This is a genomic window from Gilliamella sp. Nev3-1, from assembly GCF_001690435.1.
GTDB lineage: Bacteria > Pseudomonadota > Gammaproteobacteria > Enterobacterales > Orbaceae > Gilliamella > Gilliamella apicola_C.
On record NZ_LZHN01000039.1, the window covers coordinates 1 to 57,671 of the forward strand.

Here is a 57,671-nt window from a genome sequence, read left to right on the forward strand (position 1 = left end):
TACATATGGAGCACGACACATGGATAATCAAAAAGTCAATTCTTATGGAATTGTTGGATCTATTTATGCTAACTATATTATTCAAAGCATTGCATTAATTGTGATTATGCAATTTTCTCAATCGCTTTCACAGCAATTAAATACTGATATAGTTGGGCTTGGTTATGTTGCATCAGGTATAGGCATTGGCAAGATATGTTTAATGTTTGTTGGTGGTGTGCTATCCGATAAGTTTGGCAGAAAGTTATTTATTTATCTTGGTATGACTTGTTACGCTATCTTCTTTATTGGAATGATTTTTTGCACTAATATTAATATTGCATATTGTTTAGCAATTGCTATTGGGGTTGGCAACTCTTTTTTAGATACAGGTTCAATGCCTGCACTGACTGAATGTTTTCCTCGCTCAGCGGGTTCGGCAAGTGTACTAATAAAAGCATTTATTTCTATTGGCACCCTAATTCTTCCATTAATTGCTACTTTCTTTTATGCCAATCAAATATGGTATGGTTGGGCATTTCTTGGTTTTACTGCTTATTTAGTCATTAATGGCTTATTATTGCCAAAACAATTTCCTCATAAAGATACAGTAATTAAAGGATACCAAGGGGAAGTAAATTATTTTAAATCTAATCCTGCATTTGGCTGTGAAGGTATTTTATTGATTTTGATGGGATTTACAACAACAGCCACATTTGTCATTATTTTGCAATGGCTGCCGACTATAGCTATTAAAGGTGTTAATATGAGTGATATTGATGCTAAACAGCTTATAAGTTATTATAGCGTAGCATCGATTATTTCTGTATTTGTTACTGCTTTTGTTGTAAAACATTTATTAAAACCAATCTTTTGTATCATTATTTTGCCTGCTTTATCTGCGTTGGTATTAATTATTTTTTATTTTCATATCTCGCCAGTAATGTGTGTTATAGCTGCAATTGGCATGGGATTTACTGCTGCAGGGGGTGTGCTACAATTAACTTTGGTTGTGATGCAACAAATGTTTCCAACTCGTAAAGGTCTTGCTGTCGGTTGTATGTATACTTTCAGTGGATTAGCGTTTGTAGTTATACCACTTATCGTACCCAAATTAACCATGATCAATGTAAGTTATGCTATTTTAATTGACTTTTTTATCGCATTATTAAGTGTCATATTTGGCTCAATTATTTTTTATCGTTTTAAAAAGGTGATTGATTTTACGAAAATATAAATCACAAGCTTCATGAATAGAAAACAAAATAATTGATTATAATTAATCTTATTTGTAGTTAAAAAATAGCCAGTATTTTATATCAGGAGCATGGAAGCAATAGCATGCTCCTTATTTAGCTGGCGATTAAACCCCTATCTTCTGACCTTTCATATCTTTATTAAATATCACCATATGAGCACTTGGCTTATATCTTCATAAAAATTACTCTTACAAATATTTATAAAAATATCTTGCTATTAAATTAAAAATAAATAAAAATACATAAAATATGAATAAATATTCATTTTGGGCGGTGTGAAAATGAAAGAACGTACCACTGAATTAGTTGATGGATTAAGACATTCGGTACCGTATATTAATGCACATCATGGCAAAACGTTTGTAATTTTGCTTACAGGTGCAGTATTAAAAAGTAATAATTATTCAAGTATTATCAATGATATTGGCTTACTCTACAGCCTTGGTATTAAACTTGTTATTGTCAATGGCGCACGCAACCAAATTGACGAGTCCCTTAAAAATTATAATATTAAACCTAAATACTATAAAAATACTCGCATCACTGATGCAATCACGCTAGATATTATTAAGCAAGTTACTGGGTTATTGCAGCTTAATATTACAGCCAGTTTATCTATGAGCTTAAATAACACACCGTTACAAGGAGCTCACATTAGTGTTGTCAGTGGTAACTTTGTTATTGCGCAACCTTTGGGGATTGACGATGGCGTTGATTATTGTCATACAGGCAAAATTCGCCGTATTAACAAAGAGGCTATTGAACAGCAATTAGCGCGAGGATCTATTGTACTATTGGGGCCTGTTGGGGTATCGGTTACTGGTGAAAGTTTTAATTTAGCGTCAGAAGATGTTGCTGCTGAAGTTGCTATTCGCTTAAAAGCGGATAAATTAATCAGTTTTTGTGCTGAGCAAGGTGTTTTAGATGAGCATGGTCTGGTTATCACTGATCTTTATCCTATTGACGCTGACAATTATGTCAATCAAAAAGAGCAACAAGGAAAACATTTATCGAGCGAATCACGCTTTTTACGAGCCGCGGCGAAAGCATGCCGTAACGGAGTAAGACGAAGTCATTTAGTCAGTTATTTGCTAGATGGATCTATTTTACAAGAATTATTTTCGCGTGATGGGATTGGAACACAAGTTTCTATGGAGCATTCTGAGCAGATTCGCTTAGCAACGATTAATGATATAGGGGGAATTTTAGAGCTTATTCGCCCACTTGAAGAACAAGGTATTTTAGTCAAACGCTCACGTGAACAATTAGAGATTGAGATTGACAAATTTACTATTATTGAACGTGATAACATGACAATTGGATGTGCAGCGCTTTATCCTTATCCAGAAGAAAAAATGGGTGAAATGGCTTGCGTTGCTATTCACCCACAGTATCGCAATTCGTCTCGTGGTGATTTATTAATAGAAAAAATAGTCGAAACAGCTAATAATTTAGGATTAGAAAAAATATTTGTCTTAACGACACGTAGCATTCACTGGTTTAGAGAAAAAGGATTCTATCCAGCTGAAGTGGATGATTTGCCAATTAAAAAGAAACAGCTCTATAATTACCAAAGAAACTCAAAAATTTTAATGCTTGATATTTCTTAATTTATTTTCAAATAAAATTGGGAGTTATTGATGTTTCGAGCATTAATGGTTTGTATTAAAAAAACAATTCTTAATAAGCTATAAAAAGTAAAGTGAGCTAGCTAAGTTTTTATAAGAAATCATTGATATTTTACAACAGCATTTAGAATTTGCATAGTAAATGTTTTTTTTAAATAAAATCCACGTGGGCGAGTTAAAATAATTTCACCATTTTCACCAATTGCTTCGGTGAGCGCTTGCCCATTGGCTGCCTTTGGTCTAATTTGTAGATAAGTACCGTATCTTGCAGTAATTTTTTCAACTTGCCCTAGTGCTATCATATCCATTAATTCTTGCCAATCCTGTTTAAGCTGCTGTTCTTGTGCTTGAGTTGGTGTCCATAAAATAGGCTTCCCCACTTTTCGATCAATAAGCGGAATTGTTCTTTCCCCTTCAATTGGAACCCACAAGACTTTGGCGAGTTTATATTTTACATGGCTTGTTTCCCAAATAACGCCATGATTAGCCATTAATGGCGTAACACTGACAAAGGTAGTTTCTAAAGGTTTACCTTGTTTATCGACGGGAATTGTTTTTAGCTCGATACCTAGATTAGCAAAATCGCGCTCAGCTTTACTGCCCGCATTTGCACCTAAAATAGTTTCGATAAGATTACCAACCCAACCTTTTTGTTTATTTAAATTATCGGGTATTGGAATGTTTAAATACTGTGCTATATCTCCAAAAGAATATCCTGCAACTAATTGTGCACGATCTAATAGCTCTTGTTCGCTCTTGGGAATAGATAATGTCATTACAGAGGAATATAAATTGATTTACCGAATAAAACACACAGCCAAGTCATTTTGGCTGCGATGATGTAAATGTATATCAATTAGCTTAGTTTTTCAACCCAAGCAGCATAAGAATTAATAAATAATGACAAAAATTCTTTGCTTTTTTCGGTAACATTGCCTTGATCATCAAAAGCCGCACTTACACTGCCAAAATAAGCTTCAGGTTGTTGTAATGTTGGCATGTCAAGAAATACTAATGATTGACGTAGCTGATGGTTAGCACCAAACCCACCAATCACACCTTGTGAAACAGAAATAATTGCAGCAGGCTTTTTAGACCAGATACTTTTACCATAAGGTCGAGAACCCACATCAATTGCATTTTTGATAACGGCGGGTAAGCCACGATTATACTCAGGCGTTACAAAAATAGCGCCCTGACAATCAGCTATTTCTTGACGAAAACGAGTGTAAGAGGCAGGTGGGGCATCAGTATCAATATCTTCATTATATAAAGGTAAATCCCCAATTTGGATAATTTGTAATGAAAGTGATGGTGGTGCGATTTTTTGGAAAAATTTTGCTACTTTTAAGTTATAAGAGTCTTTACGTAAACTTCCTACTAATACAGCAATTTTTTTACTCATCTTAAATCTCCACATATTTTTAATAAGAGGCATAATCAATGCCTCTTATTATTATCATTAATAATTATTTATTAATGTCCTGATGAGTCGACTTTTCGGCCGGCTTCAAATAAGAACCATGCACGCTGTTCGGTTTGATCAATCCACTCTTCAATTAAACTTGCAGTAGCAGTATCGTTATATTTATCGCAGATATCATGCGCTACACGCATGCGTTCTGTCAATCTTACATTATCTTGGCAAAGTTCAGCAAGCATATCTGATGGCTCAACAAAATCAGCGTCGTTATCAGCAATGCTTTGCAATTTAGCAATATGACCGATTGAACGAAGTGTTGTACCGCCTAATTTACGTACACGTTCGGCAATTGGATCTGTCATTGCAAATAGCTCTTCACCTTGATCATCTAGCATTAAGTGATAGTCACGGAAGTGCGGGCCACTAACATGCCAATGAAAGTTTTTGGTTTTTAAATATAGAGCAAATACATCTGCTAAAACAGAATTCATTGCTCCAGAAATATCTTTTGATGCCTTTTGACCTAAATCAGTTGGAAACAAAATCGCTGCTTGTTGTAGCTTTTTAGCAGAAGTCGTACTTTTAGCCATGATATATTCTCCTTAAAGTGAATAATAAATACCCGTATTGACAAAATTACGCCAACTTAAGGCTAATGTCCAATAAAAAAACGTTAATTTTTTACTATCGTTGCTATTTTATTAACCTATTACTTTTCTTATTTCTTTTTATTTGAAATATTATTTTTCAAAATGAAATAAAATATTTTAAATTGTGATCATCTTAAAAGTTTTTTGTTTCTAGAATTGATAGTATTTTCCTGAAATTTAACTTAATAGGAGACAACATGATTGATGCTATTTCATTTGGTGCCGAGTGGTTTATTGGTTTATTCCAAGAAGGAGGCAAAGTATTTATGGGAATGGTAACTAACATTTTGCCATTATTAATTTCATTACTTGTAGTGATGAATGCAGTGATTAAATTTATAGGGCAGGAACGTATCGAACGTTTAGCGCAAGCATGTGCTGGTAACCCAATTTCTAGATATTTATTACTACCGCTCATTGGAACTTTTGTTTTTTGTAACCCAATGACATTAAGTTTGGGGCGCTTTATGCCAGAGTTTTACAAACCAAGTTACTACGCAGCTTCGTCTTACAGTTGCCATTCAATGAATGGACTCTTTCCACACGTTAACCCTGGTGAACTTTTTGTTTATTTGGGAATAGCGGCTGGTTTAACTACCCTAAATTTACCTTTAGGTCCTCTTGCTGTGAGTTATTTCCTTGTCGGTTTAGGTACTAATTTCTTTAGAGGTTGGATTACTGACTTTTGCACTACCATTTTTGAAAGAAAAATGGGCATCAAGTTAGAAAGAAAAGTTCATCTATAATAAAAATAAGGAATATAAAAAATGGAAAAATTTATCCACATAGAAAAAGGCGAAGCAGGTTGGGGTGGACCTTTGGAGCTTCCTGTTATTGCTGGTAAAAAAATTGTTTATATTGCAGCAGGTACTCGTCCAGCCATAGTTGATACTTTAGTTGAGCTAACAGGTTGGGAAGCTATTGATGGTTTTAAAGATGGCGAGCCGCCTAAAGAAGAAATTGGTGTTGCTGTAATTGATTGTGGAGGAACATTACGCTGCGGAATTTACCCAAAAAATCGTATACCAACTATCAATATTCATGCCACAGGTAAATCAGGCCCTCTGGCTCAATATATTGTTGAAGATATTTATGTTTCTGCAGTAAAACCTCACAATATCAAACTAATAGAAAAAGAAAGCGATGTAGTAAGCGAACCGGCGACAAACAATAAATCGCCTGAATTTAAAGATTATGACAGCCGCAAAAAAATTACTGAACAAAGCGATGGATTATTAGCAAAAATTGGTATTGGTATGGGATCGGGCGTTGCTGTCTTCTTCCAAGCTGGCCGAGATACAATTGACACTGTACTGAAAACAATACTTCCTTTTATGGCGTTTGTATCGGCACTAATTGGGATCATTATTGCATCTGGATTAGGCAACCTTATTGCACATGGGCTGGTTCCGTTAGCCAATAACCCTATAGGACTTATTATATTAGCCTTGATCTGTTCTTTCCCATTGCTTTCTCCATTCTTAGGACCCGGTGCGGTTATTGCCCAAGTTATTGGCACTTTGGTTGGTGTACAAATTGGGCTTGGCAATATTCCGCCTCATTTAGCATTGCCAGCGTTGTTTGCAATTAATGCACAAGCGGCATGTGACTTTATTCCTGTTGGTTTATCGCTTGCTGAAGCCAAGCAAAACACGGTGAGAGTGGGCGTGCCATCTGTATTGGTGAGCCGTTTTTTAACGGGTGCACCAACAGTATTAATAGCATGGGCGGTTTCGTTATTTATATACCAATAAATTGTTTTAAAGATGAGAGCATCAGCTCCTAATTTAAAGCAATGGTAAAAATAAAAAATCCCGTATTAAGTGTAAAAGATAAGAAGGTTAATCATGTCAAATGTTATCTATCATTCAAAAATTGATCAAATTGGTGAGTTTGCCCAAGAAGCATTAGCTGACGGTATGTTAATCCTGTTTAAAAACGGTGCACCTGCTGATTTAGCTGATTACTGTTTTGTTCATAGCCATGATGATTTAAAACTGGAATTACAAGTGGGGCAGATACTTCAATTAGGCAATCATATTTATAACATCACATCGGTTGGCGAAGTTGCTAATGTTAACTTACGTGAATTAGGTCACATCACATTAAGATTTGATGGTAATAGCCAAGCTGAATTACCTGGCACTGTTCACGTAAAAGGGGAAATTCCTGCGCAACTTTTTGTGGGTGATGAAATTAGAATTTTAAATGATTAAGGAATATAAAAATGAAAAAAGTAGCAGTTGTTATAGGTGGCGGTCAAACTTTAGGTGAGTTTTTGTGCAAAGGTATCGCTGATGCAGGATACAAAGTTATTGTTGCTGATTTGAATATTGACAATGCAAATAAGGTAGCAGAAGCAATTAAGCATAAACATGGTGCAGGTTCAGCTCAAGGGTTTGGGGTTGATGCTACCAACGAAGAAAGTGTACTGCAATTAGCGCAAGGTGTTGATAGTATGTTTAAGCGTGTTGATTTAATGGTGTATAGCGCAGGCGTTGCAAAAGCAGCACCTATTACCCATTTTGTATTGAATGATTTTCAGTTATCAGTCAATGTTAATCTCACTGGTTATTTTTTATGTGCACGTGAATTTGCCAAATTAATGATCAAATACAATACGCAAGGTCGCATTATTCAAATTAACTCAAAATCAGGTAAAGTGGGCAGTAAACATAATTCAGGATACAGTGCTGCCAAATTTGGAGGGGTCGGGTTAACACAATCTTTAGCCTTAGATCTTGCTGATCATGGTATCACTGTTAATTCGTTGATGCTGGGTAATTTATTAAAATCACCAATGTTTCAATCATTAATACCACAATACGCTAAAAAATTAGGTATTCCAGATGATCAAGTAGAGCAAGTTTATATTGATAAAGTGCCACTTAAACGAGGTTGTGATTATCAAGATGTTCTAGATGTGCTGTTATTTTATGCAAGTGATAAGGCTTCTTATTGTACAGGGCAATCTATTAACATTACTGGTGGGCAAGTAATGTTTTAGTTAAGATGATATGCGAAAATTAAATCAAGCAATTTTCGCGTATTTTACACCTAACATATAATGGAGAGCAACCATGAATATGAGTAATACTTTAATTGTAATTGCACTTATTGCTTGGTGTCTTCAAATTGTATTTAGCTGGCTACAAATTCGGCGTTTTAATCAAGCCTTTTTAGCGATGAAAAAGGGGGCTTATTTAGGTATTGGTCGTAGCAAAACAAAACGATTTAGACCAAGAGTATTAATAGCTATTTCATTAGATGAAAATCAAGTGGTTATTGACTCTGTATTAATGAAAGGTATTACTGTTTTTGCCTCACCAAAACCCATCATTCAGCTACATGGATTACCTGTTGCTGATATTATGCCCGAAAACACTTTCCCCAATGATATTGCTTGTCAAAGTGCATTGACTGTGGCATTAGCCACAGATAAGAAATAATTAACTTTTATTCTGAAAAACATTCCCTTTCATTCTGAAATGATATATTTTAAAGTAATACGGTTTATATATGCACGCTAATGATGATGGGATTTTATTATGAAAGTGAAGCAACGACAAACAGCGATTTTGGAATACCTGCAAAGTAACGGGCAAGCTAGTGTAGATGAATTGGTTGAGCATTTTAAAACAACAGGAACAACAATTCGTAAGGATCTCACACAACTTTATGCAAGTGGTTTAGTTTTACGTACTTACGGCGGTGCCATGTTAAACCGCGAAATTGGTGATAGAGCTATTGATCACAAAACTTATATTAATACCGCACAAAAAAAAGCCATAGCAGAAGAGGCCGCTAAGCTGATTCATGAGGGGGATTCAATCATTTTTGACGCTGGAAGCACCGTTGCTCAAATGATCCCAACGCTAGCTAAATTTAATAACCTCACGATTATGACCAATAGTTTGCATATGGTTAATGAATTGGTTGCGAACGATAATGATCAAACTATTATTTTAACGGGAGGCACGTTTCGTCGAAAATCAGCCTCTTTTCATAGCAACAATGCATTAGCTATTGCCGCATTTGAATCTTATACCTTTGATATGTTATTTATGGGGGCTGATGGTGTTGATTTAGTTGGTGGCGTTACAACGTTTAATGAAAGTTACCATGGTAGTGTGGCAATGAGTAAGGCTGCTGCAAAGTTAATTTTATTAGTTGATTCATCAAAATTTGGTCGTCGTAGCCCCAATGTTGTGTGTGATTTAAGTGCTGTTCATACAATTATCACCGACGATAATTTAGATAATAGGTACTTTGAAGCGCTAACACAAAAAGGACTTAACCTGATTAAAGTGAAGATAAACGGAAAATAAATTACATTGAAGGCGTTAGTTTTGTTTTTTATGTATATGCATTGTAGTATTTTTTAATCGCTGTAAACAATGCGAGTAAGTCTTATATATTTCTGATTAATCATTTTTCCTAATAATTATGTTAATTTTATATTTACAAAAAAAATAATAATTTACTTTAAAAAGTCATGTAGTTTAGTTTATAGTTAGCTTAATTTTTTTTAATAGCTAATGTCAGTATTTTATACTTTTAAAAGCGCAATATTTACTCGTATATTTGCAAAACGTAATTAGTTAATAAAAGAACTATAATAAATTTTTATATAAAAATCATTGGGTTAAGTGATGAAAGAATTGCAATATGGACTAGAAAATGATATAATCAAAACAATAAGGTACACAGGTACACAGGTACACAGGTACACAGGTACACAGGTACACAGGTACACAGGTACACAGGTACACAGGTACACAGGTACACAGGTACACAGGTACACAGGTACACAGGTACACAGGTACACAGGTACACAGGTACACAGGTACACAGGTACACAGGTCACCCTCTGAACAACTTAAAAAGTTATTTTTATACATACTGTTAATTTTCACATATTCAAGTCCTTGTAGTTATAAGTTGTATTTAATTACAACTTCATTTTTGCTACCGAAGATAAAACCGAAGTTTCTGACTAAAATAGCAAAGATTTGTAAATTAACTCTACGGTTAACGCAACCAAATATAAAAAATTATGCTTTGAGAATGATATTGGTATTGTTAGGTTTAACGATATCGAGTAATACAATTGCACTATCAGCAATAACGGTAAAGACAATTCAAGGTAGTGCACCTTATTTAACGTTTGATGGAAAGGCGACTAAAGCAAATTCAACAGAAGATCTGTTGAGTATTACATTGTCTGATGGTAGGCAATATAGCATCCGTAATAATCCATCATCGGAAAATAATCCAATTGAGCTGCCTGCTGTAGATCAAAAACTGAAAGATATTAAGAAATTCATTCCCGAAGGGAAATCAGTAGTCACTTTAATAGATTTAATATCAACTAACAAATTTTGGGAAGATGATGATGGTGATGGTTCGATCTCTGTAACGGGTAATTTTACAATGACCGTGCAAGATGTTGATGGAAAAATAGTTAATGAGAATACAGAATTAAATGCATGTTATTCGCCTTATAAAATAACTTTAACGAGTGATAGTGGTATTTTATCTACCCAATACGGAGATCCAAGATCAACTGAGTTTAAAGGTGGAAGCGTTAGTTATTATCTAACACCTAAAGTTGCAGTTCCTTATGCATGCTTTGCTCAACCAACGTTAAAGTATAATGGAAATGTATTTATTGGTTATCGTGGTCCAGTTGAACAGTGGGATGACGATAAAGGCTTTAAACCGCAGGATATAAATTCCCCTGAATCAAATTTCCCAACTATAGGGGCCAAGGGGATGTACTTTGATTTAACGGTGGCAGGTGCATCGGCAAAAGAGTTAACTTACAGCAAATGGCCAACAGACTCAAGTATAGATTTAAGTATAAAACAAGGAAGCCGTTATAATATTGCTAAAGTAGAATTAACAGGGCCTAGCGATTCTAATAAAAGTCAAGCCTCATCAGTTGTTCCAACTTACTTTAATATTTACTCAGATAGAGCAAAGACAAACGTTATATATCGTTTTATGATAAGTAAATGGTTTGTTGCAAAACCGACTTATAGCGGAGGTTTAGAAGCAGCTAAAGCTTACTGTAGTAGTTTAGGAAATGGTTATAGGATTCCCCATATTGTTGAAATGACGAATGCAAATAATGATATTGTTGCTTGGGCAGGAGGATTACCAGGACAACCCAATAATTTCCAACGTCGGATTGGGGGAGGATTCTTTGCAGAGTGGGGGTATACGGATAATACATACTACACGAATAGTGATTTTATAAAGGATGATATCAATTTTGATTACTGGACTGCTGACCCTTTTCATGGGGGAGTACAAAATTATACTGTTTTTTCAAAGCAAGGTAATGTTGGGCACTATTATTTTGTGCATAATGAAACTAGAGTGGTGTGCGTACGTTAACTAGCTGTCACTACTCGTTGTTAAACGGCGAGTAGTGAATTGTGCAAACTAATTGGGTGAAATAGGCAAACAGCAAAAAACGGGTATAACGGGTAATTTGATCATGCTAGGTAATTTTATCGCCTTTTAGTGCATTATGCTTTAAATCCCTTTTATAAAGTAACATGACTAACTAATAGAACTTAATAAGGATATTAGTGCTCTTTGGTTTTTATTGATATCTAATTTATTAGCCGCCTAAAGAAAGATAGGCGGCATTGAGTGCATTTAAATTAAAACAGCAACCTTGTGCGGATAGTGCCTGAGACATTTTTTAGTTTATCAAGCAATTCCTCGGCTTTATCGGGATTGACTCTATCAATATCAATCACAACATAACCAATTTTGGCATCGGTTTGTAAATATTGCGCTGAAATATTAAGCCCTTGCTCAGCAAATAAGGTATTAATCGCGGTTAATACGCCCGGTTGATTACGGTGAATATTAATAAAGCGACTTGAGCCTTTAGCGGGTATTGGTAACGATGCTTCGGGAAAGTTAACCGCAGAAAGTGTTGCACCTGTATTAGAGTATTTTGCGAGTTTAGTGGTTACTTCAATGCCAATATTTTCTTGCGCTTCACTGGTTGAACCGCCAATATGAGGGGTGATAATGACATTGTCAAATTGGCACAATGGCGATTCAAATGGATCGTTGTTGCTAGCCGGTTCTGTTGGAAAGACATCAATTGCTGCACCACTAATTTTATCGGTTTGTAGTGCATGAGTTAATGCATCAAGGTCAATGACTTTACCGCGCGAAGCATTAATTAAAATAGCACCTTGTTTCATGGCGTCTATTTCGCTATCGCTTATCATTTTTATCGTTGTTGAATTTTCGGGTACATGCATTGAAACGATATCGCTTATCGCTAACAGCTCTTTCATTGATGACACTTGTTTAGCGTTGCCTAACGGTAATTTGGTTTCAATATCGTAAAAATAAACATTCATTCCTAACGATTCAGCTAGAATACTTAATTGGCTACCAATGTGTCCATAACCAATAATACCTAAATTCTTACCACGAGCCTCGTGTGAACCAGTAGCCATTTTATTCCATTTACCTCGGTGAGCTTTTGCATTGGCTTCGGGCACTCGGCGCAGTAGCAATACCGCTTCAGCTAAGACCAGCTCGGCAACAGATCGTGTATTAGAAAATGGTGCATTAAATACAGGAATCCCTTTCACCGTTGCCGCATCAAGATCAACCTGATTAGTGCCAATACAAAAGCAACCAATGCCAGCAAGTTTGGGGGCGGCATCAATAATATCTTTGGTTAATTGAGTTCTTGAGCGGATCCCAATAAAACGAGCATCTTTTAATGCCTGCTTAAGTTCTTCGGGCGATAATGCACTTTTATGGTACTCAATATTGGTAAAACCTGCCGATTTTAATATTTCTATGGCACTAGGATGAATACCCTCAAGTAATAAAAATTTGTTTTCATCTTTGGTTGACGTTTGAATAGTCATTATTTCCTCTCATTGCTTTCAGAATATAAATTGAGTCTTATAGTGATATAAAAGCAATAAATTTGATTATGATAAACAAATTTATTTTAGCTCTTTTACTCCCGAAGGTGTTCCTATAAGCGCAATATTTGCCCCTTTGTTGGCAAATAACCCAACCGTTACCACGCCAGCAATACTATTTATTCGATTTTCTAATTCTATGGGGTTGGCAATGATAAGGTCATGAACGTCTAAAATAACATTACCATTATCCGTTATGACGCCTTGGCGATAAATTGGTTTACCACCTAGTTTGAATAATTCACGAGCAACATAAGAGCGAGCCATTGGGATCACTTCAATGGGTAACGGGAATTTACCTAATACATCAACAACTTTTGATTCATCGGCAATACAAATAAATTGTTTGGCAATGGCTGAAACCACTTTTTCACGTGTTAAAGCAGCGCCTCCACCTTTAATCATTTGTAACTGGTGATTGATTTCATCAGCACCATCAACATAGATATCTAAACTATCTACTTCATTACAATCAAGAACAGTAATGCCATAGCTCTTTAATTTTTGTGTCGATGCTTCAGAGCTTGATACAGTACCTTTGATTTGATCTTTTATTGTAGCTAATGCATCAATAAAGTGGGATGCTGTCGAACCGGTTCCCACACCAACATAAGAGTCAGGCTTAATAAATTTCAATGCTGACCAGCCTACGGCTTTTTTTAATTCGTCTTGTGTCATGGTATCACCTATTTTTGAGGATACTTTTTCTTAAAAAAATAAAATTTTAAAAGCAAAATTATTGAAGATATGGCATAGTACCCAATTAGAAAGTAAAAATCATTAGGATTTTAAGAAAATATATCAATGTTTGATATGTTTAAAACTTATTGCGATGTTAAAGTAGCTTGAAGATTCAAGCAGTGATCAAATCATTAGTAAAGAGATTATGAAGCGTCCAGATTATAGAGCATTACAAGCATTAGATGCAGTGATAAAAGAACGAGGATTTGAGCGAGCAGCTGATAAGCTGTGTATTACACAACCCGCGGTATCGCAACGCATTAAGCAGTTAGAAAGCTTTTTTGGTCAACAACTATTAGTGAGAACCATTCCGCCAAAAGCAACCAAACAAGGCGAGCACCTTTTGGGGTTACTACACCAAGTTGAATTATTAGAACAACAATGGCTAGGTGATAATGAACAAAATACTACACCATTGTCATTGTCGATTGCGATTAATGCTGACTCTTTAGCAACATGGCTTTTACCTGCGTTAAAGCCTGTTTTAGATAAAAATATTTTACGTTTCGATATTCAAGTAAAAGATGAAGAGCATACTTTAGAATTGCTACGCTTAGGCACAGTCGTTGGTGCAATTAGTATTCAAGCTAACCCTTTACCAGGATGTTTGTCTGATTTATTAGGTGCATTAGACTATATTTTTGTTGCCTCTCCTGATTTTGCTAAAAAGTACTTTCCAAATGGTGTCACGCGATCGTCTTTACTTAAAGCGCCAGCGGTTGCATTCGACCATTTAGATGATATGCATCAGGCTTTTTTACAAGAAAATTTTAACCTTACCCCAGGTAGTGTGGTGTGTCATATCACCAGTTCATCTGAGGCGTTTGTGCAATTAGCTAAACAAGGCTCTGCGTGCTGTATGCTACCAAAGTTACAGATTGAACAAGAGCTGAAGAATGGTGAATTGGTTAATTTAACAGAAGGGCTATATCAAAGGCGTATGCTATATTGGCATCGTTTTGCACCTGAAAGCAGTGTCATGCAAAATATTTCTGAAACGTTGATTTGTTATGCAAAAAATACATTATCACAACCTTAGCTTCAAATCACAAATAAATAATAGTTAAGTGAGATGATGTTATATTAAAACGCTGCTTACCTAAAACTTCTTTGACAAAATAAACACTTGATTTAAAGAGCTGAAGATATGAGCCAATTAAAAAACGATCGTTATTTGCGTGCATTGCAATGTTTACCTGTTGATTACACCCCTATTTGGATGATGCGTCAAGCTGGACGCTATCTGCCGGAGTATCGTCAGTTAAGAGCAAAAGTGGGCGATTTTATGACTATGTGCCAAACACCTGAATTAGCTTGTGAAGTGACGCTACAGCCATTAAAACGCTTTGATCTTGATGCTGCTATTATTTTTTCTGATATTTTGACCATTCCTGACGCTATGGGGCTGGGTTTGCACTTTGAAGCGGGTGAAGGTCCTAAATTTGCTAAAACAATATCCTGTTTATCTGATATTGAGCAATTACCGATCCCTGATCCTGAGCAATCGCTTAAGTATGTAATGGATGCGATTCGTTTAACCAAAAAAGAGCTTAATGGTAAGGTTCCATTAATTGGCTTTTCGGGTAGCCCATGGACATTAGCAACTTACATGGTAGAAGGCGGCAGTAGTAAAGCTTTTACTAAAATTAAACGCTTACTTTATAGCAAACCTAAAGTATTACATTTGCTGCTCGAAAAGCTCGCTGAAAGCGTCGCTTTGTATTTAAACGCCCAAATCGAAGCTGGGGCACAATCGATAATGATATTTGATACATGGGGTGGTGTATTGAGCCATCAGAGCTATCAAACGTTTTCGCTGCATTATATGCAACTTATCTTATCAAAATTAAAACGAGGCATTAAAACTGACGATATCAGCTCATATGTTCCTGTTACGCTTTTTACAAAGGGGGGGGGGCTGTGGTTAGATAGTATTGCCAACACAGGTTGTGATGCGATTGGTGTTGATTGGAGCGTTAATTTGCGCGATATTCACCAAAAAGGAAAAATTGCGATACAAGGTAATTTGGATCCGTCAGTCCTCTATGCTAGCAAATTAATAATCGAGTCTAATGTTGATGCCGTTCTGAAAGAATTTGGTGCTTATAATGGGCATATTTTTAATTTAGGTCACGGTATTCATCAAGATATTCCTGTAGAACATGTGCAGTATTTGATTGATGCTGTGCATCAACGGTCCCAAAAGGTTTTGTCATGATTAAAAATCCAGTCCAATTAAGATTAGCAAAGTTAGCCCCTTGGCAGCAACGTTTGTTTATGGTTTGTTTATGTGAACGTATGTACCCGAATTTGGTTTTTTATTGTCAACAACAACATACCGAAGAAGTCGCTAAAAGCTACAAAAAAATACTGGATTTAGTCTGGGAATCACTATTAGTTGAAGAGGCAAAAATCAATTTTGATTTACAACTTGAAAAATTAGAAGCTATCATTCCAACGGTAACAGATGACAGTCCTTATATGATTTACCCCGCTATCGATGCTTGTCAGGCGCTTGGTGAGGTTTTACACTCTTATTTGAGTGGTGAAATGGCTGATCATACCGCTAAAGTAAGTAGCATATCGGCAACCACCATTGCTGAATTTGAAATGACTAAAACTAATGTTAATCTTTCACCAGATGCGCAACAAACTTTACCCAGTGTGATTGATGAATTTGATTTACAGTGGGAGATATTACGATTATTACGTGATGAAAATAATGAGATGATTGAGCTGATAAAAGGCTTAAAAGATGAAATTCGAGCATCTGGAGTAAGTAATATTGGTGTTTTTTTGTGCGGTTAAGCGGTTTAAAGTGTAATTTTTTTATTTTTTATTAAATTTTTCTTTAATATTAGATGAATATAGACTACATTTAACCGCAATGTAATCTAAACACTGTTTACAGTAGCGAAGCTAAATTTTAGCTTTGTTTATAATGTTAACTTTAACAATAAAATAATATGTAAGGATATATCCATGAATAAAACAGAACTTGTCGACGCTATTGCTAGCAAAGCTGATATTACTAAAGTAGCTGCTAAAACAGCATTGGAAGCTACATTAGCTGCTATTACTGAATCATTAAAAGCAGGTGAGCCAGTTCAATTAGTTGGTTTCGGTACATTCAAAGTCAACGAGCGTAAAGCACGTACTGGTCGTAACCCGAAAACAGGTAAAGAAATTAAAATTGAAGCAAGCAAAGTGCCTGCATTTGTATCAGGTAAAAGTTTAAAAGAAGCAATCAAATAAGTTTGCTGCCTTTCTGTCGATTTTATTGATGGGAGTTATTTTAAGGTCATGAGCATATTTTCATGACCTTGTCGCTTTAATTTGTTATTTCATTATTTTTGTATCAATTAAAAAAATAAAATACGCATATCAAAGAACGTCGATTATTTTCATTTTCTGCTTCATCATCATCTTAACGAATCTACCCTATAAATCTTATTAAATATGAATGTGATCAATCATGTTTAATAGTGATATCAGTCAATTGGGCTTGCAATATATCAGTTAGATCTTGAGGTGCAATTTCAATTTCTAACCCTCTTCTACCGCCTGATATAAACATGGTTTTGTGTTGGTTGGCGCTACTGTCAATGAGTGTAAAAAGTTGTTGTTTTTGACCTAATGGGCTAATTCCACCCACCAAATACCCCGTTACCTTTTGGGCTAAATTAGCATCGGCTAAATCTATTTTTTTACAGTTTAGCCTCTGTGCTACTTTTTTTAAATCTAAATGCTCATTAACAGGTAATACGCACACCGCTAATGTTTTATTATTACCATTTAAATTGACAATCAGCGTTTTAAATATTTGTGATGCGGTGACATTTAAACTGGGATCGAGTTTATCAACCGCTTCTTGCCCATAGTTAGTTTGGTTGGGATCGTGTTTATATTGGTGGATATTAAATTTGATTTTTAACTTTTTAAGTAAATCAATTGCAGGAGTCATAGTTTTTATCCAATAGATTTAGTTAAATCAAAATAGTATAGGGAAAATGATATCCTTACCAAAATAAAGTTGGGAAGGATATGAATAACAATTAAAGAATTAATTTGTGGTCTTCTTGATTTTTATCATCATTGTTAGGCGGTGCTACTGAGTTAGATGCACTATTTGCTAGCGTATAAAGACGATAGAAGAAGCTAGTAACAAAAGCATCAAAAAAGATACTACAGAAAGAGAAGATTGTATCAAGGACAAAATTGTCACTATCAAATGCAATAGCTAATCGAGCAAAAGCCATCACAAATGCTAGGTAGATTAATACCATCAAAATAGCTGAGCGCCACTGTGTTTTTGATAACTGAATGCTTAATGAAAGTGAGTCAAGAATATTGCTTTGATTAGGCTCAACCAGCGAAGCAAAAAAGAAGTTACAAAAGATAACTAAAATTAGGGTTGGAATTAGTAGTACTAAAAAAATTAATATAAAAATAAGTGCCTTAGGTAAAAACAAATTTAGACTAATAAGCACTATAGATAACATAAATGAGACTAAAAATATAAAGACGCCAATGATAAGATAAAAAATAATAATTTTTAATGTATTTGATAACGCTTTAGATAGTAATAGATTAAAATTAAGTTTATCGCTGATATAAAGGTTAGAAATTGTTGCTATACTAATTGCTTTTAAAATAATGCCAATTAACAATGTTAACATCACGAATAAAACATAGTTAGTTAAATTTCGTGAAAAATAGATTTGTTCAACTAGATTTTGTTTGTCAAAGAAAGAATTAAAAAACGCATGAATTAAAGCTAGCGTTATACTAACAAGAACAAATTGCGTAATACGATTACAAATAAAATTGCGAGTTTGTGTAAAAGTTAAAGAAAAAGGGATTTGTTTTTGCATTTCTATATAAGTTCCTTATAGGTGGTAACAACTTTAGTTACCACAATTTATAATATAAATAATCAAGCTTCTAAGCTAAGCTTGCAATAATGAAATATCAGCGACTTTTAAGAATAGGTTTTGTAGCTTTTTCAACAGTGCTAATCGATTAAGTTTAATTTTTTCATCGTCAACCATAACCATGACTGAATCAAAAAATGCGTTTACAGTGTCTTTTAGCGACGATAATTCAACTAACGCATCTTGATAACGACCTTGGTTAAAATAAGGCGTAAGTTTATCGGTTAAAATTGCCAATTTTTTAGCTAATTCGCCTTCAGCGCCTGCTTCTAGCAAGGCTGCATTGATCTGCTCTGGAATAGCTATCTCGGCTTTAGATAAGATATTTGATACTCGTTTATTCGCTTCTGCTAATGATGAGGATTCTGGCAAGGTTCTAAAGTGAGTGACTGCTTTAATGCGCGCATCAAAATCAGCTGGTTTTGTTGGATTAAGCGCTAAAACCGCTTGAATAGTATCAATAGCAAAGCCTTGTTCTTGATACCAAGCGCGGAAACGACCTTGCATAAAATTAACAATATCTTCAACTACATTTTTATTATTCAGTTTTTCGCCATATAACGATGTGGCATAATTTGCTAATTCAACAAGATCTAACGGCAATACTTTCTCAACAATGATGCGTAATATTCCAATAGCCGCTCTGCGCAATGCAAAAGGATCTTTGTCACCTTTAGGATGCTGACCGATGCCAAAAATACCCGCTAAGGTATCCATTTTTTCAGCAATAGAAACCGTACAAGAAACCACAGTACTTGGTAACTCATCACCAGCAAAACGTGGTTTATATTGTTCTTCAATTGCAGTAGCTACTTCAATATTTTCGCCGTCTTTAAGCGCTAAATAGCGCCCCATAATACCTTGTGTTTCAGGAAATTCGAAAACGGTATTGGTTACTAAATCGCATTTAGTTAATTTACCTGCTCGTTTCGCTTGTTCAATATTTGCGCCAATTTTTTCAGCAATAAAGCCGGATAGTAGCTCAATGCGAATTGATTTCTCTTTAACTGTTCCAAGCTGTTGTTGGAATAAGACTGTTTCAAGGCGAGGCAAGCGATCTTCTAAACGCTGTTTTAAATCGGTTTGGTAAAAGAATTCAGCATCAGCAAGGCGTGGGCGAACCACTTTTTCATTACCCGAAATCACAACTTGTGGATCTTTCGATTCAATATTCGCCACAAAAATAAAGTTTGGTAATAATTTGCCTTGTTTATCATAAACAGGAAAGTATTTTTGATCGCCTTTCATGGTATAAACCAGTGATTCGGCTGGAACTTGTAAAAATCGCTCTTCAAATTTAGCGGTTAGTACAACAGGCCATTCAACGAGAGAACAGACTTCTTCAAGTAGCGTGTCAGTTAAATCAGCCTTACCATGAAGTTTAGCCGCTTCGCTTTCGGCTTGTTGCTTAATCATAGCTTTTCGCTTGCCATAATCAGCAATGACTTTACCACGCTGTTCTAAAATGTCGGGATATTGATCGGCATTATCGATAGTGAACTCTTGTTCTCCCATAAAACGATGACCACGAATAATTCGGTTTGATTCAATATCTAAAATTGTACCTGTTACAATCTCATCCCCATAAAGCATTGTGACCGTATGGCATGGGCGAATAAATTCGACTTGACGAGCAGCCCAACGCATTGGTTTAGGGATAGGTAATTTGCTTAATGCCGTTTTAACCATATCACATAAAAGATTGACTACTGGTTGACCTTTTTGATTGTGAGTATAAGAAAGCCATTCGCCTTTATCGGTTTTTATACGCTGGGCTTGATCAACCGTAATACCACAACCTCGTGCCCAACCTTCGGCCGCTTTAGTTGCATTACCATTGGCATCAAATGCCGCACTGATCGCCGGACCGCGTTTAACAATTTGGCTATCGGGTTGTGTGTTATTTAAATTTAAGACTTTTAACGCTAAACGGCGAGGAGATGCATACCAAAGTACTTCGCCATGTTCTAAATTGGCATTATCAAGCTGCTGTATAAAATTAGCCGCAAAGCTTTCTGCTAAAGTGCGGAGTGATTTTGGTGGTAACTCTTCGGTACCAATTTCCACTAAAAATGTTTTTTGCATAATCTTTTAATTCCTACTTTGATGCACTTTCGTTAGACTGTGAATTTTGACACATAGGAAATCCAAGTGCTTCACGTGATGCGTAATAGGCTTCCGCCACCATTTTGGTTAATGTTCTGATGCGTAAAATATAACGTTGTCGCTCAGTCACTGAAATCGCTTTACGTGCATCAAGTAAATTAAAACAGTGGGCGGCTTTTAAAATACGTTCATAAGCTGGTAATGGAAGTGGTTTTTCTAACTCAAGCAAAAATTTTGCTTCTTTTTCGTGTTGCTCAAAACAATAAAATAAAAATTCAACATTCGCATATTCAAAATTATAAGTGGATTGCTCAACTTCGTTTTGGTGAAATACATCGCCATAAGTGGTTTTACCAAATACACCATCGCTCCAAACTAAATCATAAACGCTATCCACTCCTTGAATATACATCGCTAAGCGTTCAAGCCCATAAGTGATTTCACCAGTAACAGGCTTACATTCAAGTCCACCAACTTGTTGAAAGTAAGTAAATTGGGTTACTTCCATCCCATTTAACCAAACTTCCCAACCTAGCCCCCATGCCCCGAGTGTTGGGTTTTCCCAGTTATCTTCCACAAAACGGATATCATTAATAGTTGGATCGAGCCCTAGCTCTTTTAATGAACCTAAATAAAGCTCTTGAATATTATCTGGAGATGGTTTTAAGATAACTTGAAATTGGTAATAATGTTGTAACCTATTTGGGTTTTCACCATAGCGACCATCAGTTGGCCTACGTGATGGCTGAACATAAGCTGCATTTATCGGTTCTGGGCCTAATGCGCGTAAACAGGTCATAGGGTGAGAAGTCCCCGCACCCACTTCCATATCTAAAGGCTGAATCACTGTACAGCCTTGATTCGCCCAGTAATCTTGTAACGTAAGAATTAACCCCTGAAAGGTTTTGACATTAAACTTTTGCATGATGTTATCTTTATGGTTGAATTGATATTTCGACTATTTAAATAGTGCTATAGTTTATACTTTTTATCAATACTTGTGAAATGCCTAATTTTATTCTATTTGATATATTGCCTAATTGGATTGAAGTTGTTAAAAAGACATAAAAGGCTACCCAATAAACAAATGTCGTGTTTTATAATTCATTGATTTAAATAAAAATAAAAATCAAATAAAATCAATATGTTTTCTGAATGTTTTTAGGGGAAAAATGGAGGGATTAAGAATTTTGTGGATAAAATTAACGGTTGATGAAAATTCGCTGCTTATTGATTTTTATGATAAAAAAAACATACCATATGCATGGTTGCCGAATGTTGTCTACAGCCACCAGGCTTTGTTGCGCGGTTTTAATACACTAGCACTAATTTGTTCCCGATAAAATGGTATCTCACCAAATATCCCTGTTTGGTGGGCGCAACTCCAATTCTGATGCCAATAAAAATAGTTTTAATAACTTTTTAGTGATACAAAAGGATTCAGTTTTTATAAAAGGTAAAAAAATTAAATAAAATCAATTGCTTTTCTGAATGTTTTTTGCGTATAATTAAGGTTATTTTGGGAATTGGGTGAGGTGTATAAAAATACCCTAAGCCAAAGTAGCCAAAATAACTAATTTTATACCTAAACACAAATGTACGTGAAAGTTTTGATAATGCTTTCTAGTTTTATTAGAAATCTAAGTAAAGCAAAATTACATTACCAATATTCTATTCCACGTACTATTTTTCTCTCTATATTCACCAATTTTGTTTCCGCATTTTCTTCATTATCGTCTGTTAAAATTCTTGTTGCGGCTGTCCAATCTCCATACTCATTCCTATTATGATAAGATGATATAATCTTACCTTTTTATCACCCAAAATAGTTGTAATGCTTTCTAATAAACCATCAGAGTAAGTACCAATAGTTTGTTTTTTTAATATGTCTTGAATAAGGGGGGATATTCAATAATTGGAGAATATTCATTAAACGCCTGTATTCGATCAAACTTTGTTTTATTATCACATCCTATTAATGTAATAACAAAGCAGCTGATGAAGATAAATTTACCGATGCTCTTCATTCCGTAATTCCTTAAGCTTTTATTGTCATTAATCATTCAAAAATAAACCCGCTTGCAATCAGCGGGTTTATTAATTTAATAGTAAATGATTATTAAACGTCTAAATAATCCAATATTCCTTCGGCTGCTTTTCGTCCTTCGCTAATAGCAGTGACTACTAGATCAGAGCCACGAACAGCATCGCCGCCAGCAAAGATTTTGGGATTGCTGGTTTGATAACTGTTAGCTTCTGGCGCGATGATTCGGCCTTGTGGGTCAAAATTAACACCATGCTCAGTCAGCCAAGGCATGGCATGGGGTTTGAAGCCAAATGCCATTATTACGGCTTCGGCAGGTAGAATAAATTCAGAACCTTCAATAATAATTGGTGAGCATCGTCCTTTTTCATCAGGTTCACCAAGTTCAGTTTTGACCATTCTTACCCCCGTTACTTGCCCTGTACCATTAATTTCAATACTTAAGGGTTGGACATTGAATTGGAAGTTTGCACCTTCTTCTTTGGCGTTTTTGACTTCTCGTTTTGAGCCTGGCATATTGGCTTCATCTCGGCGATAGGCGCAGGTGACTTCGCTTGCTCCTTGGCGAATAGATGTTCGTATACAGTCCATTGCTGTATCACCACCACCTAATACCACAACACGCTTACCTTTCATGTCAATGTATGGTGTATCTTGGGTTTGTGGGTGATTCATAAGATGCTTTGTATTGGCTATTAAAAATGGTAAGGCATCATAAACACCGTTGGCATCTTCATTTTTTAGTCCTGCACGCATGGATTGATAGGTACCAGCACCGACAAAAACGGCATCAAATTCATTAATCAAATCATTTAATTGAATATTTTTGCCGACTTCAGTATTGAGACGGAATTCAATACCCATTTCAGTAAATATACGTCTGCGATTGATTAATACGTCTTTATCAAGTTTGAAGGCAGGAATCCCAAATGTAAGTAATCCACCAATTTCAGGATGACGATCGAAGACGATAGGCGTTACACCATTGCGCACTAATACATCGGCACAAGCAAGACCAGCAGGACCAGCTCCAATTACGGCAACTTTCAATCCTGTTTTTTCGACATTGGATAAATCAGGTTTCCATCCCATTTTAAACGCGGTATCTGTTATATAACGTTCAATATTGCCAATGGTGACAGCACCAAATTCTGCATTTAAAGTACATGATCCTTCACAAAGGCGATCTTGTGGGCAAACGCGTCCACATACTTCAGGCAAGCTATTGGTTTGGTGAGATAGTTCAACCGCTTCTAATATTTTACCTTCATTAACCAATTTTAACCAATTTGGGATATAGTTATGTACAGGGCAACGCCATTCACAATAAGGATTGCCACAAGCTAGGCAGCGATCTGCTTGCGCTTGGGATTGTGAGGCGGAAAAGCCTTCATAAATTTCAACAAATTCTATTTTGCGAATGTTTAGCGATTTTTTGGGCGGTTCAACACGTTGTAAATCGATAAACTGGTAAACATTTTGACTCATTTCGTGCTCTCCTTACTTACTGTGCTTGAATGCGTAGTTCTGCTGATGAGCGGCTACGGTGCCCTAATAAGGCTTTGACATCACTGGATTTAGGTTTGACTAAGACAAATTGTTTAGCAAAGTCATCCCAATTAGCTAAAATGTCCTCAGCTCGTGATGAATGCGTAAGTTGAGCATGTTCCATGATTAAACCACGCAAATGTTCTTCGTGGATAGAGTAATCAGCAACATTGAGCAATTCTATGAGTTCTTTGTTAATGCGTTTATGGAAATCACCGTCTGCATCTAAGATATAAGCAAAACCACCAGTCATTCCTGCACCAAAGTTAATGCCTGTTTTTCCTAACACGCAGACAATACCGCCAGTCATATATTCACAGCCATTATCACCTATTCCTTCAACCACACTAATTGCGCCTGAGTTTCGCACAGCAAAACGTTCACCCGCGCGACCGGCAGCAAATAGTTTGCCGCCTGTTGCACCATATAAACAGGTATTTCCGGCAATAGTTGCTTCATGGCTTAAAAATGCCGAACCTTGTGGTGGACGAATAACAATACGCCCACCGGTCATACCTTTACCAACATAATCATTCGCATCACCAGTTAGCGTTAAGTCTACGCCACCAGCATTCCATACGCCGAAGCTTTGACCAGCAGTCCCATTAAAATTGAGCGAAATAGGATCAGTCGCTAAACCTTGATCGCCATATTTTTTGGCAATATAGCCAGATAAGCTAGTGCCCACAGAACGGTCAGTATTTTGAATGTCAAAATAGAAACTTTTGCTTTGGCGATTATCAACACATTGTTGCGCTTGTGTGATGATCTCTTTATTTAGTACACCTTTATCAAATGGCTTATTGTCTTCAACGCAATAAACTGGTTTACCATCAATTGGTTTTGCTGTTTTTAGCAATCCTGATAGATCCAATTTTTGTTGTTTGGCGGTGATCCCTTCAAGTTCTAATAGTAGATCTGTGCGCCCAATTAGATCGACAATACGACTTACGCCAAGTTCTGCCATGACTTCTCGAGTATTACGAGCAATAAAGCGGAAGTAATTCATCGCTTTTTCAGGCAGGCCGTGATAGTGCTCACTACGTAATTTTTCGTCTTGCGTTGCAACGCCAGTTGCACAGTTATTTAAGTGACAAATACGTAGATATTTACACCCTAAAGCAACCATAGGACCTGTACCAAATCCAAAGCTCTCAGCACCTAAAATAGCAGCTTTTACAATATCAGCACCTGTTTTTAAGCCGCCGTCAACTTGCAGGCGTATTTTGTGACGTAACCCATTGGTAACTAATGATTGTTGTGTTTCAACCAATCCAAGTTCCCAAGGTGAACCGGCGTATTTTACCGAGGTTAATGGGCTAGCCCCTGTGCCACCGTCATAACCTGAAATAGTAATTAAATCGGCATAGGCTTTAGCAACGCCTGTTGCGATGGTACCAACACCGGGTTCAGATACGAGTTTAACCGAAATCATGGCGTGTGGATTGATCTGTTTTAAATCAAAGATTAGTTGTGCCAAATCTTCAATCGAGTAAATATCGTGATGTGGTGGTGGTGAAATTAATGTCACACCGGGTACAGAAAAGCGTAATTTTGCAATATATGGTGTGACTTTGTCGCCTGGTAATTGACCGCCTTCACCTGGTTTTGCGCCTTGTGCTACCTTTATTTGGATAACATCAGCACTCATTAAGTAACTTGGTGTTACGCCAAAACGACCAGATGCAACTTGTTTTATACGTGAAACTTTTATGGTGTTGTAACGTGCAGGATCTTCCCCCCCTTCCCCTGAATTGGAAAATCCGCCTAGTGTATTCATCGCTGTGGCAAGGGATTCGTGCGCTTCTGGACTTAGTGCTCCAATGGACATGGCTGCTGAATCAAAGCGTTTAAATAATGACTCTTCGGGTTCGACTTGCTCAAGCAGTATGGCTGCATTTTCAGGTGGATTGAGTTTTAATAAATCGCGTAATGTGGTAATAGGGCGATGATTAACAATATCAGCATAACGTTTGTAATCTTCATAATTGCCATTATTGACCGCTTTTTGTAGTGACTGCACAACATCAGGGTTATAGGCATGATATTCGCCACCATGAACAAATTTAAGTAGTCCACCTTGTTCTAATGGTTTTCTTTTTAACCATGCACTTTTCGATAAGTTAAATTGGTCTTGCGTAAAATCATCAAAATTAGCGCCACTAATGCGGCTAGTGACACCTTGGAAACAAAGTTCAACCACATCTTTATGTAAACCAACGGCTTCAAACAGTTTTGAGCAACGATAAGATGCGACTGTTGAAATGCCCATTTTGGACATAATTTTATATAAACCTTTATTAATCCCATTGCGGTAATTAACTATCGCTTCACGATGAGATTTGTTTATTGTGCCATTATCCACCATTTGGGATAAGGTTTCATAGGCTAAATAAGGGTAAATTGCTGTTGCACCAAAACCAAGAAGTACGGCAAAGTGGTGAGGATCACGACAACTTGCCGTTTCAACAATAATATTGGCATCGCAACGTAAATTCTTTTCAACTAAGCGTTGCTGAACAGCCCCAACTGCCATAGGTGCTGGAATTGGTAGACGGTCGGGAGCAATATTTTTATCTGATAAAATCAGTAATACGGTGCCATTGCGAACTTTTGTTTCAGCATCACCGCATAATTGTTCAATCGCGTCACGTAAGCTACCATCAATTTCATAAGTGATATCTAATGTTTCTGATTTGTAGTAACGTGATTCTAGCGCCGTTAATTGTTGTAGATCCGAATACACTAAAACAGGATATTTAAAAGCAACTCGATGCGCTTGGCCTTCTGCCTCGGCAAACACGTTCATTTCACGACCAATACTGGTTGAAAGTGACATAACGTGCGATTCGCGTAGTGGATCGATAGGTGGGTTAGTAACTTGCGCAAATTTTTGGCGGAAATAATCATAAATTGATCGAGGTTTATTTGATAATACCGCAAAAGGTGTATCATCGCCCATTGAGCCAGTAGCTTCTTGACCATTTTCGCCAAGTACTCGGATGCATTGATCGAGTTCTTCAGCACTATAACCAAACTGTTTTTGGTAGGTTGCTAGTAATGTATCATCATAATCGCGCGAACCGATGCTATCATCGGGTAAGCTTTCAAATGGGATTAGTTGCTTAACATTTTTTGTCATCCATTCTTTATAAGGATGACGTTTTTGTAAATCATTGTCGGTTTCATCAGATTGTAAAATGCGGCCTTCTTCCGTATCGATAACTAACAATTCACCTGGACCAACACGTCCTTTAGTAACTACTTCGTCGGGCTGATAATCCCAAATACCAATTTCAGAGGCACAGGTGATAAGTTTGTCTGTGGTAATAACATAACGTGCAGGGCGTAATCCATTACGATCTAAGTTACATGCCGCATAACGACCATCAGACATAACAATGCCAGCAGGCCCGTCCCAAGGCTCCATATGCATTGAGTTGAAATCGAAAAAGGCACGCAGGTCTTCGTTCATGTCAGGATTATTTTGCCATGCAGGTGGAACCAATAAGCGCATAGCTCGTACAATATCCATTCCTCCTACAAGAAATAGCTCTAGCATGTTATCTAATGAACTTGAATCAGAGCCCGTTACATTAACAAACGGGGCGGCATCTTGTAAGTCTGGAATGAGTGGCGTTTTAAATTTGTATGAGCGCGCTTTTGCCCATTGGCGGTTACCTTCGATGGTATTGATTTCACCATTATGCGCCAGATACCGAAAAGGTTGCGCTAACGGCCAACGTGGCACGGTATTAGTTGAGAACCTTTGATGGAATAAACAAATAGCCGTTTCCATGCGAATATCAGCCAAATCTAAATAGAATCGAGGTAAATCTTTAGGCATACACAAGCCTTTATAGATATTGACCTGATTGGAGAAGCTACAAACGTAAAATGTATCGTCTTTCACCCGTTTTTCAATTCGACGACGCACCATATATAAACGACGCTCTAAATCGATTTTAGTCCAACCAGCAGGGGCGTTAACAAACACTTGTTCGATTTTTGGTAGTGATGATAATGCTATTTCGCCAAGTACGCTTTTATCAATCGGTACTTCGCGCCAACCTAAAATAGATAAGGTTTCTTCAGCGAGTTCTTGTTCAACAATATCACGGCTAGCTTGTGCTTCAGTTTCATTTTGGCTTAAAAATAACATACCAACGGCGTAATTGGTCGCTAATCGCCAACCTGCATCTTGTGCTACTAATTTAAAAAAACGGTCGGGTTTTTGCAATAAAAGACCACAACCGTCGCCAGTTTTGCCATCAGATAAAATGGCGCCACGGTGTTGCATTCTGGCTAAGCCATGAATTGCAGTACGCACCACTTTATGACTTGGTTGCCCTTCAATGTGAGCAATTAGCCCAAATCCGCAGTTATCTTTTTCATGATGCTGGTTATATAACATATCATTGCCTCTAATTCATCGCTTTTATAATTTGAGAAGGTATAGGCATTAATCCCATATTAGGTGTGAAGTTAATTAAAAATCAGTTTTTGGTCAAATAAATATTACTTATAACTTAATTTTTTGATAACTAAGACTAAACTTATTAATAAAACTAATAAGTGGTAGTTGTGTATTTACTAGGGGTATTTACACAAAAATTTACTTTTTAGGTTATATATTTGTAAAAAATATTCAGGATTCTATACCGTTTGGTGGTTATTTGGGAATTTACAATATCTATCTGTTAAAATATTTGATAACTATCATATCAATTAAAAATTCACTAAACCTGCTTGCCTACAAAAAATGGAAAAGCCGAAAGCGTGATACGTAATTTCATGGTGATGTTGTATAATCAATAAAATAGTAGTTATGTAAAAGATAAAAAAACAAAAATTAATTAATTTTAAGTAAAAGACCTTATGTATTGTTAGATGATTATTTTAATCATCGGGTGTAAACAATCCAGTATTTTTATACACAGCGACTATAAGTGACAATTGTTATGCTGTTATAATTTGTTATCTTTTATTTTTAATCTATCAATAATGCAAACTAAAATTACAATTGTAGGTGCTGGCGCTGCTGGGCTTTTTTGTGCTGGCTTACTCGGTCAAAAAGGGTACGATGTTACCGTGATTGATAATGGTAAAAAACGAGGACGTAAAATCTTAATGTCTGGCGGGGGTAAATGTAACTTTACTAACTTGTCGATTGAACCGAGTAATTATATTTCTGACAATCCGCATTTTTGCAAATCGGCTTTAAAACGATTTACCCAGTGGGATTTTATTCAATTGGTGAATCAATATTATATTGCCTATCACGAAAAAGAGCATGGACAATTATTTTGCGATAATTCAGCGCAAGATATTGTTGATATGTTATTAAAAGAGTGTCAAAAAGGGCATGTTAAGTTTATGATGCAGACCCAAGTTGAAGATATTGATAGTGATGGGCAAAGATTTAAATTACATACCTCTCAAGGTATGATTGATAGTGACAATCTTATTATTGCAACTGGTGGTTTATCTATGCCAGCTCTCGGTATGACTTCAATAGGTTATAAAATTGCTGAAAAATTTGCCATCCCAGTTGTGCCTGTGAAAGCTGGACTTGTTCCGTTTACGTTGCATAAACCTTTACTTGATGTGTTATCAACCTTGTCTGGTATTGCGGTACCAGTTGAAGTATCTAATGAACGAATCAGCTTCAAAGAAAATTTATTATTTACTCACCGAGGGCTTTCTGGACCAGCGATTTTACAATTGTCGAGTTATTGGCAAGCTGGTGAATCAATCACTATTAATTTATTACCTGAATTAGCATTTGAATCATCGTTTAAACCATTATTAGCACAAAATCGTAATCAAACTATAAAAAATTGCTTAGCACAGATTTTACCGAAAAGGCTTATTGAAGCATTAATACAATTAAATTTAATGGACGATTTAACGGTGAAACAGCTTACTCCTAGGCAACAGCAGCAACTTTATTACAATCTAACACACTGGAAAATTACTCCAAATGGAACAGAAGGTTATCGTACTGCCGAAGTAACACTGGGTGGTATAAGCACTGATGCGTTATCCTCCAAAACTATGGCGGTTAAAACACTTCCTAACCTCTATTTTATTGGTGAGGTGGTTGATGTTTCGGGGTGGCTCGGAGGTTATAATTTCCAATGGGCATGGAGTAGTGCATTTGCATGTGCTCAGGCGTTTAATTGATCGTTTTTGATGCTTAAAATTAAGCATCAATTACCCCCATCTGAATATGATACTTTTTGACTTTATATTGTAATGTTGTGCGTGAAATATTTAAGTTTTTTGCCGCCGTTATAATTTTGCCATTAGCTTGATTCAATGCGTCAATAATCAGTTGCCGTTCAAAGTTTTCAACTTGTTCGGTTAAGTTACCTCCATTAGGAGATGTTTGAACAACTGTTTCATTGTGCTTATTTGTATTATCATCTTCAGACTGTGGTTTATTAAGCTCAAATAGTTCTTCATCAAGGGTAATATGCTGTAATTCACCTGATTTGTTTTGTAATACCATGCTTCTGACAATGGCATTTTCAAGCATACGCACATTACCAGGCCAATGTGCTGACATTAATTGTTGTAGTGCTTGTTTACTGATACCACTAATGACTATATTTACATCGTTTTTATGTTTATCAATAAAATAACGAGCTAAAACGGGAATATCTTCTGTTCGGTCTCGCAAAGCAGGAAGTTTAATTAAACCAACGTTTAATCGATAAAATAGATCGCCTCTTATTTTTCCCGTTTTTAGCAACTCTGTCGGTGATTCATTCATGGCGGCAACGATACGAACATCTGAATGTTGTTCTTTACTACCACCCAATGGCCAATAGGTTTTCTCTTGTAGAAATCGTAATAGCTTACTTTGCATATCAAAAGGCATTGCATTAAGTTCATCAAGAAACAGTGTGCCTCCGTTAGCTAGCGCTAAATAACCCTGACGGTTTTCGGCCCCCGTAAACGCACCTTTGACTGTGCCAAATAAAGTGCTTTCAATCAAGGTAGTTGGTAACGCACCACAATTAAGTGAGATGAAAGCTTTGTCACGGCGTTGACTTGTCTGGTGTATTAAGCGAGCAAACAGTTCTTTACCTGTTCCTGTTTCACCTACAATTAGTACAGGAACATCATTGCGTCCTAAAATATTGGTTTGGTCAATCACTTTCTGCATTTTTTCCGAAACAAAAACAATATCGGGCAAAGGCTGTTCTTTATTGTGGTATAACTTACTATGTAATTTAAAAACTTGATCTTGCAAATGTCTAACCGTTGATAAGTTTCGGCCTATCTCAATGGCACCAATGATTTCTTCTTTATTATTATAAAGCGGAACAGTTGTATGCAAATAATCAACCAACTTACCAACATGGTTATAATAAGTTTGGTAGTTATCTTGGTATTCTTTACCAAGTTGCAAAGCTTGCAACATAGTACTATCTTCTTTTTTTAAGTTGGGGTAAACCTCAAGCATGGGGTTACCAATAGCTTGCTCTTTAGGGTAGCCATCGAGTTCTGCACTTTCCTGATTGTAATAAATATAATTGCCATTTTTATCAATAATAGCTATCGGTTGATGGATTAAATCAAAAAAATGTTTAAATATTTCCAATGCTTGTAATAACTCAGGATCAATGGTCATGATATTAGTACCTTTTTATGTTTGGATTATTTACTAAATTTTGCTTCGTTTAATTTAAATGCTTTTCGGCCATCATCAAAAAATGACAAATTTTTGTCATAAAAACATATTTTGTACTAAATGACTAATTTTAATTTTGGGGCTAAACTTATTAACTAATTGATTATATTTGATTCTAATTTTGGCATGCTGATTGCATTACCAGTGAGAAGCCTGTTACATATTTCTATATACTAAATTAACTGGAGGTCATATGTCTGACTCAATTATGTCAAATTATAACAAATTACGTACTAATCTTGTAACAAAAGATCGTCGCTTTAGTGCTCAAAATGGCAAATTATGTTTTGATGGGGTTAATTTAGAAGAATTAGCCAAAAAATATCCAACTCCTTTTTATGTGTTTTCTGAGAAAGAAATTGATCGCAATGTTCAAGAAATAAAAGGTGCATTTAAGGCTCATCCAAATACAAAAATCTTCTATGCCTCAAAAACCTGCTCAGTTATGGGGGTGCTTAAGGCGATTAAAGATGCAGGTATTTATGCCGAAGCAAACTCGATGTTTGAAGTGCGTAAATGCTTAGAAATAGGCTTTAGTGGTAGCCAAATTGTGTTTAACGGCGTGGTAAAAAAACCAGTGGATTTAGAATTTGCAATCCAAAATGATCTGTATATCATCAATGTCGATAGTTTATATGAACTTGATATTATTGATGAAATATCAACACGTTTGAAAAAAGTAGCAAACGTTTGTGTGCGCGTTGAACCGAATGTGCCATCAGCGACTCATGCAGAATTAGTAACGGCTTATCATGCTAAATCAGGTATCGATTTAGAACAAGCAGAAGAGACTTGCCGTCGAATTCTGGATATGCCTTATGTACATTTACGTGGTTTACATATGCATGTTGGGGATCAAGTGCCTGAAGCAGAACCTTTTGCAAAAGCAACTAAAGTATTAGTTGATGAATCACGACGTTTAGAAGAAGTACTTGGCATTAAATTTGATTTAATCAATGTTGGTGGTGGGATTCCTGTTCCATATAAATATGACGAAGAAAATGGTAATCCATTGCAAGATAATATGTATGCAGGCATAACCGCACAAGACTTTGCTGATGCAGTAATTAGCGAAGTACACAAATGGCGCACCGATGTTGAAATTTGTATTGAACCTGGTCGTAAAGTAACTGGTTCAGCGGGAGTACTTGTAACTGAAGTTGCCTGTGAAAAACGTAAAACCAATTACGATTTAGACGGCAACATTGAAGAGCATGTTGAATGGAAATTTGTTGATGCAGGCTATAGCGTTTTATCTGATAGCCAGCATTTTGATTGGTTCTTCTATGTTTATAATGCTTCAAAAATCAATGAAGCACATGACGAATACATTAAGCTAGCAGGACCTTTATGTGATGGCGGCGACTATTACCATATTGGCGTGAAAGGTGAAGAGTTCTTAATGCCAAAAGACACGCAAGTTGGTGATATTGTTGCTTTCTTAGATGCAGGTGCTTATACCATTGAAAGCCAAACAGTCTATAACAATCGTCCTCGCACATCGGTTGTCATGATCGATAAAGACGGCAAAGATAGATTAATTCGTCGTGAAGATACTTACGAAGATATGGTTGGATACGACATATACTAATCATCAATTATCTGGGGCATTTTATGCTCCAGATATTATAATACGAGGTTATTATGAGTGATTCTAAAGATTCAAGTTTACTTGGTATCAAAGACATTGTGTTTATGAATGTCATTGCGATACTAAGTTTACGTCAGATTCCCAATGTTGCTCCATATGGGGCGTCAGCAATGGTGCTTTGGTTACTTGCTGCATTTTGTTTGTTTTTTCCATTAGCGATGGTTTGTGGTGAACTTTCTACTGGTTGGCCAAAAGATGGTGGGATATTTGTTTGGGTAAAAGAAGCATTTGGTAAACGAGTTGGCTGGATAGTAGTTGTTTGTTTCTTGTTTTCTTGTGTGCTTTTCTTCCCATTAATGTTGCAATTTGGCTTTACGGCAATTGGCTATATGTTTAGTGCTGAGTTGGCCCAAAATCAGGTGTTTATTGGGGTGGGATCCATGGTGGTATTTTGGATCTTAACATTAATGAATATTAAAGGCATGAAGTGGACTAAAATCATTAACAGTGTTAGTGCATGGTTAGGTGTGTTTATTCCTGCCGGTATTATTGTGTTATTAGCGATTGTATGGTTAATGACTGGTCACTCTATGGCAACGGATTATAGCCATGTTAGTGATTGGGTTCCAGATTTAAGCAGTTGGGATACTATTGTTTTCTTATCAAGCATGATGTTTGCGTTTGCTGGTTTTGAAGTGGCACCAATGATTGCTGGCCGTACTCGTAACCCACAACGTGACTTCCCTAAAGCGATGGTTGTTTCAGCTATTGTGATTGTGGGTATTTATATGATTGGTACTTGGGCAATTAATACTTTATTGCCAGCAAAAGATACTGATATTGTTGCAGGTGTAATGCAAGCGATGGAAGTATCGGCAAAAGCGTTACATATGCCTTGGTTATTACCAGTAATGGCAATTTGTTTATTCTTTGGTGCGTTAGGTCAAATTAACTCATGGTTAGTTGGTCCTATCTATATGTTACAAGAAGCATCAAAAGAAGATAATTTGCTTGGTGAACGTATCGGTCGTTTACACCCGGTATATCAAACACCAGCTTTTGCTTTAATTGTTCAAGCGATTATTGTAACAGTACTTTGTTTTTCAACTTTCGTTTCACCAAGTATTGCAGCTGCATATTGGATGTTAACCGCGTTAACAACAATTTGTTACTTTATTCCTTATTTAGTGATGTTTATTGCGTACTATCGTTTGCGTATTGCTCAACCAGATGTGCCACGTAGCTTTAAGATTCCGGGTGAAGTGATGCCAGTTGTATTACCAGCACTTGGGTTCTTATCTACTCTATTTGCTGTGATATTAGTATTTATTCCACCTGCGCAAATCGATATGGGGGGATATGTTGAGTATATTGCTAAAATCGTTGGTGGTGCAGTGCTTGCCATTGGTTTAGCTGAATGGATCTATTATCGAGCACAAAAACGTAATCGTTTGCAACAAGTTAAAGATATAGAGGAGTAATATTATGTACAAACCTATATTAGAAATTGATTTACGTAAATTAAGAGACAATGCTCGTGTTGAAAAAGAGCTACTTGCTAAACACGGCATTGAAGTAATGGCGGTTAATAAAGTTTTTGATGGTTGTGTTGAAACTGCTAAAGCCGTGCTTGATGGCGGTATTGATGTGATTGCCGAGTCAAGAACTTACAATTTGAAGAAGCTTAAAGATGCTTTAAATTGTAAAACTTGTTTATTGCGTAGCCCTTGTTTAAGTGAGATTAGTGATGTTGTGAAATATGCTGATATTAGCTTAAACAGCGAAAAACAAGTGATTAAGGCACTTTCTGATGAGGCGGTAAAACAGCAAAAAGTCCATCAAGTATTATTAATGGTTGATATGGGTGATTTGCGAGAAGGTATTTGGTTTGAACATGTGGATGATATTATCGATACTGTCAAACTCATTCTATCGTTACCGGGTGTTGAGCTTTATGGGCTTGGTACTAATTTTAACTGTTATGGTACTGTTTTACCAACGGTTAAAAATGGTGTGGATTTTTTACACATAGCACGTAAAGTAGAGCAATCTTGTCATATTAAGATAAAATATTTATCAGCTGGTAATTGTACTAGTTACCACCTGTTGGATAAAGGTATTTGGCCAGAAGGGCTGAATCATTTGAGAATTGGCGGTTTGCATGAGTTCGGTATTGAATATGTGGATATGAAATACCTTGATGAATTTCATCATTCCAACAAACCTGTCGATAAAGCGTGCAGTAATTTATATAAGTTTTACGCGCAAATTATTGAGCTCAATAGTAAGCCGACAGTTCCTGTTGGCGAGTTAGGTGTAGATGCTTTTTTAAATAGTAAAACCTTTGTTGATCATGGTATACGTAAACGAGCCTTGCTGGCTTTTGGGCGTCAAGATGTGCCGGCAGAAAGTTGTATACCTATCAATGATGATATTACTATATTGGGTCAAACCAGTGATCATACGTTGGTCGACATTGAAGATGTTACTCAAACTCTTCGTGTTGGCGATATGATTGGATTTGAACTCGATTACACTGCCTTGCTAATGGCTTGTCAAACTAATGGTGTAGAAAAACGGTTTATTTATTAATTTGTGTTAGCTGCTGGGCAACCAGCAGTTTTTATTAATTACTAGGCGGTTTATATGACAACATCTGAATCACAAGAAAGCCCTTATCCCAGCAGTAATTTAAAGAAGAACTTAAAAAATCGTCATTTGTTGATGATTTCATTAGGTGGATCAATTGGTACCGGATTATTTATTGGTATTGCAGCTCCACTGAGCACCGTTGGTCCATTAGGAACCATTATTGCTTATTTAATGGCGGGAAGTATAATGCTTTCAACCATGCTATGTTTAGGTGAACTTTCTTGTGCATTTCCTCATGCTGGTTCATTTCAACACTATGCGTTGATGTTTATCCCAAATCCAATTTGGAGCTATACCATAGGTTGGCTGTATTGGCTAAGTTGGGTATTGTCTATGGCTGCAGATTTAACTGCCGCCTCAATGATTGCTCACCAAGCCTTCCCTTTAATTCCTATTTATCTTTTTAGTTTGTTAATTCTAATTGTTATTACTTCAGTACATTTAACATCTGTTCGTGCATTTGGTGAAAGTGAGTATTGGTTTTCAACCATTAAAGTACTCGCGATTATTGTTTTTATTGGGGTAGGAATTTATTTACTTTATCATCAGTATACCGAAACTCATGTTTTACCAACATTCAAAACAGAAAATGGCTGGTTTCCTAATGGCTTTTTAGCCATATTTGTGTGTATGACTATCGTGACTTACTCATTTCAAGGAGTTGAATTAATTGGTAATGCAGCTGGCGAAGCGCAATCTCCACAGTCAGTGTTACCCAAAATTATTACTGGTGTGGCTTTCCGTATTATTCTATTTTATATCCTAGCTATTGCTGTATTAGCTCTCGTTTACCCGTATGGAACAGTGCATTCTGAAATTAGTCCATTTGTGTGGGTATTTAATAAAGCGGGAATTACATTTGCTTCGTATGCGATGCTTTTTGTGATCTTTTGTGCAGCAATATCAGCAACGAATTCAGCCATTTATGCCAGTTCAAGAATGCTATGGTCTATGGCGCAAGATAATTTAGCTCCAAAATACTTTTCCGAAGTCAATCAACGAGGCGTGCCTACAAAAGGTATTTTATTTATTGCAGTTATTGCGTTAGTTTCATTATTTTCAAAATATATTGCCGCTGAAAAATTGTATATTTATTTAGTAGCAGGAACCGGACAAGTAGGCTGTTTTGCATGGATTATTATTGCTTTGTGTCAGTATCAATTTCGTAAGGGTGTAAATAGCGGCAAATATTCAAAAGAAATGATAAAATTTAAATCACCGCTATTTCCTTGGCTGGCTGGTATTTCTATCATCGTTAATGTTGTGATTATTGTTGGCGTTTGGTTTGGTGAGTCAGGTTATTTTATTTTACTTTCTGAAATAATATTAATTGTGATAATTCTAATATCTTATTTTTTCTATAAAAAATGAGTTGTTTCAATAAGTCATAATTAATTGTATATTGCTTAATTATGTAATCACTAATTCAAGGTTTATTATTGTTAGTGATTACATACTATTAAGAATTAATAAAACTTAAATTGGTTTAGCTAAATACTATTTTTATATCTCAATATTGTTATTATCGTACTATCAAAAAATTAAAACTAATGTTTATTTTAAAAAAGCAGATATACCTGTAAAAACGACCTGTGCAGCAATAGCTGATATGAGTAATCCCGTTAGCTTTGATAATATCGCAATTCCAGTATTTTTTAATACTTTTGCAATGCTTTTAGCGCACAATAACATAATATAAATACCCATTGAGGCAACAAGCAACGAAATTGCACCAATCAAATTCGGTACAACGCCAATTGAGCTAGTGCCCATCACAATGATAGTACCAATAGATGCCGGACCCATACATAGTGGAATGGCTAGTGGAACAACACTGATATCATCATCGCTATTGATTTTGTTTTTTTCTGGCGAATCGTTCATTAGTGATACCGCAGTGATAAACAGTAATGCCCCCGAACCAATTCGAAATGCATCAAGGGTAAATCCAAAAACGCTAAACATGGTATTGCCAAAAAAGAATAGTACAATACCGATAATAAATACTGCACATGAAGTTTTTAGTGCTATTTTTCTCCTAAGCTGTTCATCATATTGCTTTGTACCACTTAGAAATGCGCTCAAAACGGCAGGTGGTGTCATTAATGCAAACAATTTTACTGTTGTTGAGAGAATCGCAAAAATATAATCAACCATTGCACTACCTTTTACTTTATTTAAAAAATTGCTTTAATTTTGCCAACTAGTTATTGTTGGATTGAAATTATTTTCATTATATATAAAAACGGTCACCACAAAGGTGACCATCTTAATCCGATATTTTTATTGATAATCAACAAAAATTAGTTAAGGCGCTCTTTAATACGAGCTGCTTTACCACGAAGTTCGCGTAAGTAGTAAAGTTTAGCTTGACGCACTTGACCACGACGTTTCACAGTAATTGAATCAACAATTGGTGAGTGAGTTTGGAATACTCGTTCAACACCTTCGCCATTCGAAATTTTACGTACCGTAAATGCTGAGTGTAAACCGCGATTACGAATTCCAATGACAACACCTTCGTAAGCTTGAAGACGTTTTTTATTACCTTCAACAACCCATACTTTTACTTCAACCGTGTCACCAGGGCGAAACGACGGGATGTCTTTCTTCATTTGTTCTTGTTCTAATTGCTGAATAATTGCATTTTTCATAATATTATCTCTTACTAGTTATACTGAAACATTAATTGCCTTGTTTGTCACTGTATTCTCGTTGGAATTCAGTGAGTAAACATTGCTCTTCATCAGTCAGAGCTAGATTTGCAAGAAGATCTTTTCTTCTTAACCAAGTTCGTCCTAGTGATTGTTTTAATCGCCAGCGACGAATCGCTTCATGGTGACCAGACATTAACACGTCAGGCACCGCCATTCCATCTAACACCTCAGGTCGAGTATAGTGTGGGCAGTCAAGTAAACCGTTAGCAAAAGAGTCTTCTTCTGCCGATGATTGGTGATTTAGCACGCCAGGTATAAATCTTGCTAATGCATCAATCATAGTCATCGCTGGTAATTCACCACCACTTAACACGTAATCCCCAATTGACCATTCTTCATCAATTTCAGTTTGGATAACACGTTCATCTATACCTTCATATCGCCCACAAATCAAAATTAACTTTTGGCTTTGGGACAATTCGCAAACACCTTGTTGGTTTAATTTGCGCCCTTGTGGGGAAAGATAAATTACTTTTGTATCGTTACCAGCAACAGCCTTTGCTGCATGAATTGCATCCCTAAGTGGTTGCACCATCATTAACATGCCAGGACCACCACCATAAGGTCTGTCATCAACAGTCTTATGCTTATCATACGCAAAATCGCGCGGGTTCCAATATTCTACTGTTAACAGCCCGTTTTTAACGGCTCGACCAGTTACACCATAACAGGTAATAGCTTGAAACATTTCGGGAAAAAGGCTAATTACGCCAATCCACATAGTCTTACCTTACCAATTAAAAAGCAGGATCCCAATCGACCACAATCATTTTTGTTACTAAATCAACTTGTTTTATAAATTGATCATCAACAAAAGGAATTAAACGTTCTGTTGTACCAAATGCATCTTTTAGATTTGCTTTTACCACCAACACATCATTAGAGCCAGTTTCCATTAAATCAGTAACCTGACCTAAATCGTAACCGTTAACTGTTTTCACTCGACAGCCAATGAGATCTTTCCAATAAAAATCACCATTATTAAGCGCTGGTAATTTTTCTGCATCAACAAACACTTCAATATTGGTTAATGCATTAGCTTGATCACGATCATCAATACCTTTGAGTTTCACAATCATATCATGATTATGTGGTTTGAAGCTTTCCACAATGACTTCTTGCCATTGTCCGGCTCGCTGGATATACCAAGGAGTGTAATCAAAAATGCTATCTGGCAATTCTGTAAACGAAAAAATTCTGAGCCATCCGCGAATGCCGTAGCTTGAACCAAGTTTACCAACAACAATAAGATTCTCAGTATTCATCATTACAGTGACTATTAATTACTAAATTAAGCAGCTTTTTGTGCTTGTTTAATCAGTGCATTCACACGATCAGAAACAGTTGCACCTAAACCAACCCAATGATTTACGCGATCAAGATCTAAACGTAATTCTTCTGCTTTACCTTGTGCAATTGGATTAAAAAAGCCAACGCGCTCAATAAAACGACCATCACGTGGGTTACGGCTATCAGTGACAACTACTTGATAAAAAGGGCGCTTTTTAGAGCCACCACGAGCTAAACGAATAGTTACCATAACATCCTCTTAAATTAAAAAAATAATCTTTTTTCTGTCCAACATGGACAAAATCAAAGCCCCAGAATTATACCCTTTCTAGCAAAAAGTGCAATGACTCTTTATTGACGGTGGGTGGGGGAATATGCAAGACTAAAGCAAAATGAGAAAAGAGTAGATAAAATAATACTAATTACCATTCATTTACATTAGGCCAAAATTAGTAATTATTACAAAAAAAGTACACTTTGTTTTTAGGGCTATTTACACGCATTTATCATCTGTCGCCACTATTTTTTATGAAATAAAGCGCGTTTTAAAACATCAAAGAAACCAAGTGAACGAACCATCTTCTGCCCGTCAATATAACCACGGATCGCTCTTAGCACTTTTTTAGGTTCTTTAGATGCAAAGGTAAAAGTACCATTTTTCTTCGTTTCAACTGAATAGCGTGGTATCCATTTTCCACCAAATAGCACCGATGCGACGACATAATCAACCTCATCCCAAGGGATTTGGATATATTTACGTGGGTCATGTTGATGATAGAATTCAAAAGCTTTGTCACCAACTATTATACTGCCATATTCGGTAAATCCAGTAAAAGAAGTGGCTTTAATCGTTAAGTCTATTTTAGTATTTAAGGACTGAACCATTTTTTGATATCCATTTTTCGCACACTAATAAGGTCATCCTTTTTACCACTTAAGGTGATAAAAAGGATATTTAATAAAAAATATAATTTTATTCTAACGGTTTATATTTTCTTGACTATTTTAGCTAATTTATATGCTTATAAAAGGCCAATGACATGACCAATAATACCCACTATAAATAAGCCCATAATGATGATAATTGGCGATATTTTTTTGCGTAATAACCACATACAAAAGAAAGTTAATAGTAAGGGAACTAGTCCTGGGATTAATTGATCTAAGTTATTTTGTAAGGTAGTTACCTTTTCTTGGGTAAGTGATAACCCATTTTGCATTTGCATCAATGCTTTTTGAATACCTTCTGCACCAGCAGGTAATGAGTTCCAGTCAATGAATGCACCCTTGTCTAGTTTGACGATAGATACTATTGGTTGGAATTTTATTGACACCCACCGTTGTACTAATGCAGCAAGCACAAACATGCCTAAAATAGATGCGCCTTTAGTAATTTTTTGTAGTAACCCGCCTGATAAATTATCGGTAATTTTCGAACCCGTTCTATAACCAAATTCTTGGGTATACCACATAAAGCTCCAACGAATAATATTCCAGAGTAAAAAGAATAAAATAGGTCCCATGATATTACCGCTTAGCGCAAGCGAGGCACCAAGCGCACCTAGCATTGGCCTTACGGTAAACCAAAATACAGGATCACCTACGCCGGCTAATGGTCCCATCATACCCACTTTAACCCCTTGAATTGCTACATCATCAACCGCGGCACCATTGGCTCTTTCTTCTTCAAGAGCAAGCGTTACTCCAAGAACTGGAGAAGCTAAATAAGGGTGTGTATTAAAAAACTCCAAGTGCCGTTTAAGTGCTGCAGCACGATCTTCTTTAGTTGAATATAATTTTTTTATAGCGGGGATCATGGAATACACCCAACCACCATTTTGCATCCGTTCGTAATTCCAAGATCCTTGGAGAAAAGTTGAACGCCAAGCAACGGCTAAACGATCTTTCTTGCTTAATTGAATTCTATTTGTCATATTTTTCTCCAGTGCCTAGTAATCATTTAAAATATCATCAAGTGGATCACCTTTGCTACCACCATTTGATGAATTGCCTCGTTCTGAAAGATTAAGATAAATCAATGCTAATGCGAAGCCTAAGGCACCCAGTGCGATTAGTGTTAATTGCGATATCGCAGCAACGACAAATCCGATAATAAAAAATGGCCATACTTCACGATTAGCCATCATATTAATCACCATCGCATAGCCGACAGCAACAACCATACCACCACCAATGGCCATACCCGTTGTTAACCATTCAGGCATTGCATTTAATGTTGCTTTAACCGTTTCTGCTGGGATGAATAATAAAGCCGCAGCCGGTATAGCGATACGTAAACCTTGTAAACAGATACCTAAAATTTGTAACCATTCAATTTTTCGAATATTGCCTTCAGTTGCTGCAGCATCCATCATATGCACTAAAGGAACGGCAATTGTTCGAACAATCATAGTTAAGAATAACCCTGCAACAGCAAGTGGGATAGCAACGGCTATAGCAGTCGATACACCAGCGACACCTTGCCCGCCTAACACTAAAATAATCGATGAAGCAACGGCTGCCAATGCAGCATCAGGTGCTACCGCTGCCCCGATATTGGCCCAACCCAAAGCAATCATCTGTAATGAGCCTCCTAGCACAATACCAGCCTCTAAATTCCCTGTGACAAGACCAATCAAAGAGCAAGCCACTAACGGTTGATGAAATTGAAACTGATCTAAAATGCCTTCCATACCAGCTAAAAAGGCAATAACTATCACTAAAATGATAGCAACAATGGATAATGTCATAATATAACCTCTTAAATAAACTAATTCTTTTGCTGAGCTAATTCTTCTTTCGCTTTTTGCAATAATTCGTCCATATTACTGTTAGAATCATTGGGGACTTTACGAACATCAAATTTCACGTTTTTAGCTTTTAATTTTTCAAATGTATCAACATCGTCAGCATTCATTGACAATACTTTATTAACCATGACTTTGCCCACCGAATGCGCCATTGAACCAATATTAAGAGTATCAATATCAACACCGCCGTCTATGGTTCGAAGTACATCTTGTGGATTTTCAAATAAAAGTAATGCTTTGGTATTACCAAAACGCGGATCGTGTGCTACTTCGATGATCTTTCTAATTGGCACAACATTTGCTTTAACGCCAGGAGGTGCTGCTTCTTGAATAAGTTTTTTTCTTAATTCATCTTTTGCAACTGAATCAGAAACAACAATAATACGGTTAGGATTGGTTGATTTTGTCCATGCTGTTGCAACTTGCCCATGTAATAGGCGCGAATCAACCCGAGCTAAAACGATTTTCATTTTACCCTCACCAATTACTGTTCCTTCAGGAATCGTATTTGCAGTCTTCGCATTGGTAGCGGTTTGCTCTTGTATTTTGACAGTTGTTCGAACGCCTTCTTTACTTGGTTCAATAATTGCGGTAGCGATTTCTTTGGCTGTTTCCATTGAAAAACGGGAAGAATAGGCTTCAATTAACATTGGTAAGTTTAAACCCGCCACAATAGTCCAATTATCATGTTCTCCACATAAATTGTTGGCTTGATTAAATGGCGTTCCACCCCATAAATCTACTAAAAACAGCACTTCACTTTGATTATCAAATGTTGCTATTGCTTCAAGCATCCTTTCTTTTAAACTTTCAGGACTATCACTTGGGTGCAAGGTAACGGCTTTAACATTATCTTGCTCACCAAATATCATCGATCCTGATTGTAAAATACCTTCTGCAAACTCACCATGAGTTGCTAGGATAATTCCAACCATAAATTTTCCTCCAAATTTTATATTAATGACATAATATAAAAGTCTATATAATGAAAATATTGGGTTAGTTTACACCACAAAATAATTTAAGACATATGTGCTCATCAATGCAAGGTTAGGTTGTTTGTAGGGCTTGGCGAATAAAACCATGGGCTTGGGTTAGTTTTTTCTTCGCTTGCTCTGCATTTAACCCCGAAAGAATCATCAAAATAGCGGTTTTACAATGCCTGTTACTCTCGGTTAATGTGACAATGGCTTTTTCTCGGCTGCAATCGGTGGCTTGCATAACAATGGATATTTGTCGTTCAATAAGTTTGGCATTAGTTGCCTCAACATCAACCATTAAGTTTCCATAAACTTTACCTTGTTTTATCATGCTTGCTGTTGTTAACATGTTGAGAACTAATTTTTGTGCCGTACCAGCCTTCATTCTTGATGAGCCAGTAATTACTTCTGCACCAACAATTGGTGTAATGGCGATATCGGCTAAATTAATCATTGGGGATTTTGGATTACAACATAAACCAATCACTGTTGAGCCGATTAATTTAGCATATTGCATACCACCTATTACATAAGGTGTGCGCCCACTAGCAGCAATGCCAACTAAAATGTCGTTTGAATTAAAATTAATTTTTTTAAGATCATTAGTTGCCAACTCAGGGTTATCTTCAGCATTTTCAACTGCCTTAAGAATAGCCGGCTGACCACCAGCGATTAATCCAATGACTTGTTCTGGCGATGTGCCGTATGTCGGTGGGCATTCACTTGCATCTAAAATGCCTAATCGTCCTGAAGTGCCAGCACCGATATAAATTAATCGGCCTTGATTTAAAAAAGCTTGGCTAATTGCATCAACAGCTAAGCTAATATTGGCGAGTTCTTTTTCAACTGCTAGTGCTACTTGCTTATCTTCATTATTTATAATTTTAAGTATTTCAAGCGTTGAACAACTATCAATATTTTCACTGTTTGGATTGCGACTTTCGGTTACCATTCCTAAAAGATTAATTTGTTGCATGCTTTCTTAACCTTAACCATAATAAAAATATTACGATAGCAAATAAGCTACCAAAGCCAACACCTATAGTAATAACGGACAAATTCAGCGCAACTGCTAATGTATAACCCCCTAACATGACTATCATTGAGGTATACTCAATTAAATTCTGCACAGAAATTACACTGCCAGCTCCCACTAACCCTTTACCTATTTTCTGAATAAGAGCGTTTAATGGTACTAAAAACAGGCCGCCTAGCGCGCCAATGACAATAAGCAAAATATAAGATGAAATTATATTACTTTGTAATGTAAAGGCGATTACAGCAATCCCCATCATGATACCCGCAGGGACGCAACGTAACGTGTTGTTAATTGATATAAATGTACTTGCTAACCCTGCACCAATAACAATGCCGATAGCAACAATCGCATTGAGATTTGTTGGTGTTGCATTGTCATGAATATTTAAAACAGCAGGAACCCAACTAATCAACAAAAACCGTAAAGTAACACCCGCTCCCCAAAACAGACTAGTGCCTAATAATGTCAATAAAAGAAGTTTATTCGTAAAGATGATTTTAACTGTGTTAGCAAAATCCTTTACCATACTATTGAGTTTCCATGAAGTATTTTGCCGTGCGACAGGTAATTTAGGAATAAAAAAGTTAGCAATAACCGCAAGCCCATATAGTAGTACGCAAATAAGTAAAGATGCGCTTACATTAAGATCGGCAATATGTCCACCAGCTAGCGAACCAAGTAAAATGGCGGCAATGGTTGATGCTTCAATTAACCCATTTGCTTTAATCAAATTATCGCCCGAGGTAAGCTCGCCTAAAATTCCATATTTAGCTGGAGAGTATGCGGCAGCACCAATACCAACTAAAAAATAGCCGATAAAGGGGCTGATGTTTAAGCAAATACAAGCGGTACCGAGTAATTTTATACTATTTGAAATCATCATGGCCTTACCTTTTGGCATGCTGTCAGCAAATTGCCCAACAAACGGCGAAAGGATGATAAACGGTACCACAAAACTAATTTGTAATACCGATTGGCTCCATTCTGGGTAGTGCAGCTTTTTAATAAAAGCAAGGATAGCAAAAAAAATTGCATTATCAGCAAATGCCGAAAAAAATTGTGCCAGCATGGTAGCAACCATGCCTTTATTTAATAGTGAATGTTGTTTCATGTAACACCCTTTAGCTTATTCTTCAGCCATCTTTCGTAAGGCAATAAAATCAATTTTACCTGTACCTAGTAGGGGTAACTCTTTAACCACACGAATATCACGAGGAATAGCTAATGCTGGTATACCAAGTTCTTGAGCTGCTTGATTAAGTAGCTCTCGATCTAATTTTGTCGAGGTAGTAAATAGAACTATCGCTTCACCTTTGGCAACATCTGCTTTCACTGTCGCACCGTGCATTGCATCAGGGTCAATTTTTTTTGCTAAAGTCTCAACACTTTCTAGTGAAACCATTTCACCCGCAATTTTGGCAAACCGTTTTAAGCGTCCTTTAATTTTGACAAATCCATCATTATCGATAGCAACAATATCACCAGTATCATACCAACCTTTTTTAGCCTCCCCATGTTCATCGACTGCAATTGGCTCTTCAAGTGCTCCAGGGTTTTCAACCCTTAAATAGCCTTTCATCACATTAGGGCCTTTAACTTGCAATTTACCGCCATCACTAATGCCTGAGACGTGAATTAATCTTGAGCTCATACCCGGCAATAAGCGCCCGACGGTACCTGTTTTAAATGCCATTGGTACATTCAGCGATACAACTGGTGCGCATTCAGTAACGCCATAGCCCTCTAAAATACGGATTCCATATTTATCTTTCCACTGTTCTCGTACTGCGTCTGATAATTTTTCTGCTCCAGCAACAACATAACGTAAACGCATAAAATCATATGGGTGAGCGTAACGAGCATAGTTTGCTAAGAACGTTGGTGTGCCAAATAAAACGGTACAGTTCTGGTCATAAATAATTTCAGGCACCATACGATAATGTAATGGATTTGGATATAAAAATGTACGGCTACCAGAAAATAATGGTAGAAATAACCCAGCAGTAATACCAAAAGCATGGAATAGAGGTAGTGCAGACATAAAACGATCAGCAGGCGTTGGATCAATAACTGTTCGGATTTGTTCAACATTAGCAAGCAAGCTACCATGGCTATGAACAACACCTTTAGGATTACCTTCTGATCCAGATGTAAACAATACTAGGGCTTCATCATCACTTGTTTGAGAATGTTTAACTAAGCGTGGGATATAGTGATGAACTAAAACAGAAAGTTTGTCTTTAAGGGTTAAAGTTTGACGTAAATCTTCAAGGAAGCACCATTTAACACCTTTTATTTCATCAAGGAGATAATCAAGCTTTCCTTTGCGAATAAATTTGCGTGAAGTAATGATAGTTTTGATTTCGGCCGCGGTAATTGCACAAATTAACCCTTTGGTGCCAGCGGTATAATTGAGCATTGCTGGAATTCGATTTTTAACCGATAAGCCAAAAATTGTTGCAACAGTAATAGTTGCGTTAGGTAATAAAACGCCAACACGTTCTTTTTTCTGGGTAATTTTAGCAATAATGCAGCTAATACCTATGATTTGTTTTAACAAATTACGATAAGATGCTTCGTGAGTTGTGGGGTCTTGCACCATACGTGATTTAATACCATAACGAACTTGAGCCTCAAGTAGCGCTTCAAATAACGTTAATTTTGGGCGACTTGCCATACGGGCATTCATCATGATTTGATGAAGTTTCTCTCCTGCAATATAACGTTTTTCGCTAGCCTTCGGTGCATCAGGCATAGCAATAGAAGTTGGTTCAAGTACATGAATCGTTATTTTAGGAAATAAACGGCGCTTAAATAGCCCTTTTAAACGGCTGGTTAGTGTAAATTCAGCTCCTTCAATCCAGACAGGCACTATCGTTGCTTGAGAACGAGCTGCAACAAAAGCAGCACCATCATAAATTTTCATTAATGACCCAGTGACAGTAATTCTTCCTTCGGGAAAGATAACTATCGGGCGACCTTTTTCAACTTGGCGTACTAATCGCTTGATTGCCATTGGGCTAAGCGGATCCATTGGCACAAAATCAACGTAACGCTTTGCATAGCGGACTAACCAGTGATTTATATAACCTGCATAAATAGCAAAGACGGGTCTTATTGGTAAAAACACACCAATTAAAATGCCATCAAGAAAAGATACATGGTTAGGTGTAATAAGAAGCTTGTTTTGTTTTAAATTGTCAAGATTACCGTGAATTTTGACGTGGAATAAAGTCTTTAAGAAAAATTTTAATATTTTAAATAACATCGTATTTCTCTATTAGCGTGCCAAATTGCACTGTGTAATAATAGTTAAAATACATAAAATATACAAGAGATGTAATTATTCTTAGTTTTTATTATATAAATCATTTTGTTAGAAAGTAATTGGAATGATTGACTTGAAAGTTAGATAATAGATACTAAACATAGAATAAATCTGGGAAAACCAGTAAGGAATAAAAATGCTGATTTTAACAGCCAAAGATATTGAAAAATTTTATACCATGAAAGATGCTGTAGCTGCTGATAAACAAGCCTTAAAAATCTACACTGAAGGAAATAGTGATGTACCACTGCGAATCAATTTTGATATGCAAAAAGGTCAATGTTTATTTATGCCTGCTCATATTAAGGATCAAGATATTGTAGGAATTAAGATTGTCTCGGTATTTCCTGATAATTCAAAGCTAGGCAAACCATCAGTACCTGCTCAAGTGTTAATGCTAGATCCAAAAACTGGTGAGGTTTGTGCCTTGTTAGACGGTACTTTTGTTACTCAGCTTCGAACAGGTGCTGTTCAAGGTGCGGCAACGGATTTGTTGGCTCGTAAAGATGCTCGTCGTGCAGTATTGATCGGTACAGGTGGCCAAGCGATATCTCAATTAGAAGCAATGTTAACGGTTCGTCCGCTTACAGATGTGGCTATTTTTGATATTGATATACAAAAAGCTAAGCGGTTTACTGATGAGGTAAAATGTCGTTTTTCTCATTATTCTACTCATTTTTATTTTTCACAGGATTTGGATGAAGACATTAGCCAAGCTGATATTATTACTTCTATTACTACATCAAAAGTGGTGACATTTAATGGTGATAAAGTAAAGCCTGGTACGCATATAAATGGTGTCGGTGCTTATACTCCACAAATGCATGAAATCCCTCAAAGTATTGTTGAAAAGGCCGATATTCGTGTGCTTGATACTAAAGAGGGGGTATTTGCAGAGGCTGGCGATATTATTGATCCAATTAAACAAAATCTGGTATCAGAAGATGATTTTCTAGAGTTGGGGGATTTAGTCATCGATCCGACACAATGCCGACAAAATGAGGAACAAATTACGCTATTTAAAACAGTTGGAACGGCTGTACTAGATGTGTATATTGGTTATGATATCTATCTCAAAGCAAAAGAAAAAGGAATAGGAATAGGTCTGGATTTATAGTAATTGATTTTTGGGCTGGAATGCGATTTTTTTATCAAAAAGTTTTTTAGGTAGATGCGTGTTTAAGTATAAAACTAGCTTTTTAGCTCTTCTTTTTGTGAACGTCCAAGTAATGTCATAGCTGCTTGTTTTGGATCTTTATGCTGATAAAGGACTTGGTAAATTTGTTCAGTAATTGGCATATCTATATGATATTTTTGGGCTAGCAACCAGACTTCTTTTGTATTTTTGCATCCTTCAACAACTTGGGCAATGGCATTTTGAGCTTCTTCAATAGACTTATTTTGTCCTAATAATATGCCAAAACGACGATTACGAGATTGATTATCTGTACAGGTTAAAACCAGATCCCCAAGTCCAGCCATTCCCATAAAGGTTGCAGGATCTGCGCCTAATGCTGCACCTAATCGCATCATTTCAGCAAGCCCACGCGTAATTAATGCGGTTCTTGCATTAGCACCGAAACCAAGTCCATCCGATAATCCAGCGCCAATGGCAATCACATTTTTTATTGCCCCCCCAAGCTGTACACCAACAAAATCTTTGCTGCTATAAACGCGGAAGCTTTTACTGCAATGGAATAATGTTTGCAATTGATTTAAAAAATGTTCATCTGTTGATGCAACCGTTACCGCAGTTGGTAATCCAGATGCGACCTCTTTAGCAAATGTTGGCCCTGAAATCACGGCTAATGGAACTTTATCACCCAAAATTTCTTTTGCTACATCTTGTAGTAATCGACCTGTATCTACTTCCAACCCTTTTGTTGCCCAGACAATTTTAGTATCTTGGCGTAAAAATGGTTTAATTTGAGTTAGAATACTTGCAAAAGCGTGGCTAGGTACCACAATAAGTAAAATTGGAGCGGCTGAAACCGCTGTTTTTAAATCACTTTCGATTTGTAACAGATCAGGAAATGGGATATCTGGTAAAAATTGTCTATTTTGCCTTTCATGCTGCAAAATGGTCATTTTATCTGGGTTATGACCCCATAATAAAGTTGAATGCCCATTTCGTGCCAGTAAAATAGCTAAAGATGTTCCATAAGAGCCTGAGCCAATTACTGTTATTGCAGCAGTTTTTTTCATAATAACTCAATAAACTTATTGTTAATTGTCTGAAACACAATAATTATTGCAATGTTTCAGTTGGTTCAGCTTGTTGTTGAAGATAATTAATGAATAATGCCTCAAAATTTACTGGCTCTAAATTTACTTGAGGAAACGTGCCTTTATTAACTAAGCTTGACACAACTTCTCGAGCATAAGGGAACAAAATATTTGGGCAATAAGCACCAACACAATGTTGAATTTGACCTTCGTCGAATCCAATAAGTGAAAAAATACCTGCTTGAGTCACTTCACAAATATACACCACTTCCTCTTGTTGCTTTACAGTCACAGTAACGCGTAACGCAATTTCGTACACATTTTCACTTAAAACTTGTGACGATGAGTTTAATTCTATATTTAAGTCTGGTTGCCACTGTTTTGTAAAAATTTCAGGAACATTATTGGTTTCAAATGAAACATCTTTAGTATAAATACGTTGAATTGCAAACTGTGTTTCGGGTTGTTGCGTATTGTTTTGTTCTGTCATGATAAAACCTTATTTTTAAAATATATTATTTTCTAACGAGTGGTAAATTTTCGCCATTCCATCCGGCAATACCGTCTTTTAATGTAAAGACATTTAAGAAACCTTGTTTGACCAGTATTTCACCTATACCTGTTGATGATAAACCATTTTCATCAACCAAAATAACAATGCTTTCTTTAAATTTTTCAATTATTTTTGCACTCGCATTTTTAATATCGATAGGCAAAACATTGTGAGATTCGGTGATATGCCCTTTTTTAAAGCTATCGGTAGAGCGAATATCAATGATAACAGCATTTTGCTTATTAATCATATGGATTGCTTGAGCATTATTAATAATTTTAACCTTAGATAGTTTACTTTTAATGGTTAGCACAATAATTGCAACAAACAGTACAATCCAACCTAAAGAAAGTAAAAGATGATTTTTTACAAAAGGTAGTATTTCGAGTGTTATAAAGTCCATATTTGTATGATTACCTAGTCATTTCAATATAAGGTGAGATTATAACGATATTATGCACTGAAATACAGCACCAATAAGAAAATCTTGCTATTTTATAAATTATATTTATTTAATTTTAAGGAATTGACTAATGAAATTGAAACGACTTATCTTTTTGGTGTGTGTCTTATTTTCCATTATTCCTCAGGTATTTGCTGATGATTATTATAAATCTAATAAATTTAATACTCAAACTATTGAAGCAGAATCTTTATTAGCTAATTATTATTTAGAAAACGGTAATTATCATCAAGCTTATGCTGAATATGCTAAATTGATGAAAAGAAATCTTAGTTTTACAAAAAGATTTTACATACAAAATACTTTTGCTTGGTTAATAATAAATGGATATGACACTAAGCAAGATGTATTTAAGGCAATTGATCTTTATTATGATTCTTATCGTGATTTTAATCGATTTAATCATGATTTGATGATTAGTGAGGTAAATGCAGCACAATATATGAATCAGCAAGAAAAATTGTGGAATTTTATGTTTGTTGATATTGTTTCAAATAGTCATTATGTTTCAGCAAAGCAAAAGTCAGACTTATTTGCCATTTTATTTCCTAATAATCCACATGCATTAACTCAATTTAATAAACAAATTTCTGAGTTAAAGAGAACAAAACTCCGTAACGTAAAAATCAAACATTCAGAATATTTCCCGCACTATTACTATGATCCTGATTTGACTTGTCGTGATTTTTTGCGTGAATTTGATACAGATGCGCCCGATTTCTTTAAATATAATGATTGTATACAAAATGACAAAGGACAAGGAAAACCTCTTAAAGTTATTTATAAAATTGAAGGTAAATATGCAAAACAAGCACATCAGTATTTAGCTAACACCATGGGAATAGGTGAACTTAAATTAATTTGCTGTTATTGGGGCACGGATGTTTATCCTTCTACATCTTTTGTAAATCCTAAAGATCATATGCTGTATAACGTAGTATTTAGTTCAGAAGAAACAATTAAGTATGACTGGAATAAAATAACTTTTTATTTGAGCATTGAAGCACTGCGAGAAGATATATAGGATATAAAAATTGATTTTAATTTTTTATACGACCATTTTTGCGCATCATTTTGGTGCTAATTGCATTGTTTTGATGCAACTGTAATATTTATGTTACTATAGCTACTTATAAAGCCACTAAAAATAGAGTTAAAAAATTGGCATTAAATTTGCATTCACTATAGCAACTTGATAAGAATACCTTAAAAACTGAATAATTATTATTTGCCCTCAATGGAGAAGATACATGTCTACACAAAAAGTTTTATCACTAATTAAACAAAATGATGTTAAATTTGTTGATTTACGTTTTACCGATACTAAAGGTAAAGAACAACACGTTACTATTCCTGTTAGCCAAATTGACGCTGATTTCTTTGAAGATGGTAAAATGTTTGATGGCTCATCAATTGCTGGTTGGAAAGGGATTAATGAATCAGACATGGTATTAATGCCCGATGCTTCAACGGCCGTTATCGATCCTTTTTTCGAAGATGTGACATTAAATCTCCGTTGTGATGTTTTAGAACCAGCGACGCTACAAGGCTATGATCGCGATCCACGTTCAATCGCTAAACGTGCGGAAGATTATCTAAAGTCATCAGGTATTGCCGATACTGTTATTTTTGGGCCTGAACCAGAATTTTTCTTATTTGATGATATTCGTTTTGGCTCGCCAATGTCTGGAAGTTTTGTGCATATTGATGATATTGAAGCAGCGTGGAACTCAGGTACTAAATATGATGAAGGTAATAAAGGACATCGTCCTGGTGTTAAAGGCGGTTATTTTCCACTTCCACCAGTTGATTCATCACAAGATATCCGCTCCGAGATGTGTTTAATTATGGAGCAACTTGGCTTAGTGGTTGAAGCTCACCATCATGAAGTGGCAACAGCAGGTCAAAACGAAATTGCTTGTCGTTTTAACACGTTAACTAAAAAAGCTGATGAAGTACAAATCTATAAATATGTAGTACAAAATGTGGCACACGCTTATGGTAAAACTGCGACCTTTATGCCAAAACCAATGTTTGGTGATAATGGATCTGGTATGCACTGTCATCAATCATTGGCAAAAGATGGAGTCAATTTATTTGCTGGGGATAAGTATGCCGGTCTTTCAGAAATGGCATTATTTTATATTGGCGGTATTATCAAACATGCTAAAGCGATTAATGCATTTACAAACCCCGCAACTAATTCTTATAAACGCCTAGTTCCTGGCTATGAAGCGCCAGTTATGCTTGCTTACTCTGCACGTAACCGTTCTGCATCAATTCGTATTCCTGTTGTTACCAGTCCTAAAGCGCGTCGTATTGAAGTTCGCTTCCCAGATCCAGCAGGTAATCCATACTTATCTTTTGCTGCGCAGTTAATGGCTGGTTTAGATGGCATTATCAATAAAATTCATCCTGGTGATGCAATGGACAAAAATTTATACGACTTACCGCCAGAAGAATCTAAATTAATTCCTCAAGTAGCAGGTTCGCTTGAAGAAGCACTTAATGCATTAGATGCGGATCGTGAATTTTTAACACGAGGGAATGTATTTACTAATGATACTATTGATGCATACATTGATTTAAAACGTCAAGATGTTGATCGTGTACGTATGACTCCTCATCCAGTTGAGTTTGAAATGTATTATAGTTTATAAGGTATTTTAAACGTTAAGCTACCGTACTTGCGGTGGCTTCTAATCAGGACGGGAACCCAACGATGATATTTGATAGTGAACCTGACGCTAATCTTGTTCTTGATTCGATGATTACAAGTATTTTATTACTCGATACAAAACTCAATATTCTCTATGCCAATACGGCTGCACAGCAATTATTAGCGCAAAGTTCTAAAAAAATATTAGGAAGTCACCTGACCGATTTAATTGGTTATTTCTCTTTAGATATTGATTTAATGCTAAGTGCATTAAATCAAAATCAAGGTTTTACAGACAACGAAGTCAATTTAGTGATTAATAATGAATTACATATTTTATCATTGACAGCTCAACTATTAGGTGGTACTCGAATTTTAATTGAAATGGCTCCGTTAAATAATCACAAACGCCTTAGCCAAGAACAATTGCAACAAGCCCAGCAGAGTGCTGCTCGTGAATTAGTCCGAGGCCTTGCTCATGAAATCAAAAATCCACTAGGCGGACTTCGAGGTGCTGCCCAATTATTATCACGAGAGCTACCCAAAAATGAATTGCAAGATTATACAAAAGTTATTATTGAACAAGCGGATAGATTGAAAAAACTTGTAGACAGATTATTAGGTCCACAACAACGATTGCAACAAAAAGAACAAAATATCCATCAAGCAATAGAACGTATTTATGCTTTACTCTGTTTGGAAAAACCGATCAATATTGAAATTCTGCGTGATTATGATCCAAGCTTACCTGATTTAATTCATGATTCGGAACAGATCGAGCAGGTGATTTTGAATATTGTTCGTAATGCTTTACAAGCTATTGGTTCTAAAGTTGGTAAAATTATCATTAGGACACGAACGGCTTTTCAGGTTACCTTACATGGTCAGCGCTATCGGCTTTGTGCTCGTATTGATATTGAAGATAACGGACCAGGAGTTCCTATTCATATCCAAGATACCTTATTTTATCCTATGGTGAGCGGTTATGAAGGTGGGACAGGCATTGGTCTTTCTATTGCGCATAATATTGTTGATCAACATCATGGTAAAATTGAATTTAATAGTTGGCCGGGGCATACAGAATTTTCTATCTATTTGCCAATTAGGCAGTGAGGTAAATTAAAATGAATGTTTGGATTGTCGACGATGATAGTTCTATTCGCTGGGTATTAGAAAAAGCATTAACGAATGCAAATTTCAATTGTGTTAGCTTTGCTAGTGGCCAAGAAGTTATTGAGGCATTAGATACACATGTGCAAAAACCCGCTGTATTAATCTCCGACATTAAAATGCCCGGGCTTGATGGGTTAACATTGCTCCATCATGTAAAAGAGCAAATGCCAAATTTACCTGTTATTATTATGACAGCACATTCTGATCTTGATGCTGCAGTTAATGCTTATCAAAAAGGTGCTTATGATTATATCCCAAAACCTTTTGATGTGGACGAAGCGATTCAGCTGGTTGAGCGGGCTATTTTACAAACTCAGAGCAACAAAACCAGTAATAATACGCCTGCGAAAGCATCAGCAGGTATTATTGGCGAAGCTCCTTCCATGCAAGAAGTATTTCGTATTATTGGGCGATTATCTAAATCATCGATTAGTGTGTTAATTAATGGTGAGTCAGGAACAGGTAAAGAGTTGGTTGCTAAGGCATTACATACTCATAGTCCCCGTTCTCAATCCCCTTTTATTGCGTTAAATATGGCAGCAATCCCTAAAGATTTGATTGAAGCTGAGCTTTTTGGGCATGAAAAAGGGGCATTTACAGGGGCAACTCAAATTAGGCATGGACGTTTTGAACAAGCTAATGGTGGTACTTTATTTTTAGATGAAATTGGCGATATGCCACTTGATGTTCAAACTAGACTATTAAGGGTGCTTGCAGATGGGCAGTTTTATCGTATTGGTGGTTATTCACCTGTAAAAGTGGACGTTCGAATTATTGCTGCAACCCATCAAAATTTAGAAGCAAGAGTAAGAGAAGGTAAATTTAGAGATGACTTATTCCACCGTTTAAATGTGATTCGCATTTTGCTCCCGCCATTGCGTGATAGAGCGCAAGATATTCCAAAGCTTGCTGATCATTTTTTACATACAACAGCTAAAGAATTAGGTGTAGAAAGTAAAGTATTTAGTCCTGAGGCATTAGGTGTTTTATGTAGGTTTAATTGGCCAGGCAATGTGCGTCAGCTTGAAAATGCTTGTCGTTGGGTGACGGTAATGTCTTCAAATCAAGAGGTTTTAGTTCAAGATTTACCACCAGAGTTATTGCCGTTATCTGCTACCAAAACTATTATTACAAATGAAACGATGGCTTTGTCCGAAAATGACTTTTCTCAGCAAGAAGCAGATTGGAAAGTATTATTAGCACAGTGGGCAAAGCAAGCTTTGATAGAGGGTAAAAATGGCATTTTGACGGAGGCAATAAATGATGTTGAATACATCTTATTAAAAAGTGCACTCAATTTTACCCGTGGCCATAAACAAGATGCGGCTTATCTCTTAGGTTGGGGGCGAAATACATTAACTCGAAAACTTAAAGAGTTATCGCGTGATCCCAATAAAGTTTTCTAACTATTAACATGAATTATGCTATCGAATAAATCGATAGCTTTTTAGCCTATTTATCCATTTCACATTTATTTCACTTGTCTCTAATAATATATTGCTTTGTTAAATATATAAAGTTCATTGAACCCTACCTATTTTTTGGTTACAATCATGATGTAAATGATAATTATTATAATCATTGTTTTATAGTTTTTTATTTAGGCTGATAATTAGGAGTTATAATGTATTCATATATTAAAGTGAAATTTTTAGTTTTACTTACCGCATTACTTGTTTTAGTTGGGTGTGACAATAAAAAAGAATCGCAAACACCAGCAAATACGATTACTGTTGAACATGCTCAAGGTAAAACAGATGTTCCTGAAAATCCGAAAAAAGTTGTTGTTTTTAATATTGCAACACTTGATATTATTGATGCTTTGAATATTCCTGTCTCGGCTGTTCCTCAATCTGATGTACATTTACCAGATTTCTTATCTAAATATAGCGATAAAGCCTATACTAATGTTGGAACCTTATTTGAACCAAATTATGAGGTATTAAGCTCAATTCAACCTGATATTATTATTGCTGGTGGTCGTGCAACTGATGCTTATAAAAAATTGAATGATATTGCTCCAACACTTTCTTTAGATATTGATCCGAAAGACTTTTTAGGTAGTTTAACCCAAAGAACAGAGCAATTAGGCACTATTTTTAATAAACAAAACGAAGCTAAAAAACTTATTAATGATTTTAATCAAAAAATTGAACAGCTAAAACCAAAGACAAGCGCGGCAGGTAGTGCATTAGTGATT

51 protein-coding genes (1 of these 51 running past the window's edge) are annotated in these 57,671 nt (G+C 36.2%); 24 read left to right on the forward strand and 27 right to left on the reverse strand.

Going from position 1 to position 57,671, the window contains the following annotated elements:
- A partial coding sequence (locus A9G40_RS06005) for an MFS transporter (RefSeq protein ID WP_218057954.1) occupies positions 1-1,216 on the forward strand: 1,216 nt, incomplete at its 5' end.
- 303 nt (positions 1,217-1,519) lie between these two features.
- The gene (argA, locus tag A9G40_RS06010) at positions 1,520-2,848 is read left to right on the forward strand and encodes an amino-acid N-acetyltransferase (RefSeq protein ID WP_065582309.1); all 1,329 of its coding nucleotides are present in this window, start codon (positions 1,520-1,522) and stop codon (positions 2,846-2,848) included.
- A gap of 119 nt (positions 2,849-2,967) precedes the next feature.
- Here the strand turns inward: argA and mutH are convergent, their stop codons facing one another.
- The 3 genes from mutH to A9G40_RS06025 all read right to left on the reverse strand — a co-directional run bounded on the left by mutH (position 2,968) and on the right by A9G40_RS06025 (position 4,879).
- Positions 2,968-3,642 carry a DNA mismatch repair endonuclease MutH gene (gene mutH, locus A9G40_RS06015; RefSeq protein WP_065582310.1) on the reverse strand — a complete coding sequence of 225 codons (675 nt, stop codon included), beginning with the start codon at positions 3,640-3,642 and terminating at the stop codon, positions 2,968-2,970.
- 80 nt (positions 3,643-3,722) lie between these two features.
- The gene (locus A9G40_RS06020) at positions 3,723-4,271 is read right to left on the reverse strand and encodes an NADPH-dependent FMN reductase (protein WP_065582311.1); all 549 of its coding nucleotides are present in this window, start codon (positions 4,269-4,271) and stop codon (positions 3,723-3,725) included.
- A gap of 71 nt (positions 4,272-4,342) precedes the next feature.
- On the reverse strand, positions 4,343-4,879 hold the full coding sequence (locus tag A9G40_RS06025) for a Dps family protein (RefSeq protein WP_065580888.1): 537 nt from the start codon (positions 4,877-4,879) through the stop codon (positions 4,343-4,345).
- Positions 4,880-5,136: 257 nt separating this feature from the next.
- Between A9G40_RS06025 and srlA the strand changes: the two genes are divergently transcribed.
- The 7 genes from srlA (at position 5,137) to A9G40_RS06060 (ending at position 11,341) form a co-directional block, all read left to right on the forward strand.
- Positions 5,137-5,685 (forward strand): PTS glucitol/sorbitol transporter subunit IIC, encoded by a 549-nt coding sequence (gene srlA, locus A9G40_RS06030; RefSeq protein ID WP_065582312.1) that lies wholly within the window; start codon positions 5,137-5,139, stop codon positions 5,683-5,685.
- A 21-nt stretch (positions 5,686-5,706) separates the two neighbouring features.
- Positions 5,707-6,693, forward strand: coding sequence for a PTS glucitol/sorbitol transporter subunit IIB (gene srlE, locus A9G40_RS06035; protein WP_065582313.1), 987 nt, complete (start codon positions 5,707-5,709; stop codon positions 6,691-6,693).
- 93 nt (positions 6,694-6,786) lie between these two features.
- Positions 6,787-7,155, forward strand: a complete 369-nt coding sequence (srlB, locus tag A9G40_RS06040) for a PTS glucitol/sorbitol transporter subunit IIA (protein WP_065568332.1) — start codon at positions 6,787-6,789, stop codon at positions 7,153-7,155.
- Positions 7,156-7,166: 11 nt separating this feature from the next.
- Positions 7,167-7,946, forward strand: coding sequence for a sorbitol-6-phosphate dehydrogenase (srlD, locus tag A9G40_RS06045; RefSeq protein WP_065582314.1), 780 nt, complete (start codon positions 7,167-7,169; stop codon positions 7,944-7,946).
- Positions 7,947-8,019: 73 nt separating this feature from the next.
- A complete protein-coding gene (locus tag A9G40_RS06050) occupies positions 8,020-8,388 on the forward strand; it encodes a transcriptional regulator GutM (RefSeq protein ID WP_065582315.1) in 369 nt (122 codons plus the stop codon).
- Positions 8,389-8,487: 99 nt separating this feature from the next.
- Positions 8,488-9,267 (forward strand): glucitol operon DNA-binding transcriptional repressor SrlR, encoded by a 780-nt coding sequence (gene srlR / locus A9G40_RS06055; RefSeq protein WP_065582316.1) that lies wholly within the window; start codon positions 8,488-8,490, stop codon positions 9,265-9,267.
- A gap of 739 nt (positions 9,268-10,006) precedes the next feature.
- Positions 10,007-11,341 carry a hypothetical protein gene (locus A9G40_RS06060; RefSeq protein WP_065582317.1) on the forward strand — a complete coding sequence of 445 codons (1,335 nt, stop codon included), beginning with the start codon at positions 10,007-10,009 and terminating at the stop codon, positions 11,339-11,341.
- Positions 11,342-11,613: 272 nt separating this feature from the next.
- On the opposite strand, the gene serA is transcribed toward A9G40_RS06060, so the two are convergent.
- The gene (gene serA, locus A9G40_RS06065; RefSeq protein ID WP_065582318.1) at positions 11,614-12,855 is read right to left on the reverse strand and encodes a phosphoglycerate dehydrogenase; all 1,242 of its coding nucleotides are present in this window, start codon (positions 12,853-12,855) and stop codon (positions 11,614-11,616) included.
- An 81-nt stretch (positions 12,856-12,936) separates the two neighbouring features.
- Positions 12,937-13,593 (reverse strand): ribose-5-phosphate isomerase RpiA, encoded by a 657-nt coding sequence (gene rpiA / locus A9G40_RS06070; protein ID WP_065582319.1) that lies wholly within the window; start codon positions 13,591-13,593, stop codon positions 12,937-12,939.
- Between the two features lie 208 nt (positions 13,594-13,801).
- Between rpiA and A9G40_RS06075 the strand changes: the two genes are divergently transcribed.
- The 4 genes from A9G40_RS06075 to A9G40_RS06090 all read left to right on the forward strand — a co-directional run bounded on the left by A9G40_RS06075 (position 13,802) and on the right by A9G40_RS06090 (position 16,911).
- The gene (locus tag A9G40_RS06075) at positions 13,802-14,695 is read left to right on the forward strand and encodes a LysR family transcriptional regulator ArgP (protein WP_065566208.1); all 894 of its coding nucleotides are present in this window, start codon (positions 13,802-13,804) and stop codon (positions 14,693-14,695) included.
- A gap of 108 nt (positions 14,696-14,803) precedes the next feature.
- Positions 14,804-15,874 (forward strand): uroporphyrinogen decarboxylase, encoded by a 1,071-nt coding sequence (gene hemE / locus A9G40_RS06080; protein ID WP_065566207.1) that lies wholly within the window; start codon positions 14,804-14,806, stop codon positions 15,872-15,874.
- On the forward strand, positions 15,871-16,464 hold the full coding sequence (locus A9G40_RS06085) for a YjaG family protein (RefSeq protein WP_065582320.1): 594 nt from the start codon (positions 15,871-15,873) through the stop codon (positions 16,462-16,464). Before hemE ends, A9G40_RS06085 begins: the two co-directional genes overlap by 4 nt.
- A 174-nt stretch (positions 16,465-16,638) precedes the next feature.
- On the forward strand, positions 16,639-16,911 hold the full coding sequence (locus A9G40_RS06090; protein WP_065566205.1) for an HU family DNA-binding protein: 273 nt from the start codon (positions 16,639-16,641) through the stop codon (positions 16,909-16,911).
- A 214-nt stretch (positions 16,912-17,125) separates the two neighbouring features.
- Here A9G40_RS06090 and ybaK read toward each other — a convergent pair whose 3' ends face one another.
- The 6 genes from ybaK to gltB all read right to left on the reverse strand — a co-directional run bounded on the left by ybaK (position 17,126) and on the right by gltB (position 28,702).
- Positions 17,126-17,620 carry a Cys-tRNA(Pro) deacylase gene (gene ybaK, locus A9G40_RS06095; RefSeq protein WP_065582321.1) on the reverse strand — a complete coding sequence of 165 codons (495 nt, stop codon included), beginning with the start codon at positions 17,618-17,620 and terminating at the stop codon, positions 17,126-17,128.
- Positions 17,621-17,711: 91 nt separating this feature from the next.
- On the reverse strand, positions 17,712-18,530 hold the full coding sequence (locus A9G40_RS06100; protein ID WP_065582322.1) for a hypothetical protein: 819 nt from the start codon (positions 18,528-18,530) through the stop codon (positions 17,712-17,714).
- Between the two features lie 75 nt (positions 18,531-18,605).
- A complete protein-coding gene (gene glyS / locus A9G40_RS06105; protein WP_065582323.1) occupies positions 18,606-20,678 on the reverse strand; it encodes a glycine--tRNA ligase subunit beta in 2,073 nt (690 codons plus the stop codon).
- A gap of 10 nt (positions 20,679-20,688) precedes the next feature.
- On the reverse strand, positions 20,689-21,621 hold the full coding sequence (gene glyQ, locus A9G40_RS06110; RefSeq protein ID WP_065582324.1) for a glycine--tRNA ligase subunit alpha: 933 nt from the start codon (positions 21,619-21,621) through the stop codon (positions 20,689-20,691).
- Between the two features lie 1,194 nt (positions 21,622-22,815).
- On the reverse strand, positions 22,816-24,228 hold the full coding sequence (locus A9G40_RS06115; protein WP_065582325.1) for an FAD-dependent oxidoreductase: 1,413 nt from the start codon (positions 24,226-24,228) through the stop codon (positions 22,816-22,818).
- Between the two features lie 16 nt (positions 24,229-24,244).
- The gene (gene gltB / locus A9G40_RS06120; RefSeq protein ID WP_065582326.1) at positions 24,245-28,702 is read right to left on the reverse strand and encodes a glutamate synthase large subunit; all 4,458 of its coding nucleotides are present in this window, start codon (positions 28,700-28,702) and stop codon (positions 24,245-24,247) included.
- A gap of 590 nt (positions 28,703-29,292) precedes the next feature.
- Here gltB and A9G40_RS06125 point away from each other — a divergent pair.
- A complete protein-coding gene (locus A9G40_RS06125) occupies positions 29,293-30,474 on the forward strand; it encodes an NAD(P)/FAD-dependent oxidoreductase (RefSeq protein ID WP_065582327.1) in 1,182 nt (393 codons plus the stop codon).
- 19 nt (positions 30,475-30,493) lie between these two features.
- On the opposite strand, the gene A9G40_RS06130 is transcribed toward A9G40_RS06125, so the two are convergent.
- Positions 30,494-31,933, reverse strand: a complete 1,440-nt coding sequence (locus A9G40_RS06130; RefSeq protein WP_141675207.1) for a sigma 54-interacting transcriptional regulator — start codon at positions 31,931-31,933, stop codon at positions 30,494-30,496.
- Positions 31,934-32,183: 250 nt separating this feature from the next.
- On the opposite strand from A9G40_RS06130, the gene lysA reads away from it, so the two are divergent.
- The 4 genes from lysA to A9G40_RS06150 are packed head-to-tail and all read left to right on the forward strand — an operon-like array spanning position 32,184 to position 37,604.
- The gene (lysA, locus tag A9G40_RS06135; RefSeq protein WP_065582329.1) at positions 32,184-33,581 is read left to right on the forward strand and encodes a diaminopimelate decarboxylase; all 1,398 of its coding nucleotides are present in this window, start codon (positions 32,184-32,186) and stop codon (positions 33,579-33,581) included.
- 53 nt (positions 33,582-33,634) lie between these two features.
- On the forward strand, positions 33,635-35,062 hold the full coding sequence (locus A9G40_RS06140) for an APC family permease (RefSeq protein ID WP_065582330.1): 1,428 nt from the start codon (positions 33,635-33,637) through the stop codon (positions 35,060-35,062).
- Positions 35,063-35,066: 4 nt separating this feature from the next.
- Positions 35,067-36,173 (forward strand): alanine/ornithine racemase family PLP-dependent enzyme, encoded by a 1,107-nt coding sequence (locus tag A9G40_RS06145; protein ID WP_065582331.1) that lies wholly within the window; start codon positions 35,067-35,069, stop codon positions 36,171-36,173.
- A 54-nt stretch (positions 36,174-36,227) separates the two neighbouring features.
- A complete protein-coding gene (locus tag A9G40_RS06150) occupies positions 36,228-37,604 on the forward strand; it encodes an amino acid permease (protein ID WP_065582332.1) in 1,377 nt (458 codons plus the stop codon).
- Between the two features lie 183 nt (positions 37,605-37,787).
- Here A9G40_RS06150 and A9G40_RS06155 read toward each other — a convergent pair whose 3' ends face one another.
- The 12 genes from A9G40_RS06155 to aas form a co-directional block, all read right to left on the reverse strand.
- Positions 37,788-38,390: a MarC family protein gene (locus A9G40_RS06155; RefSeq protein ID WP_065566334.1), complete on the reverse strand. Its 603-nt coding sequence runs from the start codon at positions 38,388-38,390 to the stop codon at positions 37,788-37,790.
- Positions 38,391-38,536: 146 nt separating this feature from the next.
- Entirely contained in the window at positions 38,537-38,887 is a 351-nt protein-coding gene (gene rplS, locus A9G40_RS06160; RefSeq protein WP_034913735.1) for a 50S ribosomal protein L19, read from the reverse strand.
- A gap of 31 nt (positions 38,888-38,918) precedes the next feature.
- The gene (gene trmD, locus A9G40_RS06165) at positions 38,919-39,671 is read right to left on the reverse strand and encodes a tRNA (guanosine(37)-N1)-methyltransferase TrmD (RefSeq protein ID WP_065582333.1); all 753 of its coding nucleotides are present in this window, start codon (positions 39,669-39,671) and stop codon (positions 38,919-38,921) included.
- Between the two features lie 16 nt (positions 39,672-39,687).
- Positions 39,688-40,218, reverse strand: coding sequence for a ribosome maturation factor RimM (rimM, locus tag A9G40_RS06170; RefSeq protein ID WP_065566336.1), 531 nt, complete (start codon positions 40,216-40,218; stop codon positions 39,688-39,690).
- A gap of 23 nt (positions 40,219-40,241) precedes the next feature.
- Entirely contained in the window at positions 40,242-40,490 is a 249-nt protein-coding gene (rpsP, locus tag A9G40_RS06175) for a 30S ribosomal protein S16 (RefSeq protein ID WP_034900786.1), read from the reverse strand.
- A gap of 269 nt (positions 40,491-40,759) precedes the next feature.
- Positions 40,760-41,125 (reverse strand): DUF956 family protein, encoded by a 366-nt coding sequence (locus A9G40_RS06180; RefSeq protein ID WP_065582334.1) that lies wholly within the window; start codon positions 41,123-41,125, stop codon positions 40,760-40,762.
- Positions 41,126-41,262: 137 nt separating this feature from the next.
- Positions 41,263-42,174, reverse strand: a complete 912-nt coding sequence (locus A9G40_RS06185; RefSeq protein ID WP_065582335.1) for a PTS system mannose/fructose/sorbose family transporter subunit IID — start codon at positions 42,172-42,174, stop codon at positions 41,263-41,265.
- Between the two features lie 15 nt (positions 42,175-42,189).
- The gene (locus A9G40_RS06190) at positions 42,190-42,990 is read right to left on the reverse strand and encodes a PTS mannose/fructose/sorbose transporter subunit IIC (protein WP_065582336.1); all 801 of its coding nucleotides are present in this window, start codon (positions 42,988-42,990) and stop codon (positions 42,190-42,192) included.
- Between the two features lie 20 nt (positions 42,991-43,010).
- A complete protein-coding gene (locus A9G40_RS06195; protein ID WP_065582337.1) occupies positions 43,011-43,985 on the reverse strand; it encodes a mannose/fructose/sorbose PTS transporter subunit IIA in 975 nt (324 codons plus the stop codon).
- 115 nt (positions 43,986-44,100) lie between these two features.
- Positions 44,101-45,006 carry an N-acetylmuramic acid 6-phosphate etherase gene (gene murQ, locus A9G40_RS06200; protein ID WP_065582338.1) on the reverse strand — a complete coding sequence of 302 codons (906 nt, stop codon included), beginning with the start codon at positions 45,004-45,006 and terminating at the stop codon, positions 44,101-44,103.
- Entirely contained in the window at positions 44,993-46,180 is a 1,188-nt protein-coding gene (gene lplT, locus A9G40_RS06205; protein WP_065582339.1) for a lysophospholipid transporter LplT, read from the reverse strand. Before lplT ends, murQ begins: the two co-directional genes overlap by 14 nt.
- A gap of 15 nt (positions 46,181-46,195) precedes the next feature.
- Positions 46,196-48,337: a bifunctional acyl-ACP--phospholipid O-acyltransferase/long-chain-fatty-acid--ACP ligase gene (gene aas / locus A9G40_RS06210; RefSeq protein ID WP_065582340.1), complete on the reverse strand. Its 2,142-nt coding sequence runs from the start codon at positions 48,335-48,337 to the stop codon at positions 46,196-46,198.
- A 196-nt stretch (positions 48,338-48,533) separates the two neighbouring features.
- On the opposite strand from aas, the gene A9G40_RS06215 reads away from it, so the two are divergent.
- Complete coding sequence (locus A9G40_RS06215; RefSeq protein ID WP_065582341.1) at positions 48,534-49,514, forward strand: ornithine cyclodeaminase family protein; 981 nt, start codon at positions 48,534-48,536, stop codon at positions 49,512-49,514.
- Positions 49,515-49,588: 74 nt separating this feature from the next.
- On the opposite strand, the gene gpsA is transcribed toward A9G40_RS06215, so the two are convergent.
- The 3 genes from gpsA to A9G40_RS06230 are packed head-to-tail and all read right to left on the reverse strand — an operon-like array spanning position 49,589 to position 51,579.
- Complete coding sequence (gpsA, locus tag A9G40_RS06220) at positions 49,589-50,605, reverse strand: NAD(P)H-dependent glycerol-3-phosphate dehydrogenase (RefSeq protein WP_176700443.1); 1,017 nt, start codon at positions 50,603-50,605, stop codon at positions 49,589-49,591.
- 40 nt (positions 50,606-50,645) lie between these two features.
- Positions 50,646-51,113 carry a protein-export chaperone SecB gene (gene secB, locus A9G40_RS06225; protein ID WP_065582343.1) on the reverse strand — a complete coding sequence of 156 codons (468 nt, stop codon included), beginning with the start codon at positions 51,111-51,113 and terminating at the stop codon, positions 50,646-50,648.
- A 25-nt stretch (positions 51,114-51,138) separates the two neighbouring features.
- Positions 51,139-51,579, reverse strand: a complete 441-nt coding sequence (locus tag A9G40_RS06230; RefSeq protein ID WP_065582344.1) for a rhodanese-like domain-containing protein — start codon at positions 51,577-51,579, stop codon at positions 51,139-51,141.
- A 130-nt stretch (positions 51,580-51,709) separates the two neighbouring features.
- On the opposite strand from A9G40_RS06230, the gene A9G40_RS06235 reads away from it, so the two are divergent.
- From A9G40_RS06235 to A9G40_RS06255, 5 genes are all read left to right on the forward strand, one after another.
- Entirely contained in the window at positions 51,710-52,663 is a 954-nt protein-coding gene (locus A9G40_RS06235; RefSeq protein ID WP_065582345.1) for a DUF4952 domain-containing protein, read from the forward strand.
- A gap of 226 nt (positions 52,664-52,889) precedes the next feature.
- The gene (gene glnA / locus A9G40_RS06240) at positions 52,890-54,299 is read left to right on the forward strand and encodes a glutamate--ammonia ligase (RefSeq protein ID WP_065566349.1); all 1,410 of its coding nucleotides are present in this window, start codon (positions 52,890-52,892) and stop codon (positions 54,297-54,299) included.
- Between the two features lie 62 nt (positions 54,300-54,361).
- Entirely contained in the window at positions 54,362-55,411 is a 1,050-nt protein-coding gene (gene glnL, locus A9G40_RS06245) for a nitrogen regulation protein NR(II) (protein WP_065582346.1), read from the forward strand.
- 11 nt (positions 55,412-55,422) lie between these two features.
- On the forward strand, positions 55,423-56,877 hold the full coding sequence (gene glnG, locus A9G40_RS06250) for a nitrogen regulation protein NR(I) (protein WP_065582347.1): 1,455 nt from the start codon (positions 55,423-55,425) through the stop codon (positions 56,875-56,877).
- A gap of 218 nt (positions 56,878-57,095) precedes the next feature.
- On the forward strand, positions 57,096-57,671 hold the 5' portion of the coding sequence (locus tag A9G40_RS06255; RefSeq protein ID WP_065582348.1) for a siderophore ABC transporter substrate-binding protein. It continues 378 nt past the right edge of the window; the window shows 576 of its 954 coding nt (coding positions 1-576); it begins with the start codon at positions 57,096-57,098; its stop codon lies beyond the right edge, outside the window.

Excerpts from the sequence above, each read along its gene's own strand:
- argA (WP_065582309.1), top strand. The coding sequence starts at position 1,520 with ATGAAAGAACGTACCACTGAATTAGTTGATGGATTAAGACATTCGGTA.
- mutH (WP_065582310.1), bottom strand. The coding sequence starts at position 3,642 with ATGACATTATCTATTCCCAAGAGCGAACAAGAGCTATTAGATCGTGCA.
- A9G40_RS06020 (WP_065582311.1), bottom strand. The coding sequence starts at position 4,271 with ATGAGTAAAAAAATTGCTGTATTAGTAGGAAGTTTACGTAAAGACTCT.
- A9G40_RS06025 (WP_065580888.1), bottom strand. The coding sequence starts at position 4,879 with ATGGCTAAAAGTACGACTTCTGCTAAAAAGCTACAACAAGCAGCGATT.
- srlA (WP_065582312.1), top strand. The coding sequence starts at position 5,137 with ATGATTGATGCTATTTCATTTGGTGCCGAGTGGTTTATTGGTTTATTC.
- srlE (WP_065582313.1), top strand. The coding sequence starts at position 5,707 with ATGGAAAAATTTATCCACATAGAAAAAGGCGAAGCAGGTTGGGGTGGA.
- srlB (WP_065568332.1), top strand. The coding sequence starts at position 6,787 with ATGTCAAATGTTATCTATCATTCAAAAATTGATCAAATTGGTGAGTTT.
- srlD (WP_065582314.1), top strand. The coding sequence starts at position 7,167 with ATGAAAAAAGTAGCAGTTGTTATAGGTGGCGGTCAAACTTTAGGTGAG.
- A9G40_RS06050 (WP_065582315.1), top strand. The coding sequence starts at position 8,020 with ATGAATATGAGTAATACTTTAATTGTAATTGCACTTATTGCTTGGTGT.
- srlR (WP_065582316.1), top strand. The coding sequence starts at position 8,488 with ATGAAAGTGAAGCAACGACAAACAGCGATTTTGGAATACCTGCAAAGT.
- A9G40_RS06060 (WP_065582317.1), top strand. The coding sequence starts at position 10,007 with ATGATATTGGTATTGTTAGGTTTAACGATATCGAGTAATACAATTGCA.
- serA (WP_065582318.1), bottom strand. The coding sequence starts at position 12,855 with ATGACTATTCAAACGTCAACCAAAGATGAAAACAAATTTTTATTACTT.
- rpiA (WP_065582319.1), bottom strand. The coding sequence starts at position 13,593 with ATGACACAAGACGAATTAAAAAAAGCCGTAGGCTGGTCAGCATTGAAA.
- A9G40_RS06075 (WP_065566208.1), top strand. The coding sequence starts at position 13,802 with ATGAAGCGTCCAGATTATAGAGCATTACAAGCATTAGATGCAGTGATA.
- hemE (WP_065566207.1), top strand. The coding sequence starts at position 14,804 with ATGAGCCAATTAAAAAACGATCGTTATTTGCGTGCATTGCAATGTTTA.
- A9G40_RS06085 (WP_065582320.1), top strand. The coding sequence starts at position 15,871 with ATGATTAAAAATCCAGTCCAATTAAGATTAGCAAAGTTAGCCCCTTGG.
- A9G40_RS06090 (WP_065566205.1), top strand. The coding sequence starts at position 16,639 with ATGAATAAAACAGAACTTGTCGACGCTATTGCTAGCAAAGCTGATATT.
- ybaK (WP_065582321.1), bottom strand. The coding sequence starts at position 17,620 with ATGACTCCTGCAATTGATTTACTTAAAAAGTTAAAAATCAAATTTAAT.
- A9G40_RS06100 (WP_065582322.1), bottom strand. The coding sequence starts at position 18,530 with ATGCAAAAACAAATCCCTTTTTCTTTAACTTTTACACAAACTCGCAAT.
- glyQ (WP_065582324.1), bottom strand. The coding sequence starts at position 21,621 with ATGCAAAAGTTTAATGTCAAAACCTTTCAGGGGTTAATTCTTACGTTA.
- A9G40_RS06115 (WP_065582325.1), bottom strand. The coding sequence starts at position 24,228 with ATGAGTCAAAATGTTTACCAGTTTATCGATTTACAACGTGTTGAACCG.
- gltB (WP_065582326.1), bottom strand. The coding sequence starts at position 28,702 with ATGTTATATAACCAGCATCATGAAAAAGATAACTGCGGATTTGGGCTA.
- A9G40_RS06125 (WP_065582327.1), top strand. The coding sequence starts at position 29,293 with ATGCAAACTAAAATTACAATTGTAGGTGCTGGCGCTGCTGGGCTTTTT.
- lysA (WP_065582329.1), top strand. The coding sequence starts at position 32,184 with ATGTCTGACTCAATTATGTCAAATTATAACAAATTACGTACTAATCTT.
- A9G40_RS06140 (WP_065582330.1), top strand. The coding sequence starts at position 33,635 with ATGAGTGATTCTAAAGATTCAAGTTTACTTGGTATCAAAGACATTGTG.
- A9G40_RS06145 (WP_065582331.1), top strand. The coding sequence starts at position 35,067 with ATGTACAAACCTATATTAGAAATTGATTTACGTAAATTAAGAGACAAT.
- A9G40_RS06150 (WP_065582332.1), top strand. The coding sequence starts at position 36,228 with ATGACAACATCTGAATCACAAGAAAGCCCTTATCCCAGCAGTAATTTA.
- A9G40_RS06155 (WP_065566334.1), bottom strand. The coding sequence starts at position 38,390 with ATGGTTGATTATATTTTTGCGATTCTCTCAACAACAGTAAAATTGTTT.
- rplS (WP_034913735.1), bottom strand. The coding sequence starts at position 38,887 with ATGAAAAATGCAATTATTCAGCAATTAGAACAAGAACAAATGAAGAAA.
- trmD (WP_065582333.1), bottom strand. The coding sequence starts at position 39,671 with ATGTGGATTGGCGTAATTAGCCTTTTTCCCGAAATGTTTCAAGCTATT.
- rimM (WP_065566336.1), bottom strand. The coding sequence starts at position 40,218 with ATGATGAATACTGAGAATCTTATTGTTGTTGGTAAACTTGGTTCAAGC.
- rpsP (WP_034900786.1), bottom strand. The coding sequence starts at position 40,490 with ATGGTAACTATTCGTTTAGCTCGTGGTGGCTCTAAAAAGCGCCCTTTT.
- A9G40_RS06180 (WP_065582334.1), bottom strand. The coding sequence starts at position 41,125 with ATGGTTCAGTCCTTAAATACTAAAATAGACTTAACGATTAAAGCCACT.
- A9G40_RS06185 (WP_065582335.1), bottom strand. The coding sequence starts at position 42,174 with ATGACAAATAGAATTCAATTAAGCAAGAAAGATCGTTTAGCCGTTGCT.
- A9G40_RS06190 (WP_065582336.1), bottom strand. The coding sequence starts at position 42,990 with ATGACATTATCCATTGTTGCTATCATTTTAGTGATAGTTATTGCCTTT.
- A9G40_RS06195 (WP_065582337.1), bottom strand. The coding sequence starts at position 43,985 with ATGGTTGGAATTATCCTAGCAACTCATGGTGAGTTTGCAGAAGGTATT.
- murQ (WP_065582338.1), bottom strand. The coding sequence starts at position 45,006 with ATGCAACAAATTAATCTTTTAGGAATGGTAACCGAAAGTCGCAATCCA.
- lplT (WP_065582339.1), bottom strand. The coding sequence starts at position 46,180 with ATGAAACAACATTCACTATTAAATAAAGGCATGGTTGCTACCATGCTG.
- aas (WP_065582340.1), bottom strand. The coding sequence starts at position 48,337 with ATGTTATTTAAAATATTAAAATTTTTCTTAAAGACTTTATTCCACGTC.
- A9G40_RS06215 (WP_065582341.1), top strand. The coding sequence starts at position 48,534 with ATGCTGATTTTAACAGCCAAAGATATTGAAAAATTTTATACCATGAAA.
- secB (WP_065582343.1), bottom strand. The coding sequence starts at position 51,113 with ATGACAGAACAAAACAATACGCAACAACCCGAAACACAGTTTGCAATT.
- A9G40_RS06230 (WP_065582344.1), bottom strand. The coding sequence starts at position 51,579 with ATGGACTTTATAACACTCGAAATACTACCTTTTGTAAAAAATCATCTT.
- A9G40_RS06235 (WP_065582345.1), top strand. The coding sequence starts at position 51,710 with ATGAAATTGAAACGACTTATCTTTTTGGTGTGTGTCTTATTTTCCATT.
- glnA (WP_065566349.1), top strand. The coding sequence starts at position 52,890 with ATGTCTACACAAAAAGTTTTATCACTAATTAAACAAAATGATGTTAAA.
- glnL (WP_065582346.1), top strand. The coding sequence starts at position 54,362 with ATGATATTTGATAGTGAACCTGACGCTAATCTTGTTCTTGATTCGATG.
- glnG (WP_065582347.1), top strand. The coding sequence starts at position 55,423 with ATGAATGTTTGGATTGTCGACGATGATAGTTCTATTCGCTGGGTATTA.